Source organism: Marinitoga lauensis (assembly GCF_004135675.1).
Lineage (GTDB): Bacteria > Thermotogota > Thermotogae > Petrotogales > Petrotogaceae > Marinitoga > Marinitoga lauensis.
Genome location: NZ_QHLX01000003.1, coordinates 1 through 57,671, shown reverse-complemented (window position 1 = coordinate 57,671; position 57,671 = coordinate 1). Strand labels below are relative to the sequence as shown.

Below are 57,671 nucleotides of genomic sequence, written 5' to 3'. Positions count from 1 at the left end.
CTTAAGATGTGTTGGATGTTATGCAGGATTATATGGACACAAATATCAATTATCAAAAGATGAATTATTCAGTATAATCAGACAATTCAATGAACTTGGAATATATTTCTTTGTTATTACAGGAGGAGAACCATTCATATATCCACACTTATTCGAAATGTTAGAAGAATTCAATGATTCTTATTTCATGATATATTCAAACGGTACATTAATAACAGAAGAAAAAGCAAAAAGATTAGCGGAATTAGGAAATGCAACACTTTCAATATCTGTTGAAGGTTTTGAAGAAATGACCGACTGGAGAAGAGGAAAAGGGGTATTCAAAAAAGTATTAAATGCATGGGATTTATTAACAAAATACGGAGTAATATATGGAGCATCAGTAACGGCAACAAGAAAGAATCACGATTTAATAATGAGTGATGAATTCTGGACATTCTTAAAAGAGCATAATGTTGCATATGTATGGATATATCAATTTATGCCAGTAGGAATGGATCCAACAATGGAATTGGTACCAACACCAGAACAAAGATATGAAAGATTTGAAGTAACAGAAAAAGAAAGATTAGGTGGAGACTTTGCATTTGTAGCAGATTTCTGGAATCATGGATTCTTAACTCATGGATGTTTAGCAGCAGGTTCAAAATACTTACATATTAATGCCAAAGGATATGCAGAACCATGTGTATTCCAACAATTTGCAGTAGATAATATAAGAGAAAAATCAATAATAGAAATATTAAAATCACCATTCTTTGAAGCATATAAGAGAACAATACCATATTCAAATAATTTATTCAGACCATGTCCAATTATAGATAATCCAAAAGTATTCAGGTCAATGGTTAAAAAGTTTAATGCAATACCGCAACATCCAGGAAGTGAAAAAACAATTACAGAATTAGCACCAGAATTGGATAAATTAGCAGAAGGATGGAAACCATATGCAGACAAATTATGGTATGAAAGAGGTTATGCAGAAAAATATCCATCCAAACGAGGAATCTATAATTATGAAACCAGAATGAAAAGATATGCTGACAATGAAGAAAAACTTGCTTTAGATAAAAAAGGTTAATAAAAATGGCCCATGATGGGCCATTTTTATTTTAGCTTATTCTTTGCGGAAATCTAAGTTCTACTGTAGTACCTTTATCAACCTCAGAATCAATATGAATTCTTCCTTTTAACTTTTCTATCAATTTTTTTACAATAGCCAAACCCAATCCGCTACCAGGCTTATTTTTTGCCAATCTAACAAAAGGTTTAAATATCTCATCTAACTTATCTTTTGGCATACCCGGGCCACTATCTTTCACAACAATAATATATTCTTTTGTTTTTTTATCAAAATCTATATACACATTAACATATCCTTTATCAGTGTATTTTATTGCATTTCCAACTATATTTACCAATATTTGTTTCATTTTAATTGGATCAGTTTCTATCATCTCGGGAATATTTTCACCAAATTTGATATTTAATTCAACTTCTGGAGATAATTGTGGTTCAACAATAGAAATTGATTCATATACAAGGAATTTTAAATGTAATTCTGTAATATTTAATTCTTCTTCTCTATTTAACTTATTAAAAGTAGATAAATCTGAAATCAAAGAATTCATATGTTTAGAACTTAAATATATTCTTTTTACTAAATCTAAAATTTCTTCTTTAGAAAAATCGTCTTTTCCTCTCAATATACTTTCTGCATAACCTAAAATTGCTGTTAACGGAGTCCTTACCTCATGTGTAATAAAACTCAAATATATTCTATTTAATTCATTTGCTTTTTTTTCTTCATCCCGTAATGATTTTAGAGTTAAAAAAGTAGATGCAAAACTGCCAAATATTTTTAATGACTTTTTTGCAGTCTCACTAAATTTTTTTAATTGGAAATTATCTATGTAAATGTGCCCTTTTATCGTATTTCCTACTTTTAACGGATATGCGAGAGTTATCATTGTTTCATGTTTAGCATGCAATACCTTCAAATTTTCTTTAAATAATCTTGATGGACTTTTAAACTCTTCAAACGAATCAATCTCTATAATATCCATAGAATCCATATATTTATATATATAAGAATCTTCAAGAGGAACTACAAGGTTTTCAACAACATCATCATTATAATTATATCCAACTACTGCTTTATATAGCGTATTATCAATAAGCCAAATTGTTCCGGCTTCTGCTTCTGGAATACTTTCAATTGCTACAGATAAAAGTTTCTTCATAAATTCTTTTTCATTTTCTTCGCCTGTTAGCTTTAAAGATAATTCCGCCATTAACTCAAAATTAGATAAAATATCATTTTCGCAATTCATCACCCTACCTCCATTTTTTCTATTTCTTTACAATTATAACACATTTTTTACACATGTCAAATCTAAGATGAAGATTTTTTCATAATAATAAAGTACAAAATAAACAAAATATAATGAATAGAATAAAAAATAAAACTCATTCAGACGCTTGATTGCTTAAACTCTTCGCGGAGCGAAGGGGTTAAGGATTTTAGAAAATTTTTATTAAATTCTTATTTTTAAACATATTTATCCTTTCGCGAAGCGAAATGATAAGGCAATCTGCGAGTCATCATTCGTTTTATTTTTTTAATTCCATTTATAAATTATTTCCTTTATTATATTTATTAATTATCTTAATAATAGTCAAAATAAAATAAGAAAAAATAATATGAGCGAATATTATTTTGATTATTTTATTTTGAACCATATTAGTATAAAAAAACTCTGCTGAAACAGCAGAGTTTTTTAGTCAATAGTATATTTTGTTCCTTCTGGTGTATCTTTTAATGTTATCCCAATATTCTTTAATGTATCCCTAATATAATCACTTAACTGAAAGTTCTTTTCTTTTCTTAACGAGTTTCTTACATCAATTAAAATATTCATCAATTCTTCTGTCTTCATCGCTTTTTCTTCTTTTGTAGGCAATTCAAAAATACCCAATACCGGTCCAAATTCATTTCTAATTAAATGATATGTTTCTAATACTCTTTGTTCATTGCTTTCATCAAATGCTCTATTTAATTCATTTACCAGATCAAAAATCAATGCTATCGCTTTTGGTGTATTAAAATCAATGGATAAATAATCTACAAAATTATTTATCTTTTCTTTCATATAATCAGATTTTGGAATATATGGCACATGATCATCATATTTTTCTTCTACTCTTTTTAATGCTTCATTTACTCTTTTTACAGCTTTCTTTTGAGCATTTAATCCTTCTTCTGTAAAATCTAACGGTGATCTATAATGTTTTGATAATATAAATGTTTTGATAGTATCAGGATCATATGCTTTTATCAATTCTCTTACAAGCCATATATTTCCAATAGACTTTGACATTTTTTCTCCTGAGAATCTTATCATTCCATTATGCATCCAATATTTTGCAAATGTTTTTCCATGTCTGGCTTCTGATTGAGCCTTTTCATTTTCATGATGTGGGAAAATTAAATCATTTCCACCTGCATGTATATCAAAAGAGTCTCCTAATAAACAATTTGACATAACAGAACATTCAATATGCCATCCTGGCCTTCCTTTACCCCATGGACTTTCCCAATATGGTTCTCCTTCTTTCGCTGCTTTCCACAATGTAAAATCAAGCGGATTCCTCTTTTTTTCTGATATTTCTATTCTCGCTCCAGATATCATATCATCTGGATTTCTATGGGATAATTCACCGTATTTTTCAAACTTTGCAACATCGAAATATACATCACTATCAGATTCATACGCATAACCTTTATTTATTAAATCCTCAATAAATTCTATTATTTCCGATACATAATTTGATGTTTTCGGATGATAATTTGCAGATCTAATTCTTAAATAATATGAATCCTTCCAATATTCAACTATATATCTTTCAGCTATTTCCTCAAAAGGCACTCCTTCTTCATTTGCCTTATTTATTATTTTATCATCTATATCTGTAAAATTTTGAACCATGGTTACTTTATATCCTACATATTCTAAAAATCTTCTAAATGCATCAAAAACTATCATAGGTCTTGCATTTCCAACATGAATTAAATTGTAGATAGTAGGACCACATACATACATGCGAACATGATTTTTTTCAATAGGTTCAAAATCAACCAATTCGCTTTTTAAAGTATCAAATATTTTTATAGTCTTCACCATTTAGCCACCACTCTTTCCAATCTTTGAAGAACTCTTGTCCTTCCTATTAAATGAATGGTTTTTACTAAATCAGGACCTTCAAAGGAATTAGTCAATATCTTTCTTAAGGACATATAAAATGGTTTTTTCTTTGGTTTTGCTTCTTTCATTGCTTCTTTAATGTTCTTTAATATTGTTTCTACTTTCCAGTCTGGATCATTTAATACTTTTTCATGTATTAATTTTATTGTATTTTTTACACCTTCTGCATCTAAAAATTCTTTTAGTTCTTCATTTTCAAGCTCGACTTCAAAATCATTTAAAAATATTTCCAATTTATCAGGAATTTGGGATAAATCTTCAACAGATTCTCTTACAATATCAACTGCTTCTGTTACCCATTTTTTATTGTTCTCAAATTGTTCTTCTGTTAATAATCCTTTTTCAAGAATAAATGGTTTTGATAATTTTACAATTCTATCTAAATTTGCATTTCTTATATATACTCCATTCATCCATTTTAACTTTTCATTATCAAAGATAGCTGGACTTGAATTTACCCTATTTAAATCGAAGTTTTCTATCATTTCATTTAAAGGCATTATTTCTTTTCCTTCAGGGTGCGACCAACCCAATAAGGCTAAATAATTAACCAATGCTTCTGGTAAATATCCTTTATTTCTGAATTCTTCTACAGAAGTTGCGCCATGTCTTTTGGATAATTTTTTGCCATCTGGCCCCAAAATCATTGAAACATGTGCAAATTCTGGAACTTTAACTCCAAATGCTTCATATAATGCAACCTGCCTTAATGTATTTGACAAATGGTCATCTCCACGAATAACATGCGTAATTTCCATTGTCATATCATCTATAACAACAGCATAATTATAGGTTGGTAACCCATTACTTCTCATAATTATAAAATCGCCAATAGCTCCTTCCCCAAATGTTACAGGTCCTTTAATTAAGTCATTAATAGAAAATGGTTTTCTTGGCATCTTAAAAAATACAACTGGTTTTAGTCCTTTTTCTTCAAATTCTTTTTTTCTTTCTTCTGTATTATATGGTTCCAATAATTCATATGAATAATGTGGTGGTTTCCCTTCTTTAGCTAATTTTTCCTTTATTTCTTCTAATTCTTCTGGATATACATATGAATAATATGCTTTACCTTCATTAATTAATTTTTCTGTCATTTGTTTATATATATATGTTCTTTCGCTTTGTCTGTAAGGTCCATATTCCCCTTTTACATTAGGTCCTTCATCCCAGTCTAACCCTAACCATGTTAAAGCTTCAATTAATTGATTCTCTGATTCCTTTGTTGATCTTTCAATATCCGTATCTTCAATTCTTAATACAAACACGCCATCGTGTTTCTTTGCAAAAAGATAATTATATAATGCAGTTCTGGCTCCTCCTACATGTAAAAAACCTGTTGGACTTGGTGCAAATCTTACCCTAACACTCATTTTTATATCCCTCCTAGTAATTTAGCTCTTGTATACGCTGCTATTGTTTTAGCATCTGTTATTTCATTGTTCAACACCATTTTTTCAAATTCATCAATTGAAATCTTTTTACTTCTAAAAATTCATCTTCATCCAGATTCATTTTAGATTCCTCAAGATCCTTAGCTAAATAAAGATGAATTATTTCATTTGAAAATCCAGGGGTTGTATAAATATATCCAAGATATATCCAGGTTTTAGCTTTTTTCCCTATTTCTTCTTCCAATTCTCTTTTACCACATTCCAACGGCACTTCACCAGGTTCATCAAATTTTCCAGCTGGTATTTCCAATAAGTGCTTTCCTATTGGAAATCTATATTGCTCTACTAAATATACGTTATTGCTTTCAATTGGTAAAATTGCAACAGCTCCAGGATGAACAACAAACTCCCTTGTTGATTTTTTCCCATTGGGCAATTCAACAGTTGCTTTTCTTACATCAAGCAAAACCCTTTAAATACTTTTTCTTCATTCAATGCTTTTTCTTCAAAATTCATACTTATTCCTCCCATTTTAATGCTAACACCGTTATATCGTCATTTGGGAAATTCCACTCAAGATGTCCTTCTATTGCTTCTTTCAATATATCTATTATCTCCTTAATGCTTTTATACTCTTTCGCAATCAGAATATTATATAATTCTTTTTCAGTAAAATCAGTCATATCTAAAATTCCATCAGTATAAAATACAATAAATGTATCTTTATCTATTTCTTTTTTAAATATATTTATATTATCTGAATTAATTAAACCTACTCCCATTGGGAAATCAGTTCTTCTATCATATTCAATATGGTTATTTTTTAAAAATATTACTTCCCTATGTGCTAAGTTTACATATTCAATAGTATTCTCTGATATTATTGAAAAAATACCTGTAAAATATCTACCATCAAAAAAATATTCCTTTATGCTCTCCTCTAATTTTAATATTATCTCCTTTAAATCAGTCATATTCTCATTATTTACTATTCTATCTATTTCCTGTTTAACAATTATCGACAAAAGAGCAGAAGTTACGCCGTGACCGGAAATATCATATATATATGCAAATGTTTTATTATCAGCCATAGGAATTATTTCAAGCATATCTCCAGAGGTATTATGCGACGAAATATATATATAGTCAAACATAATATTATTAATTTTCTTTGTTTTTGGCAATAAATTTCTTTGAACATTTCTTGCTATTTTTAAATCTTTTTCATAGTTTTTCAGTGTTTGTTTTAGCTTTTTTTGCGTATTATAAAAATCAAGGTGTTTTTTCACCCTTATTAAAATTTCATACGGATGAGCTGGTTTTACAATATAATCAGATGCCCCAATTTTAAAAGCTTTTTCTTTAGTATTTAAATCATTTACTGCTGTAAAAAAGATTATAGGAACATCGAAATTTCTTTTCATCAATTTTAGTTTCTCACAAACTTCAATTCCATTCATTTCAGGGAGTTTTTCTTCTAATATAACAATATTTGGCTCATGTAATTGAGCCATCCTTATACCTTCTAATCCGTTCTTTGCTTCATATACCTTAAATTCTTCATTGAACTCCAATATTTTCAGAATCTCATTTTCATTTGAAAACAAATACTTTAAAAAGAAACGATGGTCTTCATTTTCATCTATTATCAGTATTTTTATCATTTAGCTCTTCCCGGAAAAACCATACGGAAGTAATTCTTCAACACTCATGATTTTTAAATCTTTTTTTAAATTTGTTAGTATAACTTCGTCTACACCAAATTCTGCAATAACCTGTCTACACGCGCCACATGGGCTTATTGGTTCATCTGTATCCCCAATTACAACTAATGCCTCAAAATCCTTTTCCCCTTCTGACACTGCCTTAAATATTGCTATTCTTTCTGCACACATTGATAATCCATAAGATGCATTTTCAACATTTGTACCTGTATATATTTTACCGCTTTTTGTAATTAAAGCCGCTCCGACTTTAAATTTTGAATATGGAGAATAAGAATTATTTAACGCTTCTTTAGCCTTTTTATATAATAGTTCAAACTTCTCTTGATTTGTTTTCATTAAAATCCTCCTTAACAGTAATTTTTACTTTATCAATTTTATTTTTTGATACAGATACAATTTCAAAAATAACTCCTTCTAATGTAATCTTTTCTCCTGCTTTTGGAAATCTCTCAAATTCCTCTAATAATAGTCCACCTATTGTTTCAAAATCAGTATCTGGCAATTCCAGATCTAATTCTCTTTCTACGTCATTAATAGGGGTTGTCCCATTAACCAGATATATATTTTTACCAAGCTTTACTATATTAATTTCTTCAGATACTATATCGTATTCATCCAGTATTTCTCCTGTTAATTCTTCCAATATATCTTCCAGGGTTACCAATCCTGCTGTTCCACCATATTCATCAACTACAATAGCCATATGAGTATGTTTCTCTAAAAACAATTTCATAACATCTCTAACTTTCATAGTTAAAGGAATAAATTCTACTTTGTGCATAATATTTTTTATATTAATCTTCAAAACATCTTCATTTAATCCTTCTTTTTCAAGAATTTTAAATACATCTTTTGCATAACAAACCCCTATTATATTATCTATTGATTCTTTGTATATTGGTATCCTTGAGTATCCTTCTTCATTTATTATTTTTATTAACTCATTTAATGTATCTTCCTCTGAAATAGCAATTATATCAACCCTTGGAGTCATTATTTCTTTTACAGAAATTTCTTTTAATTCTAAACCCCTTTTCATTATGAATTTTTCATCTTTTTCTATAACTCCTTCTTCATGTCCAATATCAAGATAATTCATTATTTCGTCTTCTGTTATAAAAGGTGCTTCACTTATCTTTTCTCCACCAAATAATTTAATGAAAAAATTAGAAATATTTACCAGCAACCATATTATTGGTTTTAATATATAGGTTAAAAATGAAATTACAGGAAATACAAAATTAAAGAATTTTTCTGTATTTTCTCTTGCATAAACTTTAGGTGTTATTTCACCAAAAATTAGTATCATTAATGTCAAAACGCCAGTAACTATTCCCACAGCTTTTCCTGCATTTCCTGGTACCAATTCAATAATAAAGGCCGTTGTCAAAGAAGAAACCAGAATATTTACCAGATTATTCATCACAAGAATCGTGGTCAATAATTGATTCGGATGATGCAAAAAGTTGTGAAGATTTTCTTTGGATTTTTCATCATCTTCACTTTCTATTAAATCCTTTATCTTCAATCTGCTCATAGAAGTTAATGCTGTCTCCGATGCAGAAAAAAACGCTGATAAAAACAACAATGTAACTATTTCTAAAATCATAACTATAATATCCTTATAACTACTGGGGTCGTCCACAACTCAACCTCCTATCTTAACCTCTTAAATCCATATCCCAAAGTCTCTGAATTTGGAAATATACTTACAAACGCTTTATCATCAATATTTTTTATTATCCTTCTCAACTCTCCGATTTCTCTTCTTGTTAATACAACCATTAAAATCTTTCGTTCTTTTGATGTATATCCACCCTCACCATTTAAAAAAGTAACTCCTCTATCGAGTTTTTCAAATATCATCTCTTTAATTTTATCATATTTTTCGCTTATAACCAACACTGTTCTTGTTGCCTCAAATCCTTCAACCACAGTGTCTATCATTTTTGACGTAACAAAAATGGTAATGACGCCAAACATAGGAACAATTGGATTAATCAAAAATGCTGACATTGTAACCAATGTATCAACCAGCAAAAGGCCTTTTCCAGTTGAAACGTGAAAATATTTGTTTATTATCATTGCTATAATATCAGTACCGCCGGTTGAGGCATTTCTCCATATAACAAGTCCTATACCAATACCTGCTAAAACACCACCATAAATTGCACTTATCAGTAATGGATCAATATTAAAATTTGAATTTAATAATAATGATTTCATTTTTGAATCCAAATGCCAGACCTGTTCAAAGTAATCAATTGAAAATGATAACAATAGTGCTGCATATATACTTTTAAAACCAAACCCACACCTAATAGCCAAAATCCCAAAGCAAAAAGGATTATATTATAAATTAACATTTGTAATCCAAGCCACCAACCGAATAAATTCTTTAAAACAATAGCAAGGCCACTGACGCCACCAGCAACTATAGAAAATGGATCAAGAAATAACACAATTCCCAATGCTGTTAATAAAGTTCCAATTGTTATTATAATATAATTAACAGTTTCCTTTTTAAGGTCAAATCTTTTTTCCAAAATTTATTCCCCAGTCTTTTTAATTTAGCAATTTCTTTCAACAGTTTCTTTTCCCTTAAGCCTGGTTTTTTAATTCTAACATTTATCTTTACATATAAATCACCAAATTTTCCTGTTCTAAAATCGGGCAACCCATGTCCTTTTAAAACAAGAACTGTGCCGGGATTTATCCCTTCTGGAATCTTTAGTGTTGTTTTTCCATTTAACAATTCTAAATCTATAGTTGCACCTAATAAAGCCTGTACATAATCAATATCTACTGTAGTTTCTAAATTGTTACCATTTCTTACAAATTTCGGATGTCTTCTTACATTAACCTTAATTATCAAATCTCCCGATGGCCCACCATTTTTACCGTCATTTCCTTTATTTGGTATTCTAAAAGTGTATCCATCTTCCACACCTGCTGGTATTGTTATATCTATTTTTCCCTATGTAATATTTTTCCACTACCATGACACACGTCACAGCGTTCATTTATTATTTTTCCTTCACCATGACAGGTTGGACATTGATAATTTCTAACAAATACTCCAAAAAAGGTTCTTTCTTCTTCCTTTATTGTACCTGTTCCATTACATCTTGGACATGTGGTGAAACTTGTCCCATTTTTTGCTCCAGTTCCATTACATGCCTTACATACAGTATACCTATCGTATTCTATATGCTTTTTTATATCATTTAATACATCCTTTAAATCAACTGTAATTGAGAAAAATTTATCTTCTCCTCTAACTGGAGGTTTTGATGTTCTCTGCCTTTTCTGAGAAGAAGTTCCTCCACCCATAAACATATCAAATATATCAGAAAATGTTCCACCAAAATCTCCAAAATTGCCAAATAGGTCTTCAAATAAATCTTCAAATCCACCTCTTCCTCCCCCTGGCCAGGAGGCGGCATACCGTTTTCTGGAACAAAACCAAATCTATCATAAAGAGCTTTTTTCTGAGGATCGCTTAAAACTTCATATGCTTCTTGTATTTCCTTAAATTTTTCTTCTGCTTCTTTTTTGTTTTCCTGATGTCTATCTGGATGCCATTTTTTAACCAATTGTCTATATGCTTTTTTTATCTCTTCTGGTGTTGCGTTTTTGGAAATTCCTAATATCCCATAATAATCCTTCTTCTGATTCAATATCATTCACCCTTTCTTTTTCATTTGTTTCTTCCTCTTTTGATTCTTCTTTCTCTTTGACTTCTTCCTTTTATTTGAAGGTTTTATGGCAACTTTTACCTTTGCCGGTTCAATTATTTTACCATCTAATTTTATTCCTGGTGATTCCAGACTATATATATGATATTCTTCTACCTCATCAGTTTCAACTTTCTCAATAGCATCATGTTCAAAAGGATCAAATTTATCATTTTTGTTAGGGTTAATAAATTCAACACCAATATCTTCAATTGTTTTAACAAATGATTTATAAACCATTTCAACCCCTGGGCGAAGATATCAAGATTTTCTCTATTATTCATTACAATTGAAAAGTTTTTATATATCGGTAATAATTGCTTTATTACGCTTTCTTTTGCTTCTTTTTTTATTCTAATTTTTTCTTTCTGAACAATGTCTTTATAATTTTCAAAATCTACTTTTAAATTAATAGCATAATTCTTTATTTTTTCATATTCCCCTATCAATTTTTCTTTTTCACCTTTTTGATTTTCCAGTTCCTTTTTTAACTCTTCTATTTCTTTTTTTAAATCCTCCATATCTTTATCTAACTCCTGTTCTTTTCTTTTTACGCTTTTATTTTCAACTTCCATTTTCTTTTTTTCTGTGGCATTAAAATCCCTCCTTATAAATTTTTTGATATTATTTTAGATAATCTGGAAGTATATTCATTTAAAATAGTGTATATTCTTTTATAATTGCTATATTTAAATGTCAATAGCGCAACTTTTCCGAGAGGATTTGCATTATGACAGTATGACGTTTCAATCATTATAAAATTTCTCAATTCATTAATGCCAAATTCATTTCCTATAGTAGTTTTTATTTCAATATCAAAAGGTTTCAATGATAATAACTGAACTTTCATTTTATCTTCCTCTACAACTTTAGATAGAAAAACTATCTCTTTTGTGTTAAAATATCCTGAAGAGATAACTTTTGCCAATCCATTTACAATAAATTTATTCCTAAAAAATTCTTCCGCCAATAAAAATACAAGATTATATAAATTCATTAATCTAATATCCTGTTCTTTTTCTATACTTTTTGACTTTATAATATTAATAATTTCATGCATGGATTTTCCAATCAATCCATTATTTAATATTTTTTCAAGTTCTTTAGGAGATGGAAATCCGAATTTTTCCACAGTTCTTGTAATAGATAATCCTAAATTCGTCATCAAGGTTATTTGATAAAAATCATTCGTTAAATCTGAAACCACAGCTCTTGTTATATATATATACCTTGAGTCTGGCAATTCCAGAATAACCAGACTATTAGTTAGCTCAGAAAGCATCTTTGAAAACTTATCAAACATAATATTTATATCATAAAACTTATAATCCTGTGGCAATTCAATATTTTTACTTTTCACAGAAAAACTCTCTTTTATTGCTTCAAAATATAATCTTAAAGCCTTATCTGTGGGGATTCTTCCAGCGCTTGAATGCGGTTGGAATATAAGATCAAGATGTTGCAATTTCTGCATATCATTCCTGATAGTAGCAGAGCTAACACTTAAATTAGATTTTTTTAATATTTCCGATGAACTTATAGGTTTTTTTTCTTTTATGAAATTTTCTATTATAGAAAATAAAACTTTTTTTTGTCTGTTGCTCAATTCTTTCGGCATTTTATCACTCCTTTTTTTGAGTGCTAATTATATGATAACATAAAAAAAGGGTTGTAAAAAATTAATTATTGGTGTAAAATTAGTTAAGAAATGATATATGGGAGCGTGATATTATGATTGGCCATAAGATTATTGATGTGTTGGATAACTTAATCATTGAATACAATTTTCCTTTGGAAAAAGAATATACATTCTTTACCAATAATACAAATAAAATAAAACCGGGATCGGTTTTTGTTTGTATAAAAGGAACATATTTTGATGGCCACGATTTTATAAAAACCGCAATAGAATTTAAAGCTGCTTTAATCATTGCTGAAAATCCGAAAAAAGTGCCACAATCTCATCCATATATTCTGGTTAGCGATACAAAAAAAGCTTATGCTTTGCTTAATTATGCATATTATAACATAAACTTTGATGATTTTAATATTATAGGAGTTACTGGAACGAACGGAAAAACAACAGTAATTTCTTTAATTCATTATGTTTTGACGCAGGGAGAAAAAAATAGTTCTTTGATAAGTACAGTTGGGATTAAAGTTGGAGACGAATTACTTTATGAACCATATAACACCACGCCAGGTGTAGATGAAATTGCAAAAATCTTAAGTCTTTCAAGAGAAAGGTCCATAAAAAATATCTGCCTTGAAGTTTCATCACATGCTATCGATCAAAAAAGGATATACAAAATCCCTTTTTCCATTGCAATTTTAACAAATATAACAAGAGACCATCTTGACTATCATAAAGACTTTAAAGAATACAAAAAAACAAAATTATCTCTATTTAAACAATTAAAAAATACAGGATATGGAATCATTAATTTAGACTGTATAAATCTAAATGAAGTTCCATTGGAGAAGGATAATATTATAACTTATGGCTTTAATAAAGTTGCAGATTATAAGATATCAAATGTTGAATATAATAATTCTCAAATGAGTTTTATTATAACAGAACCCGATGGGACAGAAAATAAAATCCACACACATTTAATTGGCGAATATAACGCACAAAATATCACTGCTGCATTTATCGCTTTAAAATTAATGAAGGTAGATAATGAAACAATAAGACACGGATTTTTAACTTTCAATGGTGTTCCAGGAAGATTCCAACTTGTTGAAAATACAAAAGATATTGAGTATAAGGTGTATATTGATTTTGCACATACTCCAGACGCTTTAGAAAAGGTTTTAAAAAGCGCCAGAAAAATCACAAAAGGGAGAATTATTCTTGTATTCGGTGCCGGAGGTGCTGCTGACATTGGCAAAAGAAAAATAATGGGAGAAATTGCTTCCAGATATAGTGATTTAATAGTAATTACAGATGATGATCCAAAAGATGACGATCCCGATGAAATAGTAGAACATATATTAGAAGGAATAGATAAAGAAAAAACATTTATTGTTATCAGAGATAGAAAAACTGCTATAAAAGCAGCAGTTAGTTTTGCTTCAAGAGATGACATCGTTATTATTGCTGGAAGAGGACACGAAAAATTTCAACTCTATGAAAATGGGAAAAAAATACTTTTTAATGATTATGAAGTTGCATATGATATTGTTCAAAAATTCAGAAAGGTGATGAAGAGATGAATAATCATTATGAAATAGATTCAAGAAGTGTTAAAGAAGGAGATATTTTTATTGCTATAAAAGGAGAACATAGTAACGGTCATGACTTTGTCAATGATGCCTTTAACAAAGGAGCTAATAGCGCTATAGTTGAAGAAAAAAGAAATTATATTAAAAATAATATTATTCTGGTGGATAATGTAATTAATTATATAAATGATATTGCCTCAAAAAACTTAAAAAAATATTCCAAAATTAGAATAGGCATTACAGGTTCAAATGGAAAAACTACTACAAAGTTTTTCCTTTTTCATTTATTATCATATGGATTTAATGTTTTTACAACAGAAAAAAACTATAATACTGAGATAGGTATTCCTCTAAGTATATTAAATAACTATAAAAATCAACCAGTTTCAATCCTGGAAATGGGTTTAAGAAAGGAAAATGATATAAAATATCTCTCTAAATATTACAATCCAAATGTTTCTATAATACTTAATATAGGAAGTTCACATCTGGAATTTTTCAAAACAAGAGAAAAAATAGCAGAAGAAAAATTAAAAATTTTGTCATACGCTGAAAAACCCGGTATTGTATTTATTAACGGCGATGAGCCGTTATTAAATATAAAATATCCTTCAGATATTAAAGTTTTTAAGTTTGGCGAAAAAAAAGAAAATGATGGTTATCTAATTGATTTTGAATATCTAAATGGAAATACACGAGTTTTTTATAATATTTATGGTGAAAATTTAATGCTTACATTTACCGGAATATGGAATAAAGGACAATTAATGGATGCATTAGCCGCTTTAATGGTTTCTCTTTATTTCGAAATACCTTTAGATCCTTTTTATATTTCAGGTTTTAAATTACCGGAAAAAAGATTTAAATTGAAACAATTTAAGGATTCTATTATTATAAACGATGCATATAATGCTTCAAAAGAAGCTTTTTTGGCTGCTTTTGAAAGTTTTAAAAAAATGGATTTTGATAATAAAAAGATATTATTAATGGCGGAAGTTCTGGAAATAGGAGAACAAAGCTATGAATATCATCAAGAAATAATTGAAAAAGCTAAGGATTTTTTTGATGAAATTTATTTTTACGATCCACAAAAGAAATTTGATTTCAAAGATATAAAATTCTTGCGAGATAAAAATGAGGTTTTTAGAATTTTAAATATTCCAAAAGCTTTTATTTACGTAAAAGGCTCCAATGGAACTGGCTTATGGAAATTTGTTGAAGAAATTTTTAATAACAAAGATTAAGGAGGAAAAAATGTTATTATTGATATCTCTTATCATTATTTTTATTGAATTTTTATTATATCCAAAATATATCCTCTGGGCAAGAAAAAAACAATTTGGACAGTATATTAGACCAGAAGGTCCTGATTTACACGGTTATAAACAGGGAACACCTACTGCTGGAGGAATAATTTTTATTCCAACAATTGCTATATTAAATATTTTGGGTTTTGTGTTTTTAAAGGATTTTATATTTTTATATATATCAGTTTCAGCATTGTTATTCAGTTTTATAGGTTTTTTCGATGATTTCAAATCTATATTGAAAAAAGATGCTATGGGATTAACCCCAAAAGGAAAATTAATATTACAGATATCATTTTCAATAATATTATATTTACTTTTTTCAAAATTTTTTTCTCCTTTTAAATTGAATATCCCTTTTATAAAAAGTGCAATTGATATTAACTCCATAATATATTTTATTCTATATATATTTCTTTATACTGGATTTTCCAATGCAACAAACCTTACAGATGGACTCGATGGATTAGCTGGTGGAACATTTGTAATTTCTTCTATATTTACTATTCTCATTGGAGTTATACTATTTAATGCACCTATATTTTTGTTATTTTCTATTATTCTACCCATATCTATTTTCCTCATTTTTAATGTTAAACCCGCAAAAATTTTTATGGGTGATACAGGATCTTTAGCTCTCGGAGCAATTTTAAGCGCTTTAACTACATATTATCATATAGAGTTTTTCCTGTTTTTTACAGGCTTTATATTCATCATTGAAACATTAAGCGTTATTATCCAGGTTACTTCATTTAAATTAAGAGGCAAAAGAGTTTTTTTAATGTCACCAATACACCATCACTTTGAATTGAAAAAATGGCCAGAAGAAAATATTACATTTAGATTTATTCTTATTAATTTAATATTTTCTATAATAGCTCTTGGAGGTATATTATGAAAATTTGTCTTGTTGGATATGGTATAAGTAATGAAGAACTTTTAAAAAAAATTTTGATAAATGAAGATGATGAAATATATGTAAGTAATAATAAACCTTTTTCTGATAAAGAAATTTTCTTTTTTGAAAATAATAATATTTTGTACGAAGAAAAACACGGAGAATTATTAAAAAATTCTGATCTGGCAATAATCAGCCCGGGAATAAATCCTGAAAGCCTTCCTGTAAAAATTATAAAAGAAAATAATATTTCATATACTACAGAAATTGAATATGTCTGGAAAAAAATAAAGGATAAAAATCCAGAATCAATTTTTATAGCCATTACAGGAACAAATGGAAAATCTACAACTACTAAATTAATAGGTCATATATTGAAAAATGCATATAATACATTTATTGGAGGAAATCTGGGAACACCCTTTCAACTGCTGAATTTAACAAAGAAATATATATAGTTGAAGTTTCAAGCTTTCAATTATTCTGGAGTAAAGAATTTACTCCAGAGATTTCTGCTTTAATAAATCTTATGCCAGACCATTTAGATTGGCATTCTTCACTTGAAGAATACTATAATACAAAAATAGATTTAATTTTAAAAAGTATCAACAACAAAGGACTTGGTTTTGTTAATGCAAACCTTAAATCCTATTTCGATTTCAATAATAAAAATCTATTCTTCTTCGGGGAAAATGGTGATTATTTATGGAATAATAACATGATAAAAACAAAAAACAATATTAACATAACAATAAAAAATAACGCATTAAATTTAGATATATATAAAGAAGATGTTTTAGCCGCTGTAGCAATAGCTCTAAATCTTGACATATCAAAAGACTTAATTGAAGAAAGTTTAAAAACATTTAAAACATTAGAACATAGGTTAGAATTTGTTGGAGAATACAAAAATATTAAATTTTACAACGACTCAAAAGCAACCAATGTACATGCTGCATTTTCAGCATATAAATCTTTCAGGAATAAAGATTATATTGCTTTATTATCCGGACGTCCCAAAAATGAGGATATGACAGAATTTTTGAAGGAACTGCAGAAAAATGCAAGAAAGACAATTGTATTTGGAGAAATGATTAATGAAATAAAAAAATATCCTTTTTTCACAAACTATATTATAGAAAAAAATTTAAATTCTGCGTTTAAAAAAGCAGTTTCACTGGCTGATGAAGGTTATTATATAATATTATCGCCTGCAGGCGCAAGTTATGATCTTTTTAAAAATTATAAAGAACGCGGAAAAGCCTTTAAAAAAGAAGTGTATAGATTAATGGAGATGGTATAGTGAATAAAAACAAAGTATTAAAAAATAGAATTATTTTATTTATAATTACAGTGGGGATGGCTCTGACATTAGGAACATTTTTCGTTTATAGTTCTTTAAAAGCCATGGAATATACTTTCTCATCTGTTCAAATCGATAAAATGTTTCAAAAACACATTTTTACCATTCTGTTATCATCATTTTTAGGATTTATTGCCTTTGTTTTATCCAGGTTCATTACAAAAAGCAAACACTTTATGAATTTACTCTTTATATTTTTTACAATGTTGCTGGTTTTGGTTTTAACTCAAACACCTATAAATGGAACAAAGCGCTGGATAACATTGTTAGGAATTCAAATTCAACCATCAGAATTTATAAAACTATTTTTGCCATTATATTTATCCTGGTACTATTATAAAATCAAAGAAAAAAAATCTAATTTTACTTTTGGAATTATAATTCCTTTATTCATTATCTTTTTAGAAGTTGCATTAATATTTTTAGAACCTGATTTAAGCGCATCTATTCTTATATTTATACTTTCAATACTTACGATCTATGTAAATGGTGTAAAAAATATACATTTTTATCTAACTATAGCATTGATAATAATTGTGGGAATATTTATTATAACAAATACAGATTTTTTGCAGGGATATCAAAAATCTCGTTTAGAAAAGTTTTCAAACAAGGAAGAAAATTATCAACTTCAACAATCTCTTGATGCTATTACCAATGGTGGATTGTTTGGTTCTGGAACCTTTATAGGAGAAGAAAAATATACAGTACCTTATTCATATAGCGATTTCATTATAGCTGTAATCGGAGAAGAATGGGGAAAAATAGGCATTATAATGGTTATTACTTTATATTTCTTAATCTCAAGAGAATTAATTTTAATATCCCATTATATTAAAAACTCAGCTGCTCGAAATTTTATGGTAATTTTTGCATTCTGGATATTTTTCCAGAGCTTTATAAATATTGGCGTCTCTGTTGGTATGTTACCCACAACAGGAGTTACATTACCTTTAATGAGTTATGGAAATTCCTCATTACTAATAACTATTGTTTCAATTGGCTATATTATGGGGATGATTTATTACGAAATTATAGAAGAACAACCAATTGATGAAATAAAAAATGAAAAAAAGGTGGAAAATACAGATGAAGTATAATATTGTGGTGTCAGGTGGTGGTACCGGTGGACATTATTATCCCGCTTATTCAATTATCAAAGAGTTAAAAAATAATATAAATTTTAATTTAACATATTTTACTATATACAACAGATTAGATTACTTTAAAGTACCTCAGGATTTCCCGGAAGCTATACATATTCCTTTAAAAGTAAAAGGATTAATAAGGCCTTTACACTCATTAAAAAATATCAATGTGTTAATTAATACATTTTCAAACTATGTCAAAGTAAAAAATATTCTCAAAAAAGAAAAAATAGATTTTGTAATTTTAACTGGAGGATATGTAACAGTTCCTGTAGGATTAGCTGCAAAAGATTTGAAAATTCCTATATTCATACTTGAACAAAATAAAATTATGGGAATAGCTAATAAAGTTCTAAGCAAATATGCAAAAAAATATTTTTAACTTTTGAAAATACAATTGGAAACAAATATCCAGAAAAAAGTATAATTAGCGGAAATCCTTTAAGGATACCAAAAAATATTAATAGAGAGAAATTACTGAAGAATTTGAATTTTGATAGTGATAAACCATTAATAACTGTATTTGGTGGGAGTCTTGGATCAGAATTTATTGACAATTTGATGATAAATGTCTATGATTATATCAATAACATTAATTTCTTACATATATCAAAAAATATAAAGTCGCGATGGAGCAATGTAAGAGTATTTGAATATTTAGATAATCTAACAGAATACCTTTCTATCAGTGACATGGCAATCAGTCGTGGTGGAGCAACAAGTTTATCGGAGATTGACTTTTTTGAATTACCTGCTATAATTATACCGTGGGGAAATTCAGCAGAAAATCAACAATTTTTAAATGCAAAGAGCTTTAATAAAGAAAATATACATATATTTACTGAAAATGACATAAATTCAAAAAATATAATTGATATAATATCTAATATACAAAAAGAAAAGATTATGTTATAAAAAAGAAAAATCCTTCAGAAATTATTGTCAAAACTATTCTAGATTCATTAGGAGGCGCCTAAAATGAAATACTTTTTTTCCGGTATTGGCGGAATTGGAATGAGCTCTTTGGCTCTTTATACAAAATATAAAGGCTTTGATGTTTCCGGTTCAAACAATCTTGAAAGTGAAAGAACAAAATATCTACAAAATAAAGATATAAACGTTAAAATAGGACATAGTGAAAAAAATGTAGAAGATATAGATATGCTTATAAAAAGTACAGCTATCAAAGACACAAACCCTGAAATACAATATGCCAAAAAATTCAACATACCTATTTTAAATAGAATGGAGTATTTAAATTATATATTAAAAAGCAATTATAGTATTGGTATTACTGGAACCGATGGAAAAACAACAACTACAGCTATGATATCTCATATCTTAAGAAAAGCTCATTTTGATCCAACAGTATTTCTTGGAGGAATACATGATAGTTTAGAAGATGGCAATTTCAGAATAGGTTCAGGTCCTATAGTTAGCGAAGTTGACGAAAGCGATGGTTTCATCAGAAATACAGTTTCAGATGTTTCTATAATAACAAATTTAAGACCTGATCATTTAGAACATTATAATAATTCATTTGAAAATCTTGTAGATTCTATCTATACCCATGCGTCAAACGCCAGAGATTTTGTTTTACTAAATGGTGATGACTCTATATTAAACACATTTTATGATAATTTAGTAATCAGATTTGGAGCAACGGATAAATCAGAGTATTATTTCACAAACAGAATACCACATGGTTATTATCAAACATTTGATGTTAATTACAAAAATAAATTCATAGGAAAAATAAAGATGAATCTACCAGGTATTCATTATGCCTATGATGCAATTGCAGCTATCGCATATGCATTAGAAGCTGGTGTTAGTTTTGAGAAAATAAAAGCTGCATTTGAAACATTTAATTCTGTTAATAGAAGATTTAATGTACTATTTAAAAATAGCCATATTTTCGTTGTAGACGATTATGCACATACTCCGGAAGAAGTAGAACATACAATTAAAGCTGCCAGAGAATATTTTCCAGGATATCCTATAATTGCAGTATTTCAGCCACATAGATACACAAGATTATTCAGACATTATAAAAAATTCAGTCATGTTTTAAAAAATGCTGATAAGGTTTTTGTGTATAGAATTTATTCTGCTTTTGAAGATCCCATTGAAGGTATTGATGAATTAAAAATGGCAAGATTAATTGAAAATTCTGAATTTATCGATTCAGAAAATAAAATGATAGATAAAATTCTGGATATAAGCGATGGGGTATTCTTATTTCTTGGCGCTGGAGATATAACAAATGTCGCAAAGAGAATTAGTGATATATTTATAAAAAAATATGAAAGCGTGGTATAAAAAATATAAAACCGCTCCTATCTGGAGCGGTTTTATATTTCATCTATGGTATCTACAATTTTTACAATTTTATCAAGTTTTGTCATTTCAAATATTTTTCTAACCTGTGGCTGTAATCCAACTAAAATTAATTCCTTTTTCAAATTCCTTGATTCTTTTAATAAACTCACAATTGCACCTAATCCAGCACTATCAATATAAGAAACCAAAGACATATCAATCACATATTTAGTATGAGATAATTCTGTTAATTTTTCTTTAGTTTTTTGTTTGAATGTTGCAGAATGATAAGCGTCAATTTCTCCTTCAACCTTAATTAAATAAAAATTTTCCTGTTCAGAAAAATCTACTGTAAAATCCATTATTACACCTCCATTTTCATTTTTATGTCTTAAATAAATTATAACATATTTTTTTGAATATTCAAATAAAGAATATATTTTCAATTATTTCAATTTTTCCCTTGTTTTTACATAAAAAAATTTATTCTTTTTTTAATTTTTTTGAATTCAACATTGATTTTTTTAAAAGAATGTGGTATATTACTTTTATATAAAAAATTTTTTGATGGGGGTGAATTATGAAATTATTAGCTTTAGTTTTTATAATTATTGGATTAGTAATTATATTATCGGTTTTCCTGGGATATTCTTTAACCTTTTGGAGAATTATTGAATTTATTGTTGGTTGTGGATTTATTATTGCAGGATTTAATCCTACACAAAAAGTTGAAATTACAAAAAATAAAAGAAAAGTAATTTTAAATGGTAAAGACGCAGAAGAAGTAATAGATGATATTTTAGAACCTCAAAATGGTTGGTTTTTTAAAGTATTAAAAAGAACCCATAAAAATTTCAGGTTTAAAAGTCTTATATTTGGTTTAATATCAGGAATAACATTAATATTGGATAGTTTAAACATCATTAAAACCGAATTAAATTTCTGGGAAATATTATTAGTAATAATAGCAGCATGGTTAATAGCTTCAGGACTTTCCAGAATATTTCTAAGGAGGAAATAAAATGATAATGGGAATTATTTCTGTACTCATAGGTATTCTAATATTTGCAAGTTTAATTTTTAAAGTTTCTTTTACTATAAGTGCTGTAATAGAATTGATTCTGGCATTAATATTTATTTTTGATGGAATGAAAATATTTAAAAAAATAAAAAGTGAAAATTTAGGGAATCTTATATTTGGTATTATTTTACTTTTTGATCTTTTCAATCTCTTTAATTTTAATGCTTCTGTTGGTGAATTAATTCTATTGTTTATAGGTTCTCAATTATTATCAAGTGGTCTGGTAAGCTTATTTTTAAGAGATCTTTCATTGAAATATTCAAAAAATTATCAAACAAAAAACAATAATAGTTTTGAAATTCAAACAGATAAAACATTAGAATTAAAGCTTGACCTTGATTGGAATAAATGTAATATTACATCACATAGTGAAAAAAACTTGCAAATAAACAGCGAATATAATAAGTCCATATTTAAACAAAAAATTGATTTTAAGGATAATATTTTAAACTTTGAAGAAAAATTAAGAATTAATTCAATTAATATACCTGAAAGGGCTCGAAGTAGTATCTATATTCCCTATAAAACCAATGCTATTTTAGACGTTCAATCTAATGTAAGTGATTTAATATTGGATTTATATGAAATAAATTCAAACTATGTAAAAATCAATTCAAAAGCATCAAAAATACATTTAATACCTTCATCTAAAAATGACTCTAATATTGATATTAATATTCAGGTAAGTAATCTAATATTAGAAATCCCATCTAATGTTTTTGTTGTAATAAACTTTATTGGTGACTTAACATTAAAAGACCTAAATAATTTTATACAAAAAGATGATTCTACACTTGTATCAAACAATTTTGAAAAATCACAATATACATGTAAAATAAATATTTCATCTGAAATGTCAAAAATATCCTCTTTTATGAGCTGAACATTCGCTTCGTGAAAGATCTAATAATTTTTATTATTAAACATTTTCTCTAAACACTTCACTTCTTTCTAAAACTCTTCACTTCGTGAAGGATTTTAGGATGAATGTTTTTATTATAAAATAAAAAAATAAACTTAAACCTTTCGCGAAGCGAAATGTTTAGGATAAATATCTTTATTATAAAATAAAAAAAATAAACTTAAACCTTCCGCTTCGCGGAAGCTTTTTGTTTTACAAATACTCTTCACTTCGTGAAGGGTTGAAAAATTTTTTATTTTTCATAATAATTCTTCACTTCTCGAAAGAACTAATAATTTTTATTATTAAAACATTTTCCATAAACACTTCACGAAGTGAAGTGTTTTTTATTTAATAATATTTTATTTCTAAAACTCTTCACTTCGTGAAGGATTTTAGGATAAATATTTTTATTATAAAATAAAAAAAATAACCTTAAACCTTTCGCGGAGCGAAATGTTTAGGATAAATATTTTTATTATAAAATAAAAAAATAACCTTAAACCTTTCGTGAAGCGAAATGTTTAGGATAAATATCTTTATTATAAAATAAAAAAATAACCTTAAACCTTTCGCGAAGCGAAATGTTTAGGATATATTTATTTTTCCTGAGTTTGACACTATTATTATCAACAAAATTCTAAAAAGTAGAATTATTCAAAAAATAGCTATTGTTAACTTTTTATAAAAAGAGAAATTAGCCACACACCTCCTCCTTTTTGGCTTTTCATGCGTGTTTTAGGAGATTATTTTTTTAAATTCATCTAATTCCATCATTTTTTCGGTTTTTCTATTTTTAATGTTTTTAATATGGCTTTTTGAAAATCGTTTAAATTGGCTCTTAATGCAAATAATTTGTCTTTTAATCTTATTTCAGAGTATTCCATTTTTTTTATAGCTTCTCTTATTTTTTCATGAGAGTATTCAATATTATTTTTTCCAGTTCTAATTCTAATGTTCTTTGAATTATGTAAGATATGAAACTCATTACAATATGTCCTTTTATTCTTTTCGGTGTCCAATGAAATACCGGTCTTGTTTCAAGATAATTTTTAATGTTCTAAATGTTTCTTCTACTTTCCATAATGTATGATATTGTTCTAATATTTCTTTTGGCGATAGTTTTGTGTTTGTTATTATTCCATAGTATCCATCGTATTTTTCATCATTTTCTATTTTTTCTATGTCCAGTATATAATTTTGTTTGTTCTGTTCTTTTAAATATTTTTTCGCTCCTCTTTTACTTTTGGAATCTATATTTCCTTCTTCTAACATTTTTTTCGCTTTTTCTATTAATCGTAGTCTATCTGCTCTGTCTTTTTTGGCTCTTTCTTCTGAATATATTATGAGTAATCTTTTATTTTCATATTCTACTTCTCTATATTTTATTCCTTTTGCTAGTTCTATGAATTCTCCTTCAAATATATTTACTTTTTTTATTTGTTTTATTGATTTTCCTACTATGAATTCATAATTAGAATTTTCTACTACTTCTATATTTTTTTACTCATCATTCCTCTATCTGCTACTACTATTACTTTTCCTAATTGATATTCTTTTTTCATTTTTTCTATTGAATCTTTGAATGTATGCCCTTCGAATGTATTTCCTGCATATATATCAAAACTAACTGGCATTCTATCTTGATCTATTGACATTCCTAATACTACTTGCGACTCATTGAATTTCTTATCTTTTGAATATCCCATTTGTAATATTTCATTTGTTTGTTGTGTTTCAAACGCTAATGTTGTTACATCGTAAAATACTAAATCTACCGTTGTATTAAACAAACTTATCCTTTGATTATACATATGTTTTTCTATCGACTCTTTATTATCTGCTAATATATCCAATGTTCTGTATAACCAGTGCAACATTACATCTTTTTCTTCCAGGTCTTTTTCTTTTTTAACTTCCACTTTGTTATATCCAAAATACTCTAAATTATTAAATATTCCCAATTTACTCTTCGGTTCTACTATTCTATTCATCACCATTATTTTTAACATTTCTTCTGCATTGTATTTTATTTCTTTATCCAGTCTTTCAAAATATCTTTTCATCTCATATCTTTCAAATATCTTATTTACTATTACTTTGGCTCCGTAATTTCTTCTTGCTATTTCTTCCATTAAATCATCTTCTATTTTTTCATATTCATCTATTTCAAATATTTTAAAAAGACTATCTACAAGTTTTGTTATATCTTTTTTACTATACTTATCTATATTTCCAAAATTTATTACTGTATGCTGTTTCACTTTTCCATTTTCTCTTTTGCTTTCCATTATCCTTAAATATCTTTTTCCTTTCACTTTTGATATTTTAGGATACATTTTAAAACATCTCCTTTCAGTGGTTGTCATATATATTATACCACCAAAAGGACTAATATATTACTAATTATAGTTAATTCTCTGTAACAAAAGTTAGCCACACAATTTTTCGACTTCCTGAAAAATACACGCCTCAAACCCGCATTCTACCGTTCCATTTCCCTTAAAATCGCCAAATTGCTGTCAAAGGCAGGTGTTTTTTATTTAATAATATTTTATTTCTAAAACTCTTCACTTCGTGAAGGATTTTAGGATAAATATTTTTATTATAAAATAAAAAAAATAACCTTAAACCTTTCGCGGAGCGAAATGTTTAGGATAAATATTTTTATTATAAAATAAAAAAATAACCTTAAACCTTTCGCGAAGCGAAATGTTTAGGATAAATATCTTTATTATAAAATAAAAAAATAACCTTAAACCTTTCGCGAAGCGAAATGTTTAGGATATATTTATTTTTTTAAAGAAATATATTAATGAGTATTATCGCAGGAGGCGATTAAATGAATAGAGGGCTTTATATTTCCACTATGGGAATGCTTGCAAATATGGCACAATTAGATACAATTTCAAATAATCTTGCAAATGCTGATACAACAGGATATAAAAAAGATGAGATAACCTTTAAAGCATATTTAAAGAAAGAATTTAGAAACTATGATTCAGTAGACATAAAAAAAGGAAAACATGTTGGTTATATGGAAACAGCTTTAGTCGCCGACGAAACAAAACCCATAATTTCACAGGGACAAATTGTAAAAACAAATAATCCAACAGATTTTTCCATTTTTGGTGATGGTTTTTTTAAAATTGAAAAAAATGGGGAAATTTATTATTCTCGAAACGGTGAATTCAAAAGAAATCAAGATGGTTTTTTGATTACCTCAGACGGAGATTATGTTCTGGATTCGAATAATAAACATATTCAGGTACCGGAAAATTTTACCGTTGATGAATCAGGAACTATCTATAATGGTACTCAATCTACAGGACAAAAAATTTCAATAGTAAACCTTAAAAACCCTTCCAAATTCGGTATTAACCTTTTTACTGGAAATGAAACTATATCAAGTAACTATAAAGTAATACAGGGTAGCATAGAAAAATCAAACGTTAACACATTAAAAGAAATGATAAATTTAATAAATGCCAATAGAGCTTTTAGTATATTAGAAAAATCCGTACAAACTCAGGATACAATGACCGGAAAAATTATAGAAAGTGCTCAAAGAATATAAAAATAATATAATTTCAAGGAGGAAAAGAATATGTTAGTATCTCTTTATTCAGCATCTACAGGGATGATTGCACAACAAAGAAGACTCGACACAATATCAAATAATTTATCTAACGTAGACACTACAGGTTACAAAGCTCAAAGGATTGAGTTTCAAGACTTATTATATACTCCAATAAAAGAAGCAGGAACTCCAACAGCTCAAAATTCCGTGTTACCTACTGGAGAATATGTTGGACATGGTGTGAAAATAGGTGCTACAAATAGAATTTTTACACAGGGAAATATTGAGCAAACTGGTGGAACATTTGATATGGCTATTATGGGAGATGGATTTTTTCAGATTCAGTTACAAGATGGAAGAATTGCATACACAAGAGATGGCTCATTTAAAGTAGATGCCAATGGAAGACTTGTGAATTCTCAGGGATTATTGTTTGTTCCAAACATTACTTTACCAACAAATGCAGAAAGTGTTAATGTTTCTCCTGATGGAATTATCAGTGCAAAATTACCAGATGGTACAATTCAGAATGTTGGTAACATTACACTTGTAAAATTCGTAAATCCAGCAGGATTAAAAGCCATAGGAGGAAATCTTTTTTTAGCTACTCCTGCATCTGGTGTTGCAACTGAAGGTATTCCAAATCAAGATGGATATGGTTCAATTGAGCAAGGATCTTTAGAAAAATCCAATGTTGATGTTGTAAAAGAAATGGTTAATATGATAGTTGCTCAAAGAACTTATGACTTAAATGCAAGAGCTGTACAAACAGCAGATGATTTCTTAAGAACAGTTGGAACATTGAAGAGATAATAACTATTAGGAGTTAAAATTATGAATGTAGAGTTAATTATAGATTATTCAATAAGAATAGGAATTAGTATATTGGTTTTAATATTAACCAAAATATTCTCAAAAATTACCTATTCCTCAGTTATAAAATTTATTGAAAAAACAGGAAAATCTTTGGCTTATAAAAATACTTTACGAGTTCTGGTAAATATTGCTTCCTACACACTTGGTGGTTTTATTATTTTATCTTTAATATTTAAAGATTTCATGCCATTTTTAACTGGTTTAGGGGTTTCTGGTGTAATTGTTGCTTTTGCAGTACAAGAACCTCTGTCTAATTTTATTTGTGGAATTCTTTTAATGTTTTCAAAAACGATAAAAGAAGGGGATGCAATTGAAGTAAATGGTATTTCAGGAAGTGTTAAACAGATTGATTTAAATCATACTGTGATAAACACTTTTGACGGAAAACTTGTGAGAATACCAAATAAAACTATGTGGAGCAGTTCTATTACTAATTACTGGCCTTCAAATATCAGGAGGAGTGAAATAAATATTGGTGTTTCATATAGCACAAATTTAAATAGTTTTTTGGAAATAATTAATGACTATCTTAATAATTCCAGCCTTATATATAAAGATGAAAATCATAATCCTGTTGTTTGGTTTTCAGGATTTGGCTCTTCTTCAATAGATTTTTCTATAAAATTCTGGTTAAAAAAAGAGGATTTTTTCGATGGCACGAGAAAAATAGCTGCAGAGATTTTTGAGCTGTTAAATGAAAAAAATATTGAAATTCCATTTAATCAGGTTGATATATACATAAAAAACAAAGAAGGCAATTAGTGCCTTCTTTATTTTTTATATTACCGCTACTTTAGATAATAATTCTGGATTGTCTAATAATATCCCTGCACCCTGCGCAACACATAATTGTGGACTTTCTGCAACTTCTGTTTTAACTCCTGTTTTTTCTTCAAATAGTTGTGCTAATCCACGCAAATTTGCTGTTCCACCTGCAAGATAAATACCATTTTTCAATATATCTGCTGATAATTCTGGCGGTGTATTTTCCAATACGGTCTTTGTTTTTTGAATTATTTCATCTAAAACTCCTTCTATAGCTTCAAAAATATCATCAGAATTTATTACTCTTGATGATGGCATTCCACTTGCTATATCCTGACCTCTTACTTCTATTTCTAAAGTTTCAACATCTTTATGCGCCTTTCCTATTTCTTTCTTTAAAAATTCTGCCGTAGCTTCACCAATTAAGAACTTATATTTTCTTTTAATATATTTAATGATTTCTGTATCCATAGCTTCTCCAGCTAATTTTATTGATTCAGAAATAACACTTCCACTTAAACTAATAACAGCAATATCTGTAGTTCCACCACCTAAATCTACTATTAAATGTCCATTAGGTTTTGTTATATCAAGTCCTATACCTATTGCGGCTATAATTGGTTCTAAAACTAAAAATGCTTTATTTGCCCCTACTTTTTCTGCAGCATCCTTAACTGCTCTTCTTTCTACGTCAGTAGTTCTTGCAGGAATTCCTATTACAAGATTCGGTTTTGATGGCAAAAATCCTGTTTTCGCCTGTTTTATAAAATATCTTAACAATTGTTCAATTAAAGAAGGATAAGCAATAACTCCGTCCTGCATTGGATGAATTATTTCAACACCATATGGTGTTTTCCCTATCATTGCTTTTGCTTCATTACCAAAAGCTGTTATTGTATTTGTCAATTTATCAACCGCTACCACAGATGGTTCATTTATTATTATACCTTCTCCTTTTTTATACACAATAAATGTTGCTGTTCCTAAATCTATACCTAAATCATGTTTTGCCATATTCTTTCCTCCCGCACTCTATTCTTCTAATATTATACAAGATTTCTCTAAAAAAAACAACTTTTATATAAAATAAAAAGTTTTTTAATTATTATTTTTTATAATATTCTTCCAGGTACCTTCTATCCAATTTTGATATTCCTTATAAAAATCAAGAGCTTTATAATCATCATAATACCCATTTGGATTAGTATCAAATATATCTTCAAACATTATCCCTATTCCACTATAACCAGGATAATCAACACCATCAATTCTGACTACAGCATTTACAATAGCAGGATTAATATAACTGCTTAAGAATTCTCCTGTATTTAATATCAAATTATTAACATCAATCATATCTGTTGGTTCAGAAACATAATTATTACCATCATTCCTATACAAAGTATATCCATATTTTACCCCTGCTATATTATTAATATTATTCCATCCGGAAAAACTTTTTAGATTAAATCCAACTAAACTTAATCTATTAAGCATATTATATTCCTGTGTATAATAATATTTATATTTATCCACTATTTTATATACCAGAGATTCCTCTAAATTTTTTTCATCTAAACCATGAAAAAAATCATAATAAAATCCAAATCCTGCAATTGAATATACTGACCCAACAAAATAATCAACCAAATTTCTAAATTCATATATTATTTCTAAACTGGTCATATTACATGCGTCAAAAGCAAGAATATTAATCTTTGTATTATATTTTTTCTCATATTCATTAATAACATCCTTTATATCTTTTATTTTTAAAACTTTATTTGTAGTATCATCCTGAATAATCGCCTTAGGTTGGATTGATAGCCCTTTTGACTCCCATGCCCAACCATTGCCATGATCCCATAAATCCAATGCCTTTACAGTATTACTATTTCTTACAGCAAATTTATCTATAAATTCAAATAATGTTTTCGTCGATGCTGAACTCAATTCACTGGAAAATCCAAAATCTTCCGGTGAAAATCTCTGTTCTATATAATCCCCATTAAATTTTGAAATAAATATTATTTCATCGCTCTTTGCACTTCTATCTCCCAAAATAACAACTGATATATTCATCATTGATTTTTGTATGGACCTTTCAATTTCGTCAATATCCAGGTCAAAAAAATAGTCTGTTTCATTTGTTAGTGGATCCTGGTATTTCACATCCAGGCTATTATCAGCACCACCATATAATAAAAATTGCAATTTTGGTTCTACCTTTTTTACAGTATTTATATATTGTCTATTCTTATAAAATTCTGTAGTTTTTACTGTTATATCGCCATGTAAAATTAAATTTGTTTTTAATTTATAAATTATATCCCCATTATATGAATAGATCTTTTTTTCCCCATTATAAATATCTACACCAACCACTGGTCTTGAAAATTCAAGAATTAATGGCATACCTTCTAAATATTCCTGAGTAACCAATGGACTTTGCTTATTAAAGTTTATACACGAAGATAAAAACAATGCCAGTAATAAAAGCATTAAAAAAAGATTTATTTTTCTCATAAATCACCTCTAATTATACAAACAGCGGCATAACTGCCGCTGCCAATTTTTATGAAGCGTATGCCACACTTCTTTTTTCTCTTATAACTGTAACTTTAATAACTCCTGGATATTCCATTGTCTCCTCTATTTGAGCTGAAATATCCCTTGCTAATTTATCCGCTAAAGCATCATCTATTTTATCCGGTTGTACTATAACCCTTAATTCTCTTCCAGCCTGAATTGCATATGCCTTATCAACATGCCTGAATCCTTTTGCTATTTCTTCTAATTGTTCTATTCTTCTAATATAATTTTCAAGCGTTTCTCTTCTGGCACCAGGTCTTGCTGCGGAAACCGCATCAGCTGCTCCTACAATCACAGCCTCTGGTGTCATTGGATCCACTTCATTATGATGATATTGAATTGCATTTACTACTTCTAATTTTTCATTATATCTTTTTGCAATTTGACCACCAACTATAGCATGCGATCCTTCAACTTCATGGTCAATTGCCTTCCCAATATCGTGAAGCAATGCAGCTCTTTTAGCTAATTCAACATTTAATCCCAATTCAGCAGCCATTAAGCCTGCAAAATTCGCCACTTCAATTGAATGTTCCAATACATCCTGACCATAACTTGTTCTGAATTTTAATCTTCCTAATAATTTTACTAATTCTGGATGTAATGGTTTAATTCCAACTCTCATTACTGCTTCTTTACCTGCTTCTTTAATTATATCTTCCAATTCTTTCTTTGTTTTTTCATAAACTTCTTCTATTCTGGCTGGATGAATTCTACCATCTGCTACCAATGCTTCAAGTGTCCTTTTAGCTATTTCTCTTCTTAATGGATTAAAACCAGAAATAACTACAACTTCAGGTGTATCATCGATAATCAAATCACAACCTGTCATTTTTTCAAAAGCTCTGATATTTCTTCCTTCTCTTCCGATAATCCTACCTTTCATATCATCAGTAGGAAGTGCTACCGTTGATGTTGTAATTTCAGAAGTAACATCTGAAGCATATCTTTGTACAGCTATGCTTACTACCCACTGTGCATGCTTTTTTGCATCTTCTTCATATTCTTCCTTCAAAGATTTATATTTTTGAGCTAATTCTAATTCGTATTTTTCCTTTGCTTCTTTTAAAACCTTTTCTCTTGCCTCTTCCATTGTTAAATTAGCTATCTCATATAATTTATTTTCCAATTCATCTTTTAGTTTTTGTGTTTCTTCTTTTCTTTGTCCAACTTATTTTTAATTCTTCAAGATTTTGTTCCTTTCTATCAATCATTTCTTCTCTTCTAATCAATCTTTCTTCCATTGATTTTAATTCTTCTTTTTCAAGTTTTAATTCCCTATTGAATTCTTCTTTCATCTTCTGAATTTCTTCTTTGCTTTCAATAAGTGCTGATTTTACAATATTGTCAGCTTCCTTTTCGGCATTTCTTAATATCTCATTTTTTTCTCTTTTTGCTATTTCTATTTCCATTTTTAGCTGCTCTTTTTCAGATCTCAATTTCTCAATAAATTCTTTATTTCCTTTTTCTAATCCCTTATTTACCCCTATTTTATATAAAACACCAGATATTATTGCTAAAAGTACAATAATAATTATATATAAAACATCCATCTTTATTCACCTCCAACTTCGTCTAATACTTCTTCAATTAAATATGATTCAAATCCTCTTTTATAAACATACTCTTTTATTTTTCTTTTATCTTTTTTTAGTCTCATCTGGGATAAAACTATATCACGAATAATTTCTTTCAAATTAATATCTTCCAATACCTTATTTATAGCATTATAAATAGTATCTTCTTCTATATGAAACTTGTTTGATAATTCCATTTTTATAACAAATGGCCCTTTTTTATTTAAGGTTAATTTATCATATGCATATAAATAAGCAAACAGTTCATCATCAATCATCTTAAATTCTTTTAATTTTTCAATAACCCGATCTACTACGGTTATATTAAAACCTTTTTCAAGAAGTCTATTTTTCATCTCAAACTCTGATCTGGCTCTATATTTTAACAAATTAACTGCCGCTCTTTGAGCCGCTTCCTCATCAAAAGGGTCAATTATCCTTTTTTTCTTCATCTTTTACCTCAGACACTTCTTTAGATGCATTCTCAATTTTTTCTTTCAAATCTTCTGGAATAACAAGCCCTAATTTTTCTCTAATCCTGTATTCTATTTCATCAAAAAAATGCGGATTTTTCTTTAAATAATCTAAAGCCTTTATTTTGCCCTGACCAAGACTGATTTCATTTCCATCTAAATCAGTATAGGAGAACCATGCTCCGCTTCTTTTAACAATATCATTTGCAACTGCCAGATTAAAAATATCATTTTCTTTTGCCAATCCTTCGCCATAAATCATATCCACTTTTACTTCTTTAAATGGTGGAGCTACCTTGTTTTTAACAACTTTAATATTTACTTCGTTACCATAAGCTTCTTTACCTTCTCTTAAAGCTGTTCCTTTTCTAACTTCCATTCTTATTGTAGAATAAAATTTTAATGCAACACCGCCTGCTGTAGTTTCAGGATTCCCATACACAACACCTATTTTCATACGAGTTTGATTAATAAAAATCACAATGGTTTTTGATTTATTAATGCTTCCTGCCAATTTTCTTAATGCCTGTGACATTAATCTTGCCTGTAGACCCATATGTGAATCTCCCATGCTACCTTCTATTTCAGCTCTTGGCACTAATGCAGCTACAGAGTCAATAACCACCAGATCAACAATATTAGATCTTACAATACTATCAACAATTTCTAAAGCCTGTTCTCCAAAATCTGGTTGTGATAGTATTAAAGTATCAGGATTTACTCCTAATTTCTTAGCATATTCAAGGTCAAGTGCATGTTCTGCATCGATAAATGCAGCAATTCCACCTCTCTTTTGAACTTCTGCAATAGAATGCAATGCAAGTGTAGTTTTACCACTTGATTCATTACCATATATTTCTATAATCCTACCTCTTGGATATCCACCAACACCAAGAGCAACATCAACAGATAATACGCCACTTGGAACTATATCCAATTTTCTTTCTTCTTCCAAGCCTTTACCTAAAATCATTATTGAACCTTCGCCATAATTCTTCTCTAATTCTTTTACTAATTTATCTAACATATCCTCTTTATTTATGGCGTCTTTTTTAGCTGGTTTTTTAGCCATTAATAATCATTCCTCCCTCAAAATCAATAGTATACATCTTCTTATATATTGGTCCGGTTTTTGTTAAAGTGGATGAATATATATGAACCGCATTTACAGGAACAATAACCTTTTCAACATCTAAAACCTTTATAAGTTTTTCCCAGAAATCCGGAGCTTTTTTTATTCTCCCAACAGTTAAATGAGGCTGAAAATCCTTTTCATTATCTGAAATCTGAACATTTGATAATTTTAAGGATTTTATAACTTCATTATGTAATTGTTTTAATGTATTTCCACCCTCAATACCCAACCAGATAACCCTTGGAAAATCTCTTGTTTTAAAATATCCAACTTTATTTAAAGTAAATGCAAATGTTGGAAATCCTGTTATTCTTTCTTCCATTCTTTTGGCTACTTCTGTAATTTTAGTAATATAAGTATCCCCCATAAAATATAATGTCAAATGAACATTCTCGGGTTTTGTCCAATTACCTTTAAAACCCATTCTTTCAAGTTTTAAAATTATATCTCTTAAAATATCTCTAACACTTTGATTTACATCGAGTGCTATGAATGTCCGTAAATGTTTATTTTTGTTATTCATATTACTCCCCTTAAGATAGACTAAATTCTTTACTAAATAGTTATAACCAGAAAATAATGAAAAGAATGTTGTTAAAATAATAAGCACAATATTAACTATATTCAAAAACAAAAATAATGGAGTCAAATAAAGTGAGGCAATTAAAATTGTTTGTGAAAAGGTTTTTAATTTCCCCCACTTATCTGCAGCTACTACAACATTCTTATTGGCCAAAAACATTCTCAACCCGCTAATAAAAATATCTCTAACAATTATAACAGCGACAAACCACCCTGGTACTTTATGCATTTCCAAAAAAGCGATAAATAAAGCATTAATGAGTATTTTATCTGCAATTTGATCCATAAATTTCCCAAAATCGCTAACAAGATTATATTTTCTGGCTATATATCCATCAAGTAGATCTGTTAGAGAAACAAGAATATATACAAAAAAAGCAATTAAATAATTTTTTTCATCATATGTTATAATAAACATAGGTATTGTTGCCAATATTCTTATAAACGTTAATATATTTGGTGCCGTCCATAACGTCATCTTAGTATACCCTCCAAATCATATTCTGAAGTGTTTACTATTTCAACTGTAACAAATTCACCTATCTTTAATTCTTTTTCAGATTTAAAAAATACATTTCCGTCTATTTCCGGCGCATCAGAATAAGCCCTGCCTATATACACACCATTTTCATATTCTTCAACTAAAACTTTTAAAGTTATGCCAACAAATCTTTCAAGTCTTTCAGCAGATATCTCTTTTTGCAACTCCATCAATTCTCCAAGTCTTTTTTCTTTTATTTTATCATCCACTTTATTGGGTAATGAATAAGAAGGTGTTCCTTCTTCATCAAAATATGTAAATGCACCTAATCTATCAAACTCGACTTCATCTACAAAATCTAACAATTCCTCAAAATTTTCGTCTGTCTCTCCTGGAAATCCTACAATAATTGTTGTTCTAATTATTGATTCTGGATTTTTTCTGATTTTTGATATTATTTCTTTTAGTTGCTTACTTTTTCTGACCCTTCCCATTAAAGATAAAATCTTATCTGAACCATGTTGCATTGGAATATCAAAATATTTAACTACTTTATCCAGGGAATTTATTGCCTCTATTATTTCATCATTAATAAAATCCGGATGTAAATACATAACCCTTATCCAGAAATCACCTTCAATTGAATTTATAGCTTTTAATAATTCTGGTAATGCCTGTTTTTTATATAAATCAACACCATACAATGTATTATCCTGGGAAACCAGGACAATTTCTTTTACTCCATTTTTTACCAAAAATTCTGCTTCTTTCTTGATATCTTCAATTTCTCTACTGACAGGCTCTCCCTTAAAATAAGGAATAGAACAAAATGCGCATTTTCTATTACACCCATCTGCAATCTTAATATATGCATATGGCTTATCTTGAACTATACGATAATCACATTTATAAACATCATATGGCCTTGATAATTTAAAATAATAATTCTTTTTTCTATTGCCTCAACAATTTTTTCTGGTGGAACTACACCTATTAAACCATCAACCTCTATTAATTCCTTTTTTAAATCATCATAATATCTCTCAACCAAACAACCAATAGGAATAATCTTCATATCAGGATTTTCTTCTTTTAAAGAAACAATATTAAAAATCTCATTGATAGATTCTTCTTTTGCTGGTTCAATAAACCCACAGGTATCTATAATAGAGTAATTGGCTTCAATAGGATTATCTGTTATTTCATATCCTTTTTGTAAAAAAATTCCTTTTAAAACATCCATGTCTGCCTCATTTTTCGGGCAGCCTAATGTCAGAATATATACTTTTTCTTTCATGCTCTCCTCCTAAAATAAGTCTAATTATAATTATAACATATTTTTCCTATTTCATTGTTATTTTAGAAAATAAAAAATATAAATTTTACATTATTTCCAACTAAAATAATTCGGCTCTTTAAGAGCCGATTAAAATTTATCTATTATTAGACTTATTATTGTCCCTTTGCCTTTTATTGAACTAATCCGCAACCGTGCATTTTGAAAAATAACAAATCTTTCTAAAAAAACAGTTCCAAGCCCCGTACCATTATCCTTTGTTGTAAAAAATGGTTTCAAATATTTCTCTTTCTCGATTTTATCCATACCTATTCCATTATCAGCTAGCATAATTTTATAACATCGCTTTTTTCCAATATCTTTATAATTATAATACTCTGGCTTTTTTCACCAAAACAGCATCTATAGAATTTTGAATCACATTAAACATCGCTGACTTAAAAAGCCATTCATCACTTTTAATTTCAACATTTATTTTATCCTGAACAATAAATTTAATTTGCGGATATACTCTTTTAAAATTATTTACTACTTCATTTAATACCTGATTTAAACTAAATAATTTTATATCTTCTGGTATTTTAAACAATTCCAGCGTTTCCTGAACTACATTTTGAATATTGTTAATTTCATTTTTTACCTGATTTAAATACTCTTTATCATTTGTCAATTCATACATTTGGAACGTCATTTTTAACCTTGCTATTGGTGTTTTTAAACCATGAGCTGCATTAGCAAGTATTTCACCAAGCCTTGCAAAATGCCTTGCATTTTCAAGATTCTTTTTTAACTTTTTATAGGTAGTAATGTCATTCACAGCTATAATAATAAAATTGCTCCTTTTACTTATAATCAATTGTAAATTCTTTCTTAGTCTCTTAGAATATACCTCGTATATACCAGATTCTAATGTAATTTTTATCCCACTTTTAATAAATATTTTTGAAAGTTGCATCCCATATTTTAATGTAATATTATGAAAAATTTCTTTAGCTTTGCGATTGGACCTTTGTAAAATACCATTTTCATTAAATACCAATAAACCGGAACCTATACTATCAAAAATAGCATTAAACTTTTCATAATATTCTTTTAATCCTTCTCTCTCTCTTAATAATAATAACGAATATGTTCTGATCATTTCATCCAATTCGCGTAATAAACCAGAATATTCAAGGTTATAATGCCTGGTAGTATAAGCATTACCTTTATGCAATATTCTCCTGAGCCTTTTTTCTATAAATATATATACAATAAAATATAAAAATACAAAGCTCATTGGTATTAAATACCAATAAGCTAAAAGATGCAAAAAATAAAAAATAAAAAACATCACTATAGTATGTATAACAGATATTTTTTCCGATAAATCCCAACCTAATATGTTTCTTTTCTTAATGTAATCTCCACTCCTTCTGAATTTAATCCTAAAAATTCCTTTGCATTACCCTGATTTATTGCAATTTCTAAATACCCGGAACTTTCCGGATGAATTAAAAGCTCTCCAGGTAATACATCACTAAATACTTTTTCATAATATGCTTTAAACTTTTTATTTTCAAAATGAAGTATAATCTCATCATCTTTTTTAAATAATGTTTCACCAAGCTCAGCAGGTATATTTGTTTGAACATTTCCAAATGTATCGAAGAATATTATCTCACCTTCAATTGCATCATTTTTAATCTCTGGTGCTTTATATCTAAATAGATTTATAGTATCGATTTCAATACCAAAATCCTCAATTGGAACTCCTTTTGATAAATATGCGGCTACAGGAGAAAATATATCTCTTCCATGAAATGTTGTAGAATATCTCTTCCTAAAATAATATTTTTCATTATTAATTTCTATTAATTTATCAATTCCGTATTCTTCCGCTACTAGAGTTAATAATCCATTGTCCGGTGCAACAAAATAAAAATTCCTTTTTTTTGCTTTTAAAATAATGGGTTTTCTACTGCTTCCCACACCGGCATCTATAACACTTAAAAATATTGTTCCTTCTGGAAAGTCCTTAGAAAATCTGTATAAAATATGTGCATTAATTTTAGGATCAAACTTTCTTGTATCATGCAAAACATCTATTATCTCAGCATTTTTATTGATAGTTTTCATTACTGCTTTACAAACACCTACATAATAACTATCATTCCCCAATCAGTGAAAAAGGCTATCATTTATTATATACCTCCCCCATATAATCCTCTCTTTTTTTGTGAATATTCAACAATTTAGAGTCACCATCTGTAGATTTCAACCTAATTGTTTTATATTTCAAATCATGATATGTAGTAATTCTCCTTATTGTTCTGGTTTTAGATCTCATAACTATACTTTCAGTAATAGCTTTACCCTTATAAAAATGTACTCCCTTTAAAAAGTCTCCATCAGTTACACCAGTTGCTGAAAATAAAACATTTTCTCCTCCAGCTAAATCTTCTGTATAATATACCTTATTTAAATCCCAACCTTCACTTAACAGCTTCTCCTTTTCTTCCTCAGTTTGAGGCCACAATTGAACCTGTAATTCACCACCCAATGTTCTTAAAGCCCCTGCAGCCAATACTGCTTCTGGAGAACCCCCTATCCCAATATAAATATCAACTCCACTATCTGGCATAGCGGTTGCAAGAGCTGCTGCAATATCCCCATCACCAATTAATTTTATTCTTGCTCCAACTTCTCTTATTTCTTCAATAATTTTCTTATGTCTATCCCTATTTAAAACAACTACTGTTATTTCACTAACTGGAACCTTTAATGCTGCTGCTGCAACTCTTAAATTTTCTCTAATAGAACTTCTAATATCCAATAACCCCTTAATTCTGGACCAACTGCAAGCTTATATGAATAAAACGTTGGTAAATAGGCTAATTTACCCTTTTCCGCTAAAGTCATAACACTAATAGCATTTGGTAATCCATAAGCCACAAGTCTTGTACCGTCTATAGGATCAACGGCTATATCGTATTCCTCATCATCTTCTGCCCATGTTCCAACCTTTTCGCCAATATACAACATTGGCGCTTCATCTTTTTCACCCTCACCAATTATTACAGTACCCTTTATTTCTATGTAATCCAGCATTCCCCTCATAGCATCAACAGCTGCCTGATCCACAGCATTTTTATCCCCCATCCCCAAATGTAAACTGCTCGTTAAAGCTGCCGCTTCAGTTACTCTAACCAAATCAAGCGTTATTTCTCTATCTACTTTATCTGGCATGAAATCCCCCCCTATAATAAATATTTTTTAACCAATATCAGCATTATTATTATACTAAAAAAAAATTTTTTTTTGAACCTCTGTTTTTACCCATATAAATTGAATAAATGTAATTATAATTAATAACAGATTTTATGACCCTCTTTACATACTTTGAAAAAAAACATCAATATGATACAATCTAATTGTAATTGAATAATTTTAATCATATTTTCTGGAGGTGAAAAAGGTGGAGATAAAAAAGCTTAAAGAAAAACTTACAAGAAAAAAAGTATCCGTATGGGAAAAAAGAGATAGGAAAATTATTGATGAGTATTCTAAAGGTTACAAAAATTTTATTGATTACTCAAAAACAGAAAGAAAAGCTGTTGAATATAGCGTAAAAGAATTAGAAAAACATGGATTTAAACCTTTAGATTATTATCTGGAAAAGGGAAAAATAGAAGACGGTGATAAAGTATATTACATTAACAATTCTAAAGCAATCTTTGCTATTAAAATAAAGGGCAACATAACAAATGGAATTAGCCTTGTTGGCGCTCATCTTGATGCTCCAAGACTTGATTTAAAACCAGAGCCAATAGTGGAAGATACAGGTATAGCTATGGCAAAAACCCATTATTATGGTGGAATAAAAAAATATCAATGGTTAAATATTCCTCTTGAACTACATGGTGTTGTTATTAAAGATGACGGAACAAAAATAGATGTATCCATAGGAGATAGCCTCGAAGACCCTGTATTTGTAATTTCGGATCTATTACCACATCTTGATAGGAGAAAAGGTGAAGTTTCTGAAGTATTTAAAGGAGAAAATTTAAACCTATTATTAGGAACAATATCTATATCTTATGAAGAAGAAGTAAAAGAAGGAGTAAAATTAAATATCTTAAATATCTTACATGAAAAATATGGTATTGTTGAAGAAGATTTAATTTCTGCAGAATTAGAAGTAGTCCCTTCATTACCTGCAAGAGATGTCGGATTGGATAGATCATTAATCGCTGCTTATGGACATGACGATAGAATATGTTCTTACACAGCATTAACTGCTTTGATAGAAGCAGAACCTGAAGTAAGAAGTGCTGCCATATTGTTAGTAGATAAAGAAGAAATTGGAAGTGATGGAAATACAGGTGCAAAACATCACTTTTGGATTACTATATTAAAGAAACTATTAAAACTTCAGGGAAGCACTAATATTGAATTAGATATAGACGATACATTATTAAATTCTACTTTATTATCAGCGGATGTTTCTGCTGCACTTGATCCAAACTTTAAGGATGTCCATGATCCAGCTAATGCACCAAAATTAGGTTATGGAATAGCAATAGCAAAATACACTGGAGCCAGAGGAAAAGTATCAACTAATGATGCAAATGCTGAAGTTTTTGGCAAATTAAGAAAAATATTTAACGAAAATGGTGTTATATGGCAGACAGGTGAATTGGGTAAAGTAGATCAAGGTGGTGGCGGAACAATAGCAAAATTCTTTGCCGAAAAAGGTCTCAGCGTTATCGATGCAGGTGTTGCACTTTATGGAATGCATTCTCCATATGAACTGGCTTCAAAAGCTGATTTATATGAAACATATTATGCTTATAAGGTGTTTTTAAATAAAAATTAATTGGGAGTGAAAATTTGAAAATTTTTGCAGGTCACCCCATTCATTTAATGGAATTTGAAAATGAAAATATAAATCTAAATATTACATCCCACTCCTGGTCTTTTTTAGGCCAGAGTGGGGTTTCTGTAATATTAAATAAAGATATGATAAATCTTTTTGACGGCTTATCTGAAGAAAATTTAAACCTATTTGAAGAAAGAATAATAAACATAAATGACGAAAATAAAATTTGTTTTCTTTTACAACAGGAAGGTTTTAAATTTGAAAATTACTTTTATGCAAAAATGAGAAATATTGATTTAATTGTTTTGAGAATAGATCTTTTAAACAAATCTCATTATGATTATCTTTTAAACGTTATTATTTCAAACATGTTTCTTGTAAAAATACCAATTTTATTATTTAAAATATTTAAAGATGCTCATGATATATCTTATTTCTATCCAGATAGAAACGATTATGTTATTTTCAAAGATTCTCCATATGCTTATATTGAAATAAATAAAGCAAAAGATAATATTATTATGTTGCATGGATATTATAGAAATATGCTTCACAACAAATTGTCTTCCTTCTTGAAAAAAGTGGGTGACTACAATGAAAAATATAATTGATATCTTAATTGAAAAATGGCTATTTAAAATAATAAAAAGCGCTTATTATAAACCTTTCACAGAAATCAGAAATGATGATTCTCACTTTTACTTTATAAATTTTGGAACATTATCACTTAATTTCTTTAAATTAAAATCTTTATCCAACTTAACTCAACAGCTAAGAAATAGCATTAATTTTAGAAACAAGCTGGGAATTATCACATTGAATAATTGTCCATCAAAATATATACGTTATATATCAGAAATTGCAGAAATTTTCGATATTCCTCTTATTGCTATTATTAAAAAAGATACATACTTATTAAAAGAAAATACTTTAAAGAAAGTAAATAATAACGATTCTATTTACCTTAAAACTACAAAATTTTATTTTTTAAATAATTCTTCTGAACTATTATATCAGTTAATGGACATCCGATTGGAAAATCCGGATTTCTTAATGGTGAATAATTTACATTGTAATCTGGATAATCTGGAGCAAAATGCTATTTCTTCTTCATTATCTACATATTTATTATCTTTCGATAATAATAAAATTACTATTTTTAAACCTGAAAATAATAAACCCATTGAATATAAACTAAAAGAACATTTTATTCTAAAATTTAATCTAAACACTCTTACAAAATTCAAAAATGGAATAACAAAATTAGATGAAAAAAACTGGAAATATTACTCAAATACATATAATTATAATCGACTCAAAGGAGTCGATTTTTTTAATATAAATTCCTCATATTAGTTACAAAAAGTACAAAATATAATTTGACTTTTTTTATCTAATTTAGTATAATGATAGTAGAATAAATACGACAAAAAAGGGAGGAATTAAAATGTTGTTAGAAGTGAAGAATCTTAGAGCTAAAGTTATTGAAGATGACAAAGAAATATTAAAAGGAGTTAATTTGAATATAAAACCGGGAGAAATACATGTATTAATGGGCCCAAATGGCTCAGGAAAATCAACATTATCAAACGTAATAATGGGATCACCAAAGTTTGAAGTAACCGACGGTGAAGTTTTATTCGAAGGTGAAAATATCCTCGAATTAGACACAAACGAAAGAGCAAAAAAAGGAATATTCTTAACCTTTCAGCATCCACAAGAAATAGAAGGAGTTAAAATGAGACAATTCCTTATTAATGCATATAGGCACATGCATCCAGACGAAAAGGTTTCACCAATTGAATTAAACAAAAGATTAAAAAAACTATGTGAAAAAATAAATCTTAAACCGGAATTTTTAGATAGATATGTAAATTCTGGATTTTCTGGCGGAGAAAAGAAAAAAGTGAAATATTACAATTATTCTTTTTACAACCAAAATTAGTTATTATAGATGAAATTGATTCCGGACTTGATGTTGATGCTTTACGTGATGTAGCTGAAGCTATAAATAAATTAAAAACAGATGATATGAGTATATTAATGATTACTCACTATCAACGAATATTAAAATATTTACATCCAGATTTCGTACATGTTTATGTTGACGGAAAAATAGTATATACTGGTGATGCAAAATTAGCAGAAGAAATTGAAGAAAAAGGTTATACAGTATTAAGCGAATATGTTGATGTAGATGCAAATACTGTAAAGGAGTGGTAATATGAAAGATGTTAATGAAATAAATTATGAAGATTTAATGATAAATCAATCAAAGTTTGATTTTAGAAATGAAGCTAAATATGCTTACAAAACCCCTCCAGGATTAAATGAAAAGGTTATAAGAGAAATATCAGAAGCTAAAAATGAGCCTAAATGGATGTTAGAACATAGATTACAGGCTTTTAAAATATTTGAAAATTATCATGAACCACATTTTGGTGTGGATATAACAAATTTAGATTTAAGCAAATTAATAGCATATATGAAACCAGATGCAAAAAAATCCACATCATGGGATGACGTTCCAGAAGAAATAAAAGATACATTTGAAAAACTCGGTATTCCAGAAGCTGAAAGAAAAGCATTAGCCGGGGTGGGTGCCCAATACGATTCAGAAGTTGTATATCAACATATACAAAAAGAATTAAATGATTTAGGAGTTATTTTCCTTGATATGGAAACAGCCGTAAAAGAATACCCTGATCTTGTCAAAGAATACTTTATGAAACTTGTCCCTTCACATAATCATAGATATGCTGCTATTCATGGAGCATTGTGGAGTGGAGGTTCATTTCTATATGTCCCGAAAGGGGTTAAAGTACCTTTACCTCTTCAAGCATATTTTAGAATGAATAATCCTGGTATGAGCCAATTAGAGCATACATTAATAATCGCTGATGAAGGATCTGAAGTTGAATTTATAGAAGGATGTTCTGCACCATTTTATAATGTAACTAACTTGCATGCTGGCATGGTGGAAATATATGTAAAAAAGGGTGCTAAAATGAAATATTCTACAATTCAAAACTGGAGTAAAAACACATACAATTTAAATACCAAAAGAGCAATTGTAGATGAAGATGGATCAATGGAATGGGTATCCGGTTCCTTAGGTAGTTTTAAAACGATGTTATACCCAATGACAATATTAAGAGGAAAAGGCGCTAAAAACAGCTCTGTAACTCTAACCTATGCAGGACCAAATCAACATTTAGATACCGGCTCAAAAGTTTTTCATCTTGCTCCATATACAAGCTCTATTGTAAATGCAAGAAGTATTAGTATTGGTGGAGGATGGGCATTTTATAGAGGCTGGGTAAAAATTGGAGAAAACGCAAAAGGAGCAAAATCCTCTGTTGAATGTAATGCTTTAATGCTTGATAATAAATCAAAAAGTGATACTGTTCCTTTAATAGAAGTATTTACCGATGATGCAGACGTTGGTCATGAAGCAAAAATTGGAAGAATCAGTGAAGAACAAATTTATTATTTAATGTCAAGAGGATTATCAGAAATAGATGCAAAAAACATGATTGTAAGAGGATTTATTGAACCGTTGGTAAAAGAATTACCTCTTGAATATGCACTTGAATTAAATAAACTAATTAATTTAGAAGTTGAGTCATCTATAGGATAAAACTCTATTTTGATTTAAAAATTTAAATAAATTATCATCACCGGAGGTGTGTTTATGTATGAAAAGGCTCTTATTTTAAAGCATAATGATTTTTTGCAACAGAATGGAAAGTGCCAGAAGTAAAATCAGAAAAAGAATATGGTATAATTGAAATAGATAAATCAAAAAATATTTCATAAATGAAAATTAAATAATTTTAGATTAAATAGATTTGAAGAATATAAAAAATTAGGGTTCCCGAAATGGAAAAGATCAAAGTTAAACGGTTTTGATCCACTTCCATTTGTTCCAAAATTCAATTCTCTAAATTCGGAAAATTTAAAAAGCTTAAATGATCTGGATGATGAAGGTATTGAAATTTTAAATAAAATGGATTTTGATGGTTCCCACAGAAAGTTTCTTTTAATGTCTGATGTATTTTTTAACAGTGGATTTTATTTAAAAACTACAGAAAATCAGGAAAATGCTATTTATACAGTAGAATCATCAATTGATAATAATAATCCATTATATGATTTAGGTATAATTAATTTAGCTGAAAATAGTAAAGCTACTTTGATTAGATTTACAAAGTCCAATGGAAACAGTTCAAAAATTTCCTCATTAAGAGGAAAATTAAAAGAAAACTCAGAATTAACTGTAATTAACTTAAACTTATTTAAAAATGATATTTCTACAGATAATATATTTTTTGATATAGGTAAAAATGCGAAACTAACAATGTATGATATTAATATAGGCGGAAAAGTAACTGCTCCACATATTGTAATAAGAATGGCCGAAGAAAATGGTAATGTAAACATATATCCATATTATTTAACTCAAAATGATGAAATAATAGATATGTTCTATTTAATTAGATATTATGCACCTGAAACATTTGGTCATATTATTGGTCATGGCGTTTTAATGGACGAATCAAGAGTAATATTCAGAGGCAATCTTGATATAAAAAAGGTGCAAAAAACGCTGATGCCGGTGAACAGGATTTTAATCTGGTTCTTTCAGATAAAGCAAAAGTTATGGCATATCCTTCATTATATGTTGATGAAAATGATGTGAATGCCGGACATGCTGCAAGTATTGGTAGTATTGATGAAGATAAACTATATTATATGATGACAAGAGGTTACTCAAAAAGTGCTGCAAAAAAGGAAATTGCTTCAGGTATATTTGAACCAGCAATAGAAATTTTAAGAAAATTCAATTCTAAATTAGCGGGGAATTATATGATGCTATCCAGAAAAGATTTGATAGAGAATTTTCCGATTCTGAATAGAGAAATTAACGGAAAAAAAGTAATATATTTTGATAATGCCGCAACCACTCTAACTCCAGTTAAAGTAACAACTGCTATAAAAGATTTTTATGATTATCATAATGCAAATGTCCATCGAGGTGCTCATTTACTTTCAAATGAAGCTACAGAGATGTATGAAAATTCAAGAAAAACAGTCGCTAAATTTATAAACGCTAAAACGCAAGAAACAATCTTTACAAGAGGAACTACAGAATCTATCAATCTATTTGCATATTCCATAGGAAAAAGCGGCTGGTTAGAAAACAAAGAAGTTTTAATTACAACAATAGAACATCATTCTAATTTTGTTCCATGGCAACAATTAGCTAATACCTTTAATTTTAGAGTAAATTATTATAATCCAGAAAATGGTATTTTTAATTTAGATGAATTCATCTCTCATATTAACGAAAACACAAAATTAATAAGTGTTAGTGGAATGTCAAATGTAACAGGTCAAATAATCCCCATTAAAGAAATAATAAAATATGCTCATGAAAGAGATATTTTAGTCCATGTAGACGGAGCACAATTAGTCCCACATTTTGGTATAGATGTTAAAGAGCTTGATGTTGATTTCCTTTCTTTCTCAGGACATAAAATGTTAGGGCCAATGGGTATAGGTGTTTTTTATGGAAAGAAAAAACTACTAAAAAAGTTGCCTCCTTTCCATTATGGAGGAGAAATGATAAATTGGGTAAGCATTGAACAAACTGATTTTGCAGAATTACCAGAAAAGTTTCAAGCAGGAACTCCTAATGTTGGTGGAGCAGTGGGACTAAAAGTTGCCATTGATTATATAAATGAAATTGGCATGAAAAATATAATAAATCATTCAAAAAAACTAACTGACTATGCTATAAAAAAAATAAAAGAACTTGATTTTATAAAATTATATATACCAGAAAAATCTTCATCTATTATTACCTTTAATATTGATACAGTACATCCCATGATGTTGCACAAATACTCAGTGATAAATTTGGAATAGCTGTAAGAAGTGGTCATTTATGTGCACAACCGCTTTTAAAACAATTAGGAACAAAATCTGTTTGCAGAGCAAGTTTTTATTTTTATAACACTGAAGAAGAAGTTGACAAATTAATCGAAGGCTTAAAATATATTAAGGAGTGGTTTAAATGAGTCTTGAAGACTTATACTCAGATATTATATTAGATTATGCAAGAAACCCACAATTTCAAGGTGAAATACCAGATGCTACAATAAAGGAAGATGGGAAAAACCTATCCTGTGGGGATGAAATCACATTATATTTAAAAATAGAAAATAATATAGTAAAAGAAGCTAAATTTAGTGGTCACGGATGTATAGTAAGTCAATCTTCTGCTGCGCTATTATGCGAAACAATAGAAGGAAAAACACTTGAAGATACCAGAAAAATACTCGACGAAGTTGAAAAGATGGCTCAGGGTGAAGAATTTAATGAAGATTTAATTGGAAATGTTGCAATATATTCTGAAATCTCAAAATTTCCTGTAAGAGTAAAATGTTTCACTCTTGCATGGCATACACTTGAAAACTCTATAGAAGATTTTGAAGAGTAAAAACTCCTTTGGGAGTTTTTCTATTTTTTATATTATATATGTTAAAATATTCATTATTGATGATTTTTATTTGACAAATATTATTTTTTTTTGATATAATCAATTTATACATGAAAAATAGGGGATGGTTATAATTAAAGATGAAAATATTATATCATTTTTTTCAACCTTGCTTAAGACTTTTGGAAAAAAGACATTTAAAGATTTTTATGATATGCAGTGCATTTTTGAACCTCTTTTATCAAAAATACTTTCACTAAATCCGATATTAACAAGCGGAAGCATTATTCTTCGTGATATTGATGGTTATTTTAAATACATTGCTGTAAAGGGCCATGATATGTCCATATTAAAAGAAATTAAATTCAGCAAAGACAATATATCCGAAGAAAGTTTTCATGGTATTCGCCTTATAAAATCAAAAATGCTAAAAGAATCAAAAGAACAGATTGAATTGCTTGTAAAAGGTGGAAATTTATTGAAGCTAAAGTCTTACCTTTCAATCCCTATCTATGTAAATAATAATACCATTGGTTTTTTAAATCTCGATAATTACAGCGAAAAAAACATCTTTACAAATAATATTATAAGCATGGCTAAAGTTTTTGCTGATTTTATGGGAATTTTGTACCATAATATCTTGATAAAGAGAGAATTATGTATTAGAAATGAAATGTTAAAAAAAGCTGAAATTATAAATAATAATAATTTATATACAAAAAACTTTATCCTAAAAAAAGCTGAAGAATTTTTTGAAAATTATGAAGAATTTGTTTTTTTAATAATAAAACTAAAATCTCAAATGGATAGAAAATCATTAAAATGTATTATAAGACGGGTAAATTCACTATTTGAAGATGACTTTGTTGCTTTTGAAAATAATACATTTTTTGTATTATCTGAATACATTTCAGATTATTTTCTAAAAAACGAAGTGACCAATAAACTCAAAGAACCATTATATTGGAATTCTTTAATAATACCTGATTTTGAATATTACTTCTATAACATACCAGAGGATTTAAAAAATATAAAAGAATTAAAAGAAACAATGGAAGTGTAGATATCACACTTCCATTGTTATATAATCCACAATCATAACAAATAGTTAAACTATTATCTGCTCACTCCAAAAAACATACCACTTAAAAATGGGATAAGCCAGACAAGCCAAACAAAAAAACTAAATTTATGAAAATTTTTAAGCCATTTTTCATCTTTCTTTAAATAAACAGTTGTTCCCCATAATGCATGAATTAACATTAAAATTATTGCAGCCATTCCTGTAATTTTATGAAATGGTTGTGGATTTTTTGAAATCATGGCCATAAAAGATGTCCCTGTAGTATCAAAAAATAAACCTATCCAAAATAAAGATAAAAACTTCTTATTTAAGATTTTTTTAATCTTTTCTCCCCAAACACCCCATGTATAAAAAATAAAAGCCAATACAATACTTACTACTGCTATTATTAACATTCTATCATTCCTTTCAATAGTATTTTTTTTAATTCTTCATAATTTACAAAATTCCACGTTGCCGTTGCCATCAAATTTTGAATAATAAACCCAGGATTTTTAAATTTTGTTTTCTCTTTAATAAGATTTTCTATTTCTTTTATCATTAAATTTCTGTTTTCAGGAATTTTTTTAAGGTTATTATTCCTCCACATATCCTTATACATCTTTTGATAGTTATAAATTGCTTCGTATAAATCATCAATAAAATCTGATATATTATTGTATTTCTTATTTTTCATCATTTTTAGTTTCTCTTTCCAATATATTTCTATAGTTCTCAATATGATTTCCTCTTTATTTTTAAAATAATTGTATATAGTTCCGCTTCCTATTCTGGAAATTTTTGCTATATGTCTTATACTCAATTTATTTATTCCATCATCTTTTATAATCTTCATTGCTACTTCTAAAATTCTTTTTTCTAAATTTCTAATAATCTTTGGCATCATCTCACCTCACTTTATATGAACACTGTTCATTTTACAGCACATTCATTACTTTAAAATTAAAATTTGTTTAAAATAATAAAAATAAAGTTTTTAACCTTTCTTTAAATATTTTTGTCTAATTTCTCTTAATCTCTTTTAATCATTCTTAATTCATAAAATTTCCATTTTATTTTTTATGTTAACTGTGTTATATTTTAATTAGTTGATTGAAACAACCAACTAATTAAATGGGGTGAAATAATGATAAAAATAACAGATTCATTGATAAAGGTACTCAATTTTATATGGAAAAACGAACAAACATCATTAATGGAAATATCGAAAAAAACAAAGTTAGAGAAATCTACTGTATCAAGGACATTAAACAAATTAAAAGAAATAAATTTAGTTAAAAAAATCGGTGAAATAGACGCTTCACCACAGGGTGGAAGAAAAACCAACATTTTGTCTTTAAATCATACTGCTGGAAAAATAATGGGAATATCGGTAGAACAGGATGGAATAGAATATGTAATAACTTATTTAAATGGCAATATGATAAAAAAAGAAAGAATAAATGAAGAAATTTCGGAAGAGAATATTATTCAAAAGATTTTAGAAGTTATAAACATAAACATGGATGAAAATGTATATGGTATAGGGATTTCTGTTCCTGGAATTATAGATTCAAAAGAGGGAATAATCATACATTCAAAAGCTCTTAAAATTAAAGATTTCGCTTTAGTTTCTGAAATTGAGAAGTATATTGATATTCCTATTTTTATAGAAAATGATAGTAATTGTGGAGCGTTATATTTTAATTTAAATAACAAGAAAAAATCAAAAAATGTGTTATATTTTCATATTTCTATTCCGTATCATATTAAAGATTCAATAGGTATAGGTACCGGGATTATTATAAAAAATAAACTATATCATGGCAGCAATAATTTATCAGGTGAGGTTGAAATTAGACATCCATTGCTTAATGTGAAAAATAATATTACCTTTGCTGATGTATTGAAATACGATGAAGAGAAAATATTATCTGAAGGAAAGGAATTTTTAGATTTTTATTCATATGAGTTAGCAAAGATTATAAGTGTTTTTGATCCGGATGCTGTATTAATTGGAGGAAATATTACATTACTTCCAAAAAGATTTATGGATACTTTTATTGATAATATAAATAAAAAAATCTTTTTAAATGAAATAAGAAAGTTATGTATAGATTATGCATCTTCTCAGGATTTTTTAACCTCTCATGGTGCGGCATCGCTTATTTTACATAAATTATTTTCCACAAATGACGGCATAGAAAAATTCTTAACTAAATATTTGAAAAAGAGGGATAATATGAAATTTGGTAAACTTTTTTTTCTTGGATTTCCAGATGGCCTTGATGATGAAGCATTGGAAATCATAAGTAAATATAAACCGGCCGGGATTATTTTATATCCAGATAATATGAAAAGTTTAGAAGAATTACAGATATCTATGGATAAATTATACTCATTGGATTTGCCATTATTGATATCTTCAGATCACGAAGGAGGACAATTGGAAACTGTACCGGGAATTCTTTCTTTTTCAGGTAATTATGCTATGGGAAGATTAAATAAACCAGAGATAGCATATGAATACGGAAAATATCTTGGAAATAAGTTAAAAGAATATGGTTTTAATATGGTTTTTTCTCCTGTTCTTGATGTTTTACACAAAAATTCCAGTGCAGTTACCGGATTTAGGGCATTTTCAACATCTGCCGATATTGTAGCGGAATATGGATTAAGTTATATAAAAGGATTAAAAGAACAGGGATATTACCTACTGCAAAACATTTCCCGGGTCACGGAAAGGCTACACAGGATTCTCATGAAGAAACTACTATAGTAAACGATTTTTCTTTTGAAGATGAGGATATTATTCCATTTAAAGAAGTATTAAATGATGTAGAAATGATAATGACTTCGCATGTTATTTATAAGCCTCTTGATGATGATATTGCAAGTGTATCAAAGGTAATAATGGATGAATTATTGAAAAAATATTTAAAGTACGAAGGCTTAATTATTAGTGATGCAATAGAGATGAAGGCTTTTTATAATAATTATTTTTCTAAAGAAGGGGTATCAAAATTTTTTAATAGCGGTGGAGATATATTATTAGTGGCAGAAGCACGAAAGAACTTTAAACCATTATACAGATATCTTGAAGAGCTGGTAGAAGAGAAAAAAATAGATGAGAATATATTAAATCAAAAGATAGAAAAAATCAATAAATTACAGAAAGAATATTATAACAAAAACTATACAGGAAAAATTTTAATGGATATATCTAAAAAAGCATTAAAAATGAATATTAAAGGAAATATCAATTCAAAGAAGTTGGTTTTCTTAATTCCAGAAGCAAAAAATTTAAGTCCAGCCGATACAACAGCAAATGATTTAGAAAAGTTGGAAACTTTAATACAATTTGAGTTTAAAGGCAGTAAAGTTATAAAATATGACCCATTTAATGGAGTAGTTAATGAACTTCCCAACAAAGACGAAACGGTTATTTCTTTTGTCCTTGATTCCTTTAGGTTTGAGAAACAATTAAATTTACAAAAGAAATTAAAGAGTTTTTCTGATGATGTTATTTATGTGATTATTAGAAATGATGAAGATTTAGAACATTATATTTTAGAATCATATATAGTTACGTATTCAACGAAATTAATTTCAATATATCAGGCTATTAAAGCTATTAAAAAGAACATTTTAAAAGGGGAGGTTTCATTATGAAAAAGTTGGTATTGGTAGTATTGTTAAGTGTGTTAGTAGTATTTGCTTTTGGTAAAACCAGGATAACTTTCTGGGGATTTATGTTGAATGATGAATCTTCTAAAAAGATTCTTGGAGAATTTATGAAGGAAAATCCAGATATTGAAGTTGAGTATGTTCAGTTATCCTGGTCAAATGGTTTTGACAAAATCGTTACTTCAATTGCAGCAAATAACGCACCAGATGTTGTAGAACTTGGTAATACATGGGTAGCTAACTTTGCAAGTCAGGACGCTATTTTAAAAATGGACGATTATGCATCAAAAGTAAAAGATAAATATTTTGGCTGGGATTCAGTAGAATATAATGGACATTACTGGGCATTACCATGGTTATTGGGAACAAGAGCTTTATTTTTTAATTTAGACTTATTTGAAAAAGCAGGATTAGATCCAAATACCCCACCAGAAACATGGGAAGAATTATATGATGCTGCACAAAAAATCGATGCTTTAGGTGATGATATATATGGTTTTGGTATGTGTGCAGGAGAAAGTTTCAGTCCGTGGCAACAATGGTTTTTACCAGCAGTCTGGGAAATGAAGCATCAATTTTATCAAAAGATATGAAAAAATCATTGTTATACTCAACAAAGGTTATAGAAACAGCAAAATTCTATCAAGCATTATCCAAATATTCCTTAAAAACAAAACAAGCAGATTTAGCTAAAGCATTTGGTGAAGGAAAATTAGGTATGTATGTTAGTGGTGCATGGGATATATCAGGTATAGAAAGCAATTATCCAAATATTTTATTTGATGTAGCATTATTACCAAAACCAAATAAATGGAGTGGAACCCATGCTTCATTTGCAGGTGCAGAAGTATTGGCTATAACAAAACAATCAAAAAATCAGGAAGCAGCTTTAAAGTTAATTGAATACTTATTGAGATCTGATGTTGCAATGCAGGTAACAAAATTAGTTCCATCTGTATTCCCATCAGTGGTTGGTGCAGATAAAGATCCATGGTTTGAAGATCATCCAATGCATCAGGTTTTCTATGAACAAAATAAATACGCAAAACCTGCTCCATCACATCCACAATGGTTTAAAATACAACAATATTTAACAGAAGCTATTGAAAAAATCGTTCTTGAAAATGAAAACGTTGAAAGCACATTAAGATACTATAATTTAAAAATCCAACAATTATTGAACCATTAAAAAAAGTGCCTGTGCAAAGTCCCCCTTGCACAGGCGTCTTAAGGAGTGAAAAAATGAAAAGACAAACAAAATATAATCTTGAAACATTTATTCTATTATTACCATTCTTAATTATATTCATGATATTTGGAATTTTCCCCATAGGTTATTCATTTTTTATGAGTTTTACCGATTATAGTGGAATAAATCCTCACTATAATTTTGTTGGTCTGTCAAATTATATAAGAGCATTTCAAGATGAGGTTTTTCTCATTGCATTAAAGAATACATTTATCTTTGTTATTGGGACAATCCCATTTACAACAACATTTTCATTATTACTTGCGTTATTGATAAATAGCAAGCATCTGCCTTTCAAAGGACTTTTTAAAGCAGGGTTCTTTTTACCATCGGTTATATCAATGGTTGTTATATCCACAATATGGATCTATCTATACAGCGCAAATGGTTTCTTCAATAATATGATGAAGTTATTTGGAATGCATGCGCTGGATACCAGCTGGCTTGCTTCCACTAAAACCGCACTTATATCGATAATGATAATGGATATTTGGGCCGCTATAGGTTATTATACCATATTATTCTTAGCAGGTCTTCAGGGAATACCTGGAGAGGTATATGAGGCGGCATCTATTGATGGAGCTTCAAAAAAACAAACGTTTTTCAATATTACTCTACCCTTATTAAAACCAACATTGTTTTTCATTATTTCATTAAATACAATAAGATCATTTCAGATATTTGCTGAAATATTTACAATGACAGGTGGTGGACCTTCCAATTCAACACAAACGGTAGTTCATTATCTATACCAGACTTCATTTAGGCAATTTGAAATGGGATATGCATCTGCAATAGCATATATTTTAATGGCGATAATAATGGTATTTACCATAATTCAAAAGCGTCTTCTCAGGAGTGATATATAATGAAAAGATTTTTATTTTTAATCCTTATGTTCACATTGTTGATTATGTCTTTATTTCCATTAATAACCATGTTTTATACTGCAATTATACCAGAAGGAAACCTTACACACGTTATAAAAGAAAAGTATTTAAATGATTTTGAGATAAAGTATATAAGATATATAAAAAGAAAAGTGAAAACCTATGATGGGGCAAAGATTTCTATTTCAAAGGATTCACCTGAAACAAAACAAAGTTTGAAAATAGATTTAGAACCAGACAAAACTCAAAGAATTGCATTATTAACAAATGATCTGGATTTAAGAATGATGAAAAATTTGAGTTTTTTTATTAAGTCTGATATTAAAGATTTTAATATTATTTTTTATGATGTTGATGAAAACCAGACAAAATAGAAATTAATAATGATTCAGATAAATGGCATAAAATTTCTATAAGTTATAAACTATTGAAAAATAGAGAGGTTGATTTAAAGCATATAACAAAAATAGTTTTTTCATTTACACCTACTAAGGAAACAAGTGTATTTTTGGACGATTTTAAGATAGAATATAAGTATCCCACTTTATTGAATTTTATAAATGTATGGAAGGAAAATAATTTTGCAATATATATATTCAATAGTTTAATTGTGGCTATTATTGTTGTTATAGGTAATATTATATTTTCCACAATGGTTGCATATGGATTTGCAAGAAGGGAATTCTTTGGTAAGAATGTATTGTTTATGATAGTGCTTGCAACGATGATGATACCTCCACAAACAACTATTATCCCTATATTTATAATCATGAAAAATCTTGGTTGGATTGACACATATTATGCATTAACAATTCCATTTTTAGTAACGCCATTTGGTATATTTTTACTTAAACAGTATATAGAACAATTACCTATTGAGTTAGAACAGGCTGCATATGTGGATGGAGCAAATACATTTCAAATATTATTTAAAATCATCTTTCCATTATCAAAACCTGCGATAGCGGTTATGGCTATAAACACGTTTATAACTTCATGGAATATGTTGTTTTATCCATTGGTTATGACTACTTCAAAAGAGATGAGAACTGTTCAGGTAGGGCTTGCACTGTTTCAAAAGTTCAATCAGGTAGATTGGCCGACATTAATGGCAGCCTCATCTATAATAGGTATACCAGTTATAATCGCATTTTTAATATTCCAGAAACATATAATTTCTGGAATTACACAAGGGCGGTGAAAGGATGAATGGTAAATATACAATAAGAGAAATAAATAAAATACCTGAGTTATTAAAAAAGCAAAGGATTATAAAATTACATTTGATAAAAATAAGAAATATACATTTGTAGGTTGCGGTTCATCTTATAATCTTGGATTGATTATCACTAAAATGCTAAAAAAATATGGTTATTATTCAAATATAATTTCAGGCGGTGAAGTGATAGTTTTTGATACAATTCCAGAAACGGATATTGCCATATTTTTATCTCGAACAGGTGAATCCACAGAAACGGTAAAGGCTGTTGATAATTTTAAAAAGAGAAATATTAAAACAATAGGTATTACATGTACTCCTGATTCTTCCTTAACTAAGATATGTGATGAAACATTTGTTTTTGATTTTGCTAATGAAGAAAGTGTAGTTATGACCGGTTCATTTGTTTTATACTCAATTTTCTTTTAAATGGCATTAAATTCAACGATATTGCAAATGAGTCAGAGCAACTTCTATTAAATATTAAGAATTATATAGACTCAATTGATTTAAAAAAATATAATCATTTTGTATTTCTCGGTTTTGATGAACAATATGGTGTTTCAAAAGAAGGAGCATTAAAGATTCAAGAAATGGCTATACAAAATGTAGAATTTCATGAGCCACTTGAATACAGACATGGACCAAAGTCTACATTGACGGAACATTCTATTGTTATAATAAATTCCAAGGATACAGAAGAGGAATTGAAATTAGCAAAGGAATTGAAAGAATTTGGAGCTAAGACCATTCTTATAGGTAAAAATAAAGATATTGATATACCATATAATGATGGGTTTGAATCTCCATTAAAAATGATAATACCTCAATATATAGGTTATAAAAAGGCTTTAATTGAAGGTTATGACCCAGATCAACCAAGGAATTTAAGCAAATCTGTTATTTTAGATTAGAGGTGTATTATGGAAATAAAAAATGCCCTGATTGTTGATCCTATAGACGGAGAATATATTGGAGATATAATAATCAAAACAATAAAATAGAAAAAGTTATAAAAAAAGAAAGAGAATATAGTTATGACTATATTCTTATGCCTGGATTTGTTGATACGCATACTCATGGCTATATGGGAATAGATTTTATGACAGCAAGTAAAGAAGAGTTAAAAAAATGGGTGGAATTAAACTTTTCTCATGGTGTAACGAGATTTTACCCCACAACGGTTTCTGCGTCTATTGAACAATTAAAAAAATTACCTCTAAATTTCAACCAATATTATCCATTGCGGGTATTCATTTAGAAGGTCCATATATAAATAAAGCAAAAAAAGGGGCCCAAAATGAAGAGTATATATATCCACCAAAAATCAAAGATTTAAAAGCTATAATAAATGATTATGTAAAACTAATAACTATGGCACCAGAAATAGAAAAATTTTTTGATTGTGTTGAATATTTAAAGAGAAAAGACATAATAATATCTCTGGGACATTCTAATGGTAATTATG

General features: G+C 28.4%; 50 protein-coding genes and 12 pseudogenes (1 of these 62 running past the window's edge). 34 read left to right on the top strand and 28 right to left on the bottom strand.

Annotation, left to right across the window (positions count from 1 at the left end; translation table 11 throughout):
* Positions 1-1,081: the 3' portion of a radical SAM/SPASM domain-containing protein gene (locus tag DJ007_RS05385; RefSeq protein ID WP_129408665.1), read on the top strand. It extends 365 nt beyond the left edge of the window; 1,081 of the gene's 1,446 nt are visible here — the last part of the coding sequence; its start codon lies off the left edge, out of view; it ends in the stop codon at positions 1,079-1,081.
* A gap of 31 nt (positions 1,082-1,112) precedes the next feature.
* On the opposite strand, the gene DJ007_RS05380 is transcribed toward DJ007_RS05385, so the two are convergent.
* From DJ007_RS05380 to DJ007_RS05325, 12 genes and pseudogenes are all read right to left on the bottom strand, one after another.
* Positions 1,113-2,333: a GAF domain-containing sensor histidine kinase gene (locus tag DJ007_RS05380; protein WP_129408664.1), complete on the bottom strand. Its 1,221-nt coding sequence runs from the start codon at positions 2,331-2,333 to the stop codon at positions 1,113-1,115.
* 447 nt (positions 2,334-2,780) lie between these two features.
* Positions 2,781-4,172 (bottom strand): cysteine--tRNA ligase, encoded by a 1,392-nt coding sequence (cysS, locus tag DJ007_RS05375; protein ID WP_165974057.1) that lies wholly within the window; start codon positions 4,170-4,172, stop codon positions 2,781-2,783.
* Between the two features lie 5 nt (positions 4,173-4,177).
* A complete protein-coding gene (gltX, locus tag DJ007_RS05370) occupies positions 4,178-5,638 on the bottom strand; it encodes a glutamate--tRNA ligase (protein ID WP_129408662.1) in 1,461 nt (486 codons plus the stop codon).
* Between the two features lie 70 nt (positions 5,639-5,708).
* Positions 5,709-6,125, bottom strand: coding sequence for an NUDIX domain-containing protein (locus tag DJ007_RS05365; RefSeq protein WP_240739300.1), 417 nt, complete (start codon positions 6,123-6,125; stop codon positions 5,709-5,711).
* Positions 6,126-6,177: 52 nt separating this feature from the next.
* Positions 6,178-7,323 carry a response regulator gene (locus DJ007_RS05360; protein ID WP_129408661.1) on the bottom strand — a complete coding sequence of 382 codons (1,146 nt, stop codon included), beginning with the start codon at positions 7,321-7,323 and terminating at the stop codon, positions 6,178-6,180.
* Positions 7,324-7,722 (bottom strand): cytidine deaminase, encoded by a 399-nt coding sequence (locus DJ007_RS05355; RefSeq protein WP_129408660.1) that lies wholly within the window; start codon positions 7,720-7,722, stop codon positions 7,324-7,326. It lies immediately after the preceding gene.
* Positions 7,697-9,031, bottom strand: a complete 1,335-nt coding sequence (locus DJ007_RS05350; protein ID WP_129408659.1) for a hemolysin family protein — start codon at positions 9,029-9,031, stop codon at positions 7,697-7,699. Before DJ007_RS05350 ends, DJ007_RS05355 begins: the two co-directional genes overlap by 26 nt.
* A gap of 11 nt (positions 9,032-9,042) precedes the next feature.
* On the bottom strand, positions 9,043-9,171 hold the full coding sequence (locus DJ007_RS17240; RefSeq protein WP_240739349.1) for a DUF2179 domain-containing protein: 129 nt from the start codon (positions 9,169-9,171) through the stop codon (positions 9,043-9,045).
* A 135-nt stretch (positions 9,172-9,306) separates the two neighbouring features.
* A pseudogene (locus tag DJ007_RS17235) lies at positions 9,307-9,848 on the bottom strand (YitT family protein); the annotation flags it as partial.
* 35 nt (positions 9,849-9,883) lie between these two features.
* Positions 9,884-11,069 (bottom strand): annotated as a pseudogene (dnaJ, locus tag DJ007_RS19995) (molecular chaperone DnaJ).
* 3 nt (positions 11,070-11,072) lie between these two features.
* Positions 11,073-11,644 (bottom strand): annotated as a pseudogene (locus DJ007_RS05330) (nucleotide exchange factor GrpE).
* A gap of 86 nt (positions 11,645-11,730) precedes the next feature.
* The gene (locus DJ007_RS05325; RefSeq protein ID WP_129408656.1) at positions 11,731-12,741 is read right to left on the bottom strand and encodes an HrcA family transcriptional regulator; all 1,011 of its coding nucleotides are present in this window, start codon (positions 12,739-12,741) and stop codon (positions 11,731-11,733) included.
* Positions 12,742-12,854: 113 nt separating this feature from the next.
* Here DJ007_RS05325 and DJ007_RS05320 point away from each other — a divergent pair, with 113 nt between their 5' ends.
* From DJ007_RS05320 to murC, 9 genes are all read left to right on the top strand, one after another.
* Positions 12,855-14,342 carry a UDP-N-acetylmuramoyl-L-alanyl-D-glutamate--2,6-diaminopimelate ligase gene (locus tag DJ007_RS05320; protein ID WP_129408655.1) on the top strand — a complete coding sequence of 496 codons (1,488 nt, stop codon included), beginning with the start codon at positions 12,855-12,857 and terminating at the stop codon, positions 14,340-14,342.
* Entirely contained in the window at positions 14,339-15,595 is a 1,257-nt protein-coding gene (locus DJ007_RS05315; protein WP_129408654.1) for a UDP-N-acetylmuramoyl-tripeptide--D-alanyl-D-alanine ligase, read from the top strand. The genes DJ007_RS05320 and DJ007_RS05315 overlap by 4 nt, the downstream gene beginning before the upstream one ends.
* Before the next feature lie 10 nt (positions 15,596-15,605).
* Positions 15,606-16,556, top strand: coding sequence for a phospho-N-acetylmuramoyl-pentapeptide-transferase (gene mraY / locus DJ007_RS05310; protein WP_129408653.1), 951 nt, complete (start codon positions 15,606-15,608; stop codon positions 16,554-16,556).
* Positions 16,553-17,014, top strand: a complete 462-nt coding sequence (locus tag DJ007_RS18910) for a Mur ligase family protein (RefSeq protein ID WP_129408652.1) — start codon at positions 16,553-16,555, stop codon at positions 17,012-17,014. Before mraY ends, DJ007_RS18910 begins: the two co-directional genes overlap by 4 nt.
* Complete coding sequence (gene murD / locus DJ007_RS18905; protein WP_129408651.1) at positions 16,951-17,859, top strand: UDP-N-acetylmuramoyl-L-alanine--D-glutamate ligase; 909 nt, start codon at positions 16,951-16,953, stop codon at positions 17,857-17,859. Before DJ007_RS18910 ends, murD begins: the two co-directional genes overlap by 64 nt.
* Entirely contained in the window at positions 17,859-19,019 is a 1,161-nt protein-coding gene (locus DJ007_RS05295; protein WP_129408650.1) for an FtsW/RodA/SpoVE family cell cycle protein, read from the top strand. The genes murD and DJ007_RS05295 overlap by 1 nt, the downstream gene beginning before the upstream one ends.
* Entirely contained in the window at positions 19,009-19,449 is a 441-nt protein-coding gene (locus tag DJ007_RS05290) for a UDP-N-acetylglucosamine--N-acetylmuramyl-(pentapeptide) pyrophosphoryl-undecaprenol N-acetylglucosamine transferase (protein ID WP_165974029.1), read from the top strand. The genes DJ007_RS05295 and DJ007_RS05290 overlap by 11 nt, the downstream gene beginning before the upstream one ends.
* 104 nt (positions 19,450-19,553) lie before the next feature.
* Positions 19,554-19,982 (top strand): UDP-N-acetylglucosamine--N-acetylmuramyl-(pentapeptide) pyrophosphoryl-undecaprenol N-acetylglucosamine transferase, encoded by a 429-nt coding sequence (locus DJ007_RS05285; RefSeq protein WP_165974028.1) that lies wholly within the window; start codon positions 19,554-19,556, stop codon positions 19,980-19,982.
* Between the two features lie 63 nt (positions 19,983-20,045).
* Entirely contained in the window at positions 20,046-21,389 is a 1,344-nt protein-coding gene (gene murC, locus DJ007_RS05280) for a UDP-N-acetylmuramate--L-alanine ligase (RefSeq protein WP_129408647.1), read from the top strand.
* 32 nt (positions 21,390-21,421) lie between these two features.
* Here murC and DJ007_RS05275 read toward each other — a convergent pair whose 3' ends face one another.
* Positions 21,422-21,751, bottom strand: a complete 330-nt coding sequence (locus DJ007_RS05275; RefSeq protein ID WP_129409011.1) for an STAS domain-containing protein — start codon at positions 21,749-21,751, stop codon at positions 21,422-21,424.
* A 218-nt stretch (positions 21,752-21,969) separates the two neighbouring features.
* On the opposite strand from DJ007_RS05275, the gene DJ007_RS05270 reads away from it, so the two are divergent.
* Positions 21,970-22,410 (top strand): hypothetical protein, encoded by a 441-nt coding sequence (locus DJ007_RS05270; protein ID WP_129408646.1) that lies wholly within the window; start codon positions 21,970-21,972, stop codon positions 22,408-22,410.
* A gap of 1 nt (position 22,411) precedes the next feature.
* Positions 22,412-23,353 carry a toast rack family protein gene (locus tag DJ007_RS05265; protein WP_129408645.1) on the top strand — a complete coding sequence of 314 codons (942 nt, stop codon included), beginning with the start codon at positions 22,412-22,414 and terminating at the stop codon, positions 23,351-23,353.
* Between the two features lie 791 nt (positions 23,354-24,144).
* On the opposite strand, the pseudogene DJ007_RS20765 reads toward DJ007_RS05265, so the two are convergent.
* Together DJ007_RS20765 and DJ007_RS21025 are read right to left on the bottom strand one after the other, a co-directional pair.
* Positions 24,145-25,635 (bottom strand): annotated as a pseudogene (locus tag DJ007_RS20765) (IS1634 family transposase).
* Positions 25,609-25,710: pseudogene (locus tag DJ007_RS21025) on the bottom strand (IS1634 family transposase N-terminal domain-related protein); the annotation flags it as partial. The pseudogenes DJ007_RS20765 and DJ007_RS21025, both read right to left, overlap by 27 nt.
* 503 nt (positions 25,711-26,213) lie before the next feature.
* Between DJ007_RS21025 and DJ007_RS05245 the strand changes: the two are divergent.
* From DJ007_RS05245 to DJ007_RS05235, 3 genes are read left to right on the top strand one after another with little or no spacing between them, the layout of a single operon-like run.
* On the top strand, positions 26,214-26,948 hold the full coding sequence (locus DJ007_RS05245) for a flagellar hook-basal body protein (RefSeq protein ID WP_129408643.1): 735 nt from the start codon (positions 26,214-26,216) through the stop codon (positions 26,946-26,948).
* Between the two features lie 30 nt (positions 26,949-26,978).
* Positions 26,979-27,764 carry a flagellar basal-body rod protein FlgG gene (gene flgG, locus DJ007_RS05240; RefSeq protein WP_129408642.1) on the top strand — a complete coding sequence of 262 codons (786 nt, stop codon included), beginning with the start codon at positions 26,979-26,981 and terminating at the stop codon, positions 27,762-27,764.
* Between the two features lie 21 nt (positions 27,765-27,785).
* The gene (locus DJ007_RS05235; protein WP_129408641.1) at positions 27,786-28,589 is read left to right on the top strand and encodes a mechanosensitive ion channel family protein; all 804 of its coding nucleotides are present in this window, start codon (positions 27,786-27,788) and stop codon (positions 28,587-28,589) included.
* Between the two features lie 15 nt (positions 28,590-28,604).
* Here DJ007_RS05235 and DJ007_RS05230 read toward each other — a convergent pair whose 3' ends face one another.
* The 11 genes and pseudogenes from DJ007_RS05230 to glpX all read right to left on the bottom strand — a co-directional run bounded on the left by DJ007_RS05230 (position 28,605) and on the right by glpX (position 39,957).
* Positions 28,605-29,606: a rod shape-determining protein gene (locus tag DJ007_RS05230; RefSeq protein WP_129408640.1), complete on the bottom strand. Its 1,002-nt coding sequence runs from the start codon at positions 29,604-29,606 to the stop codon at positions 28,605-28,607.
* An 84-nt stretch (positions 29,607-29,690) separates the two neighbouring features.
* Positions 29,691-31,118, bottom strand: a complete 1,428-nt coding sequence (locus DJ007_RS05225) for a clostripain-related cysteine peptidase (RefSeq protein WP_129408639.1) — start codon at positions 31,116-31,118, stop codon at positions 29,691-29,693.
* A gap of 49 nt (positions 31,119-31,167) precedes the next feature.
* A pseudogene (gene rny, locus DJ007_RS05220) lies at positions 31,168-32,737 on the bottom strand (ribonuclease Y).
* Positions 32,738-32,739: 2 nt separating this feature from the next.
* On the bottom strand, positions 32,740-33,213 hold the full coding sequence (locus tag DJ007_RS05215) for a regulatory protein RecX (protein ID WP_129408638.1): 474 nt from the start codon (positions 33,211-33,213) through the stop codon (positions 32,740-32,742).
* Positions 33,191-34,306, bottom strand: a complete 1,116-nt coding sequence (recA, locus tag DJ007_RS05210; RefSeq protein ID WP_129408637.1) for a recombinase RecA — start codon at positions 34,304-34,306, stop codon at positions 33,191-33,193. The genes DJ007_RS05215 and recA overlap by 23 nt, the downstream gene beginning before the upstream one ends.
* Entirely contained in the window at positions 34,299-35,429 is a 1,131-nt protein-coding gene (pgsA, locus tag DJ007_RS17215; RefSeq protein WP_240739296.1) for a CDP-diacylglycerol--glycerol-3-phosphate 3-phosphatidyltransferase, read from the bottom strand. The genes recA and pgsA overlap by 8 nt, the downstream gene beginning before the upstream one ends.
* Positions 35,426-36,729: pseudogene (gene rimO, locus DJ007_RS05195) on the bottom strand (30S ribosomal protein S12 methylthiotransferase RimO). Before rimO ends, pgsA begins: the two are co-directional and overlap by 4 nt.
* Before the next feature lie 129 nt (positions 36,730-36,858).
* Positions 36,859-37,059 carry an ATP-binding protein gene (locus DJ007_RS05190; protein WP_129408636.1) on the bottom strand — a complete coding sequence of 67 codons (201 nt, stop codon included), beginning with the start codon at positions 37,057-37,059 and terminating at the stop codon, positions 36,859-36,861.
* A 37-nt stretch (positions 37,060-37,096) separates the two neighbouring features.
* Positions 37,097-37,945, bottom strand: a complete 849-nt coding sequence (locus DJ007_RS05185; protein ID WP_165974026.1) for a histidine kinase dimerization/phospho-acceptor domain-containing protein — start codon at positions 37,943-37,945, stop codon at positions 37,097-37,099.
* Positions 37,946-38,106: 161 nt separating this feature from the next.
* Complete coding sequence (locus DJ007_RS05180) at positions 38,107-38,847, bottom strand: SAM hydrolase/SAM-dependent halogenase family protein (protein WP_129408634.1); 741 nt, start codon at positions 38,845-38,847, stop codon at positions 38,107-38,109.
* A 58-nt stretch (positions 38,848-38,905) separates the two neighbouring features.
* Positions 38,906-39,957, bottom strand: a pseudogene (gene glpX, locus DJ007_RS05175) (class II fructose-bisphosphatase).
* 229 nt (positions 39,958-40,186) lie between these two features.
* Between glpX and DJ007_RS05170 the strand changes: the two are divergent.
* From DJ007_RS05170 to DJ007_RS05125, 9 genes and pseudogenes are all read left to right on the top strand, one after another.
* Entirely contained in the window at positions 40,187-41,587 is a 1,401-nt protein-coding gene (locus DJ007_RS05170; RefSeq protein ID WP_129408633.1) for an aminopeptidase, read from the top strand.
* Positions 41,588-41,601: 14 nt separating this feature from the next.
* Positions 41,602-42,201, top strand: a complete 600-nt coding sequence (locus tag DJ007_RS05165; RefSeq protein ID WP_129408632.1) for a hypothetical protein — start codon at positions 41,602-41,604, stop codon at positions 42,199-42,201.
* A complete protein-coding gene (locus DJ007_RS05160) occupies positions 42,185-42,946 on the top strand; it encodes a hypothetical protein (protein ID WP_129408631.1) in 762 nt (253 codons plus the stop codon). The genes DJ007_RS05165 and DJ007_RS05160 overlap by 17 nt, the downstream gene beginning before the upstream one ends.
* A gap of 91 nt (positions 42,947-43,037) precedes the next feature.
* Positions 43,038-43,813: pseudogene (sufC, locus tag DJ007_RS19990) on the top strand (Fe-S cluster assembly ATPase SufC).
* Position 43,814: 1 nt separating this feature from the next.
* Positions 43,815-45,230: a Fe-S cluster assembly protein SufB gene (sufB, locus tag DJ007_RS05150; protein WP_129408630.1), complete on the top strand. Its 1,416-nt coding sequence runs from the start codon at positions 43,815-43,817 to the stop codon at positions 45,228-45,230.
* Between the two features lie 369 nt (positions 45,231-45,599).
* Positions 45,600-46,339 (top strand): annotated as a pseudogene (locus DJ007_RS05145) (SufB/SufD family protein); the annotation flags it as partial.
* 123 nt (positions 46,340-46,462) lie between these two features.
* Positions 46,463-47,673, top strand: a pseudogene (locus DJ007_RS05135) (aminotransferase class V-fold PLP-dependent enzyme).
* Positions 47,670-48,095, top strand: a complete 426-nt coding sequence (gene sufU, locus DJ007_RS05130; RefSeq protein ID WP_129408628.1) for a Fe-S cluster assembly sulfur transfer protein SufU — start codon at positions 47,670-47,672, stop codon at positions 48,093-48,095. Before DJ007_RS05135 ends, sufU begins: the two are co-directional and overlap by 4 nt.
* 124 nt (positions 48,096-48,219) lie before the next feature.
* Positions 48,220-49,158 (top strand): GAF domain-containing protein, encoded by a 939-nt coding sequence (locus DJ007_RS05125; protein ID WP_129408627.1) that lies wholly within the window; start codon positions 48,220-48,222, stop codon positions 49,156-49,158.
* A 53-nt stretch (positions 49,159-49,211) separates the two neighbouring features.
* Here the strand turns inward: DJ007_RS05125 and DJ007_RS05120 are convergent, their stop codons facing one another.
* Both DJ007_RS05120 and DJ007_RS05115 read right to left on the bottom strand, forming a co-directional pair.
* Entirely contained in the window at positions 49,212-49,574 is a 363-nt protein-coding gene (locus DJ007_RS05120; RefSeq protein ID WP_129408626.1) for an HsmA family protein, read from the bottom strand.
* Positions 49,568-50,065 (bottom strand): TetR/AcrR family transcriptional regulator, encoded by a 498-nt coding sequence (locus DJ007_RS05115; RefSeq protein ID WP_129408625.1) that lies wholly within the window; start codon positions 50,063-50,065, stop codon positions 49,568-49,570. The genes DJ007_RS05120 and DJ007_RS05115 overlap by 7 nt, the downstream gene beginning before the upstream one ends.
* Positions 50,066-50,305: 240 nt before the next feature.
* Between DJ007_RS05115 and DJ007_RS05110 the strand changes: the two are divergent.
* The 10 genes and pseudogenes from DJ007_RS05110 to DJ007_RS05080 form a co-directional block, all read left to right on the top strand.
* Positions 50,306-52,266: pseudogene (locus tag DJ007_RS05110) on the top strand (ROK family protein); the annotation flags it as partial.
* A 105-nt stretch (positions 52,267-52,371) separates the two neighbouring features.
* Positions 52,372-52,830, top strand: a complete 459-nt coding sequence (locus tag DJ007_RS19985; RefSeq protein ID WP_368359566.1) for a hypothetical protein — start codon at positions 52,372-52,374, stop codon at positions 52,828-52,830.
* Positions 52,827-53,438: an extracellular solute-binding protein gene (locus DJ007_RS18900; protein WP_206076125.1), complete on the top strand. Its 612-nt coding sequence runs from the start codon at positions 52,827-52,829 to the stop codon at positions 53,436-53,438. Before DJ007_RS19985 ends, DJ007_RS18900 begins: the two co-directional genes overlap by 4 nt.
* Positions 53,384-54,034: an extracellular solute-binding protein gene (locus DJ007_RS18895; protein WP_276318697.1), complete on the top strand. Its 651-nt coding sequence runs from the start codon at positions 53,384-53,386 to the stop codon at positions 54,032-54,034. Before DJ007_RS18900 ends, DJ007_RS18895 begins: the two co-directional genes overlap by 55 nt.
* A 53-nt stretch (positions 54,035-54,087) precedes the next feature.
* On the top strand, positions 54,088-54,963 hold the full coding sequence (locus DJ007_RS05095; protein ID WP_129408622.1) for a carbohydrate ABC transporter permease: 876 nt from the start codon (positions 54,088-54,090) through the stop codon (positions 54,961-54,963).
* Complete coding sequence (locus tag DJ007_RS15580) at positions 54,963-55,358, top strand: hypothetical protein (RefSeq protein WP_206076123.1); 396 nt, start codon at positions 54,963-54,965, stop codon at positions 55,356-55,358. The genes DJ007_RS05095 and DJ007_RS15580 overlap by 1 nt, the downstream gene beginning before the upstream one ends.
* A 53-nt stretch (positions 55,359-55,411) precedes the next feature.
* A complete protein-coding gene (locus DJ007_RS15575) occupies positions 55,412-56,185 on the top strand; it encodes a carbohydrate ABC transporter permease (protein WP_206076122.1) in 774 nt (257 codons plus the stop codon).
* Between the two features lie 138 nt (positions 56,186-56,323).
* The gene (locus DJ007_RS17195; RefSeq protein ID WP_240739294.1) at positions 56,324-56,632 is read left to right on the top strand and encodes an SIS domain-containing protein; all 309 of its coding nucleotides are present in this window, start codon (positions 56,324-56,326) and stop codon (positions 56,630-56,632) included.
* Positions 56,605-57,117 (top strand): SIS domain-containing protein, encoded by a 513-nt coding sequence (locus DJ007_RS17190; protein ID WP_368359564.1) that lies wholly within the window; start codon positions 56,605-56,607, stop codon positions 57,115-57,117. Before DJ007_RS17195 ends, DJ007_RS17190 begins: the two co-directional genes overlap by 28 nt.
* Positions 57,118-57,254: 137 nt before the next feature.
* The gene (locus tag DJ007_RS05080; RefSeq protein WP_129408621.1) at positions 57,255-57,464 is read left to right on the top strand and encodes an amidohydrolase family protein; all 210 of its coding nucleotides are present in this window, start codon (positions 57,255-57,257) and stop codon (positions 57,462-57,464) included.
* The last annotated feature ends 207 nt before the right edge of the window (positions 57,465-57,671 follow it).

Excerpts from the sequence above, each read along its gene's own strand:
- DJ007_RS05380 (WP_129408664.1), bottom strand. The coding sequence starts at position 2,333 with ATGAATTGCGAAAATGATATTTTATCTAATTTTGAGTTAATGGCGGAA.
- gltX (WP_129408662.1), bottom strand. The coding sequence starts at position 5,638 with ATGAGTGTTAGGGTAAGATTTGCACCAAGTCCAACAGGTTTTTTACAT.
- DJ007_RS05360 (WP_129408661.1), bottom strand. The coding sequence starts at position 7,323 with ATGATAAAAATACTGATAATAGATGAAAATGAAGACCATCGTTTCTTT.
- DJ007_RS05355 (WP_129408660.1), bottom strand. The coding sequence starts at position 7,722 with ATGAAAACAAATCAAGAGAAGTTTGAACTATTATATAAAAAGGCTAAA.
- DJ007_RS17240 (WP_240739349.1), bottom strand. The coding sequence starts at position 9,171 with ATGGTTGTATTAACAAGAAGAGAAATCGGAGAGTTGAGAAGGATAATA.
- DJ007_RS05325 (WP_129408656.1), bottom strand. The coding sequence starts at position 12,741 with ATGCCGAAAGAATTGAGCAACAGACAAAAAAAAGTTTTATTTTCTATA.
- DJ007_RS05320 (WP_129408655.1), top strand. The coding sequence starts at position 12,855 with ATGATTGGCCATAAGATTATTGATGTGTTGGATAACTTAATCATTGAA.
- DJ007_RS05315 (WP_129408654.1), top strand. The coding sequence starts at position 14,339 with ATGAATAATCATTATGAAATAGATTCAAGAAGTGTTAAAGAAGGAGAT.
- mraY (WP_129408653.1), top strand. The coding sequence starts at position 15,606 with ATGTTATTATTGATATCTCTTATCATTATTTTTATTGAATTTTTATTA.
- DJ007_RS18910 (WP_129408652.1), top strand. The coding sequence starts at position 16,553 with ATGAAAATTTGTCTTGTTGGATATGGTATAAGTAATGAAGAACTTTTA.
- DJ007_RS05290 (WP_165974029.1), top strand. The coding sequence starts at position 19,009 with ATGAAGTATAATATTGTGGTGTCAGGTGGTGGTACCGGTGGACATTAT.
- murC (WP_129408647.1), top strand. The coding sequence starts at position 20,046 with ATGAAATACTTTTTTTCCGGTATTGGCGGAATTGGAATGAGCTCTTTG.
- DJ007_RS05275 (WP_129409011.1), bottom strand. The coding sequence starts at position 21,751 with ATGGATTTTACAGTAGATTTTTCTGAACAGGAAAATTTTTATTTAATT.
- DJ007_RS05270 (WP_129408646.1), top strand. The coding sequence starts at position 21,970 with ATGAAATTATTAGCTTTAGTTTTTATAATTATTGGATTAGTAATTATA.
- DJ007_RS05265 (WP_129408645.1), top strand. The coding sequence starts at position 22,412 with ATGATAATGGGAATTATTTCTGTACTCATAGGTATTCTAATATTTGCA.
- DJ007_RS05245 (WP_129408643.1), top strand. The coding sequence starts at position 26,214 with ATGAATAGAGGGCTTTATATTTCCACTATGGGAATGCTTGCAAATATG.
- flgG (WP_129408642.1), top strand. The coding sequence starts at position 26,979 with ATGTTAGTATCTCTTTATTCAGCATCTACAGGGATGATTGCACAACAA.
- DJ007_RS05235 (WP_129408641.1), top strand. The coding sequence starts at position 27,786 with ATGAATGTAGAGTTAATTATAGATTATTCAATAAGAATAGGAATTAGT.
- DJ007_RS05230 (WP_129408640.1), bottom strand. The coding sequence starts at position 29,606 with ATGGCAAAACATGATTTAGGTATAGATTTAGGAACAGCAACATTTATT.
- DJ007_RS05225 (WP_129408639.1), bottom strand. The coding sequence starts at position 31,118 with ATGAGAAAAATAAATCTTTTTTTAATGCTTTTATTACTGGCATTGTTT.
- DJ007_RS05215 (WP_129408638.1), bottom strand. The coding sequence starts at position 33,213 with ATGAAGAAAAAAAGGATAATTGACCCTTTTGATGAGGAAGCGGCTCAA.
- recA (WP_129408637.1), bottom strand. The coding sequence starts at position 34,306 with ATGGCTAAAAAACCAGCTAAAAAAGACGCCATAAATAAAGAGGATATG.
- pgsA (WP_240739296.1), bottom strand. The coding sequence starts at position 35,429 with ATGACGTTATGGACGGCACCAAATATATTAACGTTTATAAGAATATTG.
- DJ007_RS05190 (WP_129408636.1), bottom strand. The coding sequence starts at position 37,059 with ATGCTAGCTGATAATGGAATAGGTATGGATAAAATCGAGAAAGAGAAA.
- DJ007_RS05180 (WP_129408634.1), bottom strand. The coding sequence starts at position 38,847 with ATGAAAACTATCAATAAAAATGCTGAGATAATAGATGTTTTGCATGAT.
- DJ007_RS05160 (WP_129408631.1), top strand. The coding sequence starts at position 42,185 with ATGAAAAATATAATTGATATCTTAATTGAAAAATGGCTATTTAAAATA.
- sufB (WP_129408630.1), top strand. The coding sequence starts at position 43,815 with ATGAAAGATGTTAATGAAATAAATTATGAAGATTTAATGATAAATCAA.
- sufU (WP_129408628.1), top strand. The coding sequence starts at position 47,670 with ATGAGTCTTGAAGACTTATACTCAGATATTATATTAGATTATGCAAGA.
- DJ007_RS05125 (WP_129408627.1), top strand. The coding sequence starts at position 48,220 with ATGGTTATAATTAAAGATGAAAATATTATATCATTTTTTTCAACCTTG.
- DJ007_RS05120 (WP_129408626.1), bottom strand. The coding sequence starts at position 49,574 with ATGTTAATAATAGCAGTAGTAAGTATTGTATTGGCTTTTATTTTTTAT.
- DJ007_RS05115 (WP_129408625.1), bottom strand. The coding sequence starts at position 50,065 with ATGATGCCAAAGATTATTAGAAATTTAGAAAAAAGAATTTTAGAAGTA.
- DJ007_RS19985 (WP_368359566.1), top strand. The coding sequence starts at position 52,372 with ATGGATATATCTAAAAAAGCATTAAAAATGAATATTAAAGGAAATATC.
- DJ007_RS18900 (WP_206076125.1), top strand. The coding sequence starts at position 52,827 with ATGAAAAAGTTGGTATTGGTAGTATTGTTAAGTGTGTTAGTAGTATTT.
- DJ007_RS18895 (WP_276318697.1), top strand. The coding sequence starts at position 53,384 with ATGGTTTTTACCAGCAGTCTGGGAAATGAAGCATCAATTTTATCAAAA.
- DJ007_RS05095 (WP_129408622.1), top strand. The coding sequence starts at position 54,088 with ATGAAAAGACAAACAAAATATAATCTTGAAACATTTATTCTATTATTA.
- DJ007_RS15580 (WP_206076123.1), top strand. The coding sequence starts at position 54,963 with ATGAAAAGATTTTTATTTTTAATCCTTATGTTCACATTGTTGATTATG.
- DJ007_RS05080 (WP_129408621.1), top strand. The coding sequence starts at position 57,255 with ATGCCTGGATTTGTTGATACGCATACTCATGGCTATATGGGAATAGAT.